General features: G+C 74.1%; 50 protein-coding genes and 1 pseudogene (2 of these 51 running past the window's edge). 27 read left to right on the top strand and 24 right to left on the bottom strand.

The window, feature by feature from the left end; all coding sequences use genetic code 11:
• Positions 1-569 carry the 5' portion of a D-alanyl-D-alanine carboxypeptidase family protein gene (locus ACGFZL_RS04600; RefSeq protein WP_393689205.1) on the bottom strand. Its footprint begins 334 nt before the window's first position, so 569 of the gene's 903 nt are visible here — the first part of the coding sequence; the start codon lies at positions 567-569; its stop codon lies beyond the left edge, outside the window.
• Between the two features lie 238 nt (positions 570-807).
• Between ACGFZL_RS04600 and ACGFZL_RS04595 the strand changes: the two genes are divergently transcribed.
• Both ACGFZL_RS04595 and ACGFZL_RS04590 read left to right on the top strand, forming a co-directional pair.
• A complete protein-coding gene (locus ACGFZL_RS04595; protein WP_355168101.1) occupies positions 808-1,458 on the top strand; it encodes a GntR family transcriptional regulator in 651 nt (216 codons plus the stop codon).
• Complete coding sequence (locus ACGFZL_RS04590; protein ID WP_355168099.1) at positions 1,455-2,765, top strand: MFS transporter; 1,311 nt, start codon at positions 1,455-1,457, stop codon at positions 2,763-2,765. Before ACGFZL_RS04595 ends, ACGFZL_RS04590 begins: the two co-directional genes overlap by 4 nt.
• Positions 2,766-2,778: 13 nt before the next feature.
• Here ACGFZL_RS04590 and ACGFZL_RS04585 read toward each other — a convergent pair whose 3' ends face one another.
• Entirely contained in the window at positions 2,779-3,603 is an 825-nt protein-coding gene (locus tag ACGFZL_RS04585) for a maleylpyruvate isomerase family mycothiol-dependent enzyme (RefSeq protein ID WP_393689201.1), read from the bottom strand.
• A 157-nt stretch (positions 3,604-3,760) separates the two neighbouring features.
• On the opposite strand from ACGFZL_RS04585, the gene ACGFZL_RS04580 reads away from it, so the two are divergent.
• A complete protein-coding gene (locus tag ACGFZL_RS04580) occupies positions 3,761-4,558 on the top strand; it encodes a carbon-nitrogen family hydrolase (protein WP_355168095.1) in 798 nt (265 codons plus the stop codon).
• Between the two features lie 20 nt (positions 4,559-4,578).
• On the opposite strand, the gene ACGFZL_RS04575 is transcribed toward ACGFZL_RS04580, so the two are convergent.
• Together ACGFZL_RS04575 and ACGFZL_RS04570 are read right to left on the bottom strand one after the other, a co-directional pair.
• Positions 4,579-5,103, bottom strand: coding sequence for an LURP-one-related/scramblase family protein (locus ACGFZL_RS04575; RefSeq protein ID WP_393689199.1), 525 nt, complete (start codon positions 5,101-5,103; stop codon positions 4,579-4,581).
• Entirely contained in the window at positions 5,100-6,140 is a 1,041-nt protein-coding gene (locus ACGFZL_RS04570; protein ID WP_393689197.1) for a helix-turn-helix domain-containing protein, read from the bottom strand. Before ACGFZL_RS04570 ends, ACGFZL_RS04575 begins: the two co-directional genes overlap by 4 nt.
• A gap of 52 nt (positions 6,141-6,192) precedes the next feature.
• Here ACGFZL_RS04570 and ACGFZL_RS04565 point away from each other — a divergent pair, with 52 nt between their 5' ends.
• Together ACGFZL_RS04565 and ACGFZL_RS04560 are read left to right on the top strand one after the other, a co-directional pair.
• Positions 6,193-6,633, top strand: coding sequence for a cupin domain-containing protein (locus tag ACGFZL_RS04565; protein ID WP_393689195.1), 441 nt, complete (start codon positions 6,193-6,195; stop codon positions 6,631-6,633).
• Positions 6,630-8,474 carry an NHL domain-containing thioredoxin family protein gene (locus ACGFZL_RS04560; protein WP_393689193.1) on the top strand — a complete coding sequence of 615 codons (1,845 nt, stop codon included), beginning with the start codon at positions 6,630-6,632 and terminating at the stop codon, positions 8,472-8,474. Before ACGFZL_RS04565 ends, ACGFZL_RS04560 begins: the two co-directional genes overlap by 4 nt.
• Before the next feature lie 21 nt (positions 8,475-8,495).
• On the opposite strand, the gene ACGFZL_RS04555 is transcribed toward ACGFZL_RS04560, so the two are convergent.
• From ACGFZL_RS04555 to ACGFZL_RS04545, 3 genes are all read right to left on the bottom strand, one after another.
• The gene (locus tag ACGFZL_RS04555) at positions 8,496-8,735 is read right to left on the bottom strand and encodes a DUF6458 family protein (protein ID WP_355168085.1); all 240 of its coding nucleotides are present in this window, start codon (positions 8,733-8,735) and stop codon (positions 8,496-8,498) included.
• A gap of 133 nt (positions 8,736-8,868) precedes the next feature.
• Positions 8,869-10,179 carry a M18 family aminopeptidase gene (locus ACGFZL_RS04550; protein ID WP_393689190.1) on the bottom strand — a complete coding sequence of 437 codons (1,311 nt, stop codon included), beginning with the start codon at positions 10,177-10,179 and terminating at the stop codon, positions 8,869-8,871.
• Between the two features lie 132 nt (positions 10,180-10,311).
• Positions 10,312-12,138, bottom strand: coding sequence for an acyl-CoA dehydrogenase (locus ACGFZL_RS04545; RefSeq protein ID WP_393689188.1), 1,827 nt, complete (start codon positions 12,136-12,138; stop codon positions 10,312-10,314).
• Positions 12,139-12,302: 164 nt separating this feature from the next.
• On the opposite strand from ACGFZL_RS04545, the gene ACGFZL_RS04540 reads away from it, so the two are divergent.
• Both ACGFZL_RS04540 and ACGFZL_RS04535 read left to right on the top strand, forming a co-directional pair.
• A complete protein-coding gene (locus ACGFZL_RS04540) occupies positions 12,303-12,767 on the top strand; it encodes an SseB family protein (protein ID WP_355168079.1) in 465 nt (154 codons plus the stop codon).
• A gap of 130 nt (positions 12,768-12,897) precedes the next feature.
• A complete protein-coding gene (locus ACGFZL_RS04535) occupies positions 12,898-13,875 on the top strand; it encodes a pirin family protein (protein WP_393689185.1) in 978 nt (325 codons plus the stop codon).
• On the opposite strand, the gene ACGFZL_RS04530 is transcribed toward ACGFZL_RS04535, so the two are convergent.
• Both ACGFZL_RS04530 and ACGFZL_RS04525 read right to left on the bottom strand, forming a co-directional pair.
• The gene (locus tag ACGFZL_RS04530; RefSeq protein WP_393689183.1) at positions 13,872-14,492 is read right to left on the bottom strand and encodes a DUF5753 domain-containing protein; all 621 of its coding nucleotides are present in this window, start codon (positions 14,490-14,492) and stop codon (positions 13,872-13,874) included. The genes ACGFZL_RS04535 and ACGFZL_RS04530 overlap by 4 nt on opposite strands.
• Before the next feature lie 31 nt (positions 14,493-14,523).
• Positions 14,524-14,808 carry a hypothetical protein gene (locus tag ACGFZL_RS04525; protein ID WP_393689181.1) on the bottom strand — a complete coding sequence of 95 codons (285 nt, stop codon included), beginning with the start codon at positions 14,806-14,808 and terminating at the stop codon, positions 14,524-14,526.
• Positions 14,809-15,157: 349 nt separating this feature from the next.
• Between ACGFZL_RS04525 and ACGFZL_RS04520 the strand changes: the two are divergent.
• Positions 15,158-15,979: pseudogene (locus tag ACGFZL_RS04520) on the top strand (helix-turn-helix transcriptional regulator); the annotation flags it as partial.
• Here the strand turns inward: ACGFZL_RS04520 and ACGFZL_RS04515 are convergent.
• Positions 15,968-16,753, bottom strand: coding sequence for an SDR family NAD(P)-dependent oxidoreductase (locus ACGFZL_RS04515; protein WP_393689179.1), 786 nt, complete (start codon positions 16,751-16,753; stop codon positions 15,968-15,970). The pseudogene ACGFZL_RS04520 and the gene ACGFZL_RS04515 overlap by 12 nt on opposite strands.
• A 131-nt stretch (positions 16,754-16,884) precedes the next feature.
• Between ACGFZL_RS04515 and ACGFZL_RS04510 the strand changes: the two genes are divergently transcribed.
• Entirely contained in the window at positions 16,885-17,949 is a 1,065-nt protein-coding gene (locus ACGFZL_RS04510; RefSeq protein WP_393689177.1) for an AI-2E family transporter, read from the top strand.
• Here the strand turns inward: ACGFZL_RS04510 and ACGFZL_RS04505 are convergent.
• Positions 17,901-20,045 carry a SpoIIE family protein phosphatase gene (locus ACGFZL_RS04505; RefSeq protein WP_393689175.1) on the bottom strand — a complete coding sequence of 715 codons (2,145 nt, stop codon included), beginning with the start codon at positions 20,043-20,045 and terminating at the stop codon, positions 17,901-17,903. The genes ACGFZL_RS04510 and ACGFZL_RS04505 overlap by 49 nt on opposite strands.
• A gap of 169 nt (positions 20,046-20,214) precedes the next feature.
• Between ACGFZL_RS04505 and aspS the strand changes: the two genes are divergently transcribed.
• Positions 20,215-21,978, top strand: a complete 1,764-nt coding sequence (gene aspS, locus ACGFZL_RS04500; protein ID WP_393689173.1) for an aspartate--tRNA ligase — start codon at positions 20,215-20,217, stop codon at positions 21,976-21,978.
• A 68-nt stretch (positions 21,979-22,046) separates the two neighbouring features.
• Here the strand turns inward: aspS and ACGFZL_RS04495 are convergent, their stop codons facing one another.
• The 3 genes from ACGFZL_RS04495 to ACGFZL_RS04485 form a co-directional block, all read right to left on the bottom strand.
• Positions 22,047-22,412, bottom strand: a complete 366-nt coding sequence (locus tag ACGFZL_RS04495) for a PH domain-containing protein (RefSeq protein WP_393689171.1) — start codon at positions 22,410-22,412, stop codon at positions 22,047-22,049.
• Positions 22,413-22,484: 72 nt separating this feature from the next.
• Positions 22,485-24,101 (bottom strand): methionine--tRNA ligase, encoded by a 1,617-nt coding sequence (gene metG / locus ACGFZL_RS04490; RefSeq protein ID WP_393689169.1) that lies wholly within the window; start codon positions 24,099-24,101, stop codon positions 22,485-22,487.
• 57 nt (positions 24,102-24,158) lie between these two features.
• Entirely contained in the window at positions 24,159-25,550 is a 1,392-nt protein-coding gene (locus tag ACGFZL_RS04485; RefSeq protein WP_393689167.1) for a VWA domain-containing protein, read from the bottom strand.
• Positions 25,551-25,766: 216 nt separating this feature from the next.
• Here ACGFZL_RS04485 and ACGFZL_RS04480 point away from each other — a divergent pair, with 216 nt between their 5' ends.
• Complete coding sequence (locus tag ACGFZL_RS04480; protein WP_393689165.1) at positions 25,767-27,806, top strand: PhoX family protein; 2,040 nt, start codon at positions 25,767-25,769, stop codon at positions 27,804-27,806.
• 24 nt (positions 27,807-27,830) lie between these two features.
• On the opposite strand, the gene ACGFZL_RS04475 is transcribed toward ACGFZL_RS04480, so the two are convergent.
• From ACGFZL_RS04475 to ACGFZL_RS04465, 3 genes are all read right to left on the bottom strand, one after another.
• Positions 27,831-28,208, bottom strand: a complete 378-nt coding sequence (locus ACGFZL_RS04475; RefSeq protein WP_393689163.1) for an ADP-ribosylation/crystallin J1 — start codon at positions 28,206-28,208, stop codon at positions 27,831-27,833.
• A 19-nt stretch (positions 28,209-28,227) separates the two neighbouring features.
• Positions 28,228-29,127 carry a hypothetical protein gene (locus ACGFZL_RS04470; protein WP_393689162.1) on the bottom strand — a complete coding sequence of 300 codons (900 nt, stop codon included), beginning with the start codon at positions 29,125-29,127 and terminating at the stop codon, positions 28,228-28,230.
• A 78-nt stretch (positions 29,128-29,205) separates the two neighbouring features.
• Positions 29,206-29,691 (bottom strand): hypothetical protein, encoded by a 486-nt coding sequence (locus ACGFZL_RS04465; protein WP_393689160.1) that lies wholly within the window; start codon positions 29,689-29,691, stop codon positions 29,206-29,208.
• 224 nt (positions 29,692-29,915) lie between these two features.
• Here ACGFZL_RS04465 and ACGFZL_RS04460 point away from each other — a divergent pair, with 224 nt between their 5' ends.
• From ACGFZL_RS04460 to ACGFZL_RS04445, 4 genes are all read left to right on the top strand, one after another.
• Positions 29,916-31,061: a PP2C family protein-serine/threonine phosphatase gene (locus tag ACGFZL_RS04460; protein ID WP_393689596.1), complete on the top strand. Its 1,146-nt coding sequence runs from the start codon at positions 29,916-29,918 to the stop codon at positions 31,059-31,061.
• A 69-nt stretch (positions 31,062-31,130) separates the two neighbouring features.
• Positions 31,131-31,493, top strand: a complete 363-nt coding sequence (locus ACGFZL_RS04455; RefSeq protein WP_355168049.1) for a hypothetical protein — start codon at positions 31,131-31,133, stop codon at positions 31,491-31,493.
• Positions 31,494-31,544: 51 nt separating this feature from the next.
• A complete protein-coding gene (locus ACGFZL_RS04450; protein ID WP_393689157.1) occupies positions 31,545-34,556 on the top strand; it encodes a caspase family protein in 3,012 nt (1,003 codons plus the stop codon).
• 475 nt (positions 34,557-35,031) lie between these two features.
• The gene (locus ACGFZL_RS04445; RefSeq protein WP_393689155.1) at positions 35,032-36,381 is read left to right on the top strand and encodes an extracellular solute-binding protein; all 1,350 of its coding nucleotides are present in this window, start codon (positions 35,032-35,034) and stop codon (positions 36,379-36,381) included.
• A gap of 12 nt (positions 36,382-36,393) precedes the next feature.
• Here ACGFZL_RS04445 and ACGFZL_RS04440 read toward each other — a convergent pair whose 3' ends face one another.
• A complete protein-coding gene (locus tag ACGFZL_RS04440; protein WP_393689153.1) occupies positions 36,394-36,570 on the bottom strand; it encodes a hypothetical protein in 177 nt (58 codons plus the stop codon).
• Positions 36,571-36,703: 133 nt separating this feature from the next.
• Between ACGFZL_RS04440 and ACGFZL_RS04435 the strand changes: the two genes are divergently transcribed.
• Positions 36,704-38,065, top strand: coding sequence for a tetratricopeptide repeat protein (locus ACGFZL_RS04435; protein ID WP_393689151.1), 1,362 nt, complete (start codon positions 36,704-36,706; stop codon positions 38,063-38,065).
• Between the two features lie 78 nt (positions 38,066-38,143).
• Positions 38,144-38,866 carry a GAF and ANTAR domain-containing protein gene (locus ACGFZL_RS04430; RefSeq protein ID WP_393689148.1) on the top strand — a complete coding sequence of 241 codons (723 nt, stop codon included), beginning with the start codon at positions 38,144-38,146 and terminating at the stop codon, positions 38,864-38,866.
• Positions 38,867-38,872: 6 nt separating this feature from the next.
• On the opposite strand, the gene ACGFZL_RS04425 is transcribed toward ACGFZL_RS04430, so the two are convergent.
• Complete coding sequence (locus ACGFZL_RS04425) at positions 38,873-39,616, bottom strand: helix-turn-helix domain-containing protein (protein WP_393689594.1); 744 nt, start codon at positions 39,614-39,616, stop codon at positions 38,873-38,875.
• A 239-nt stretch (positions 39,617-39,855) separates the two neighbouring features.
• Here ACGFZL_RS04425 and ACGFZL_RS04420 point away from each other — a divergent pair, with 239 nt between their 5' ends.
• The 5 genes from ACGFZL_RS04420 (at position 39,856) to ACGFZL_RS04400 (ending at position 45,293) form a co-directional block, all read left to right on the top strand.
• Positions 39,856-40,527 carry a DUF4097 family beta strand repeat-containing protein gene (locus tag ACGFZL_RS04420; protein ID WP_393689146.1) on the top strand — a complete coding sequence of 224 codons (672 nt, stop codon included), beginning with the start codon at positions 39,856-39,858 and terminating at the stop codon, positions 40,525-40,527.
• A gap of 60 nt (positions 40,528-40,587) precedes the next feature.
• Entirely contained in the window at positions 40,588-41,547 is a 960-nt protein-coding gene (locus ACGFZL_RS04415; protein ID WP_393689144.1) for an ATP-binding cassette domain-containing protein, read from the top strand.
• Positions 41,544-42,335, top strand: a complete 792-nt coding sequence (locus ACGFZL_RS04410; protein WP_355168032.1) for an ABC transporter permease — start codon at positions 41,544-41,546, stop codon at positions 42,333-42,335. Before ACGFZL_RS04415 ends, ACGFZL_RS04410 begins: the two co-directional genes overlap by 4 nt.
• A gap of 190 nt (positions 42,336-42,525) precedes the next feature.
• On the top strand, positions 42,526-43,500 hold the full coding sequence (locus tag ACGFZL_RS04405) for a nucleoside hydrolase (RefSeq protein ID WP_393689141.1): 975 nt from the start codon (positions 42,526-42,528) through the stop codon (positions 43,498-43,500).
• Positions 43,501-43,622: 122 nt separating this feature from the next.
• Positions 43,623-45,293 carry a glycoside hydrolase family 13 protein gene (locus tag ACGFZL_RS04400; RefSeq protein WP_393689139.1) on the top strand — a complete coding sequence of 557 codons (1,671 nt, stop codon included), beginning with the start codon at positions 43,623-43,625 and terminating at the stop codon, positions 45,291-45,293.
• A gap of 23 nt (positions 45,294-45,316) precedes the next feature.
• Here the strand turns inward: ACGFZL_RS04400 and ACGFZL_RS04395 are convergent, their stop codons facing one another.
• The 3 genes from ACGFZL_RS04395 to ACGFZL_RS04385 form a co-directional block, all read right to left on the bottom strand.
• Entirely contained in the window at positions 45,317-45,688 is a 372-nt protein-coding gene (locus ACGFZL_RS04395; RefSeq protein WP_355168026.1) for a DUF6479 family protein, read from the bottom strand.
• A 61-nt stretch (positions 45,689-45,749) separates the two neighbouring features.
• Positions 45,750-46,625, bottom strand: coding sequence for a serine hydrolase (locus tag ACGFZL_RS04390; protein ID WP_393689136.1), 876 nt, complete (start codon positions 46,623-46,625; stop codon positions 45,750-45,752).
• Positions 46,626-46,662: 37 nt separating this feature from the next.
• Positions 46,663-47,631: a LysR family transcriptional regulator gene (locus ACGFZL_RS04385; RefSeq protein ID WP_393689134.1), complete on the bottom strand. Its 969-nt coding sequence runs from the start codon at positions 47,629-47,631 to the stop codon at positions 46,663-46,665.
• An 86-nt stretch (positions 47,632-47,717) separates the two neighbouring features.
• On the opposite strand from ACGFZL_RS04385, the gene ACGFZL_RS04380 reads away from it, so the two are divergent.
• From ACGFZL_RS04380 to ACGFZL_RS04365, 4 genes are all read left to right on the top strand, one after another.
• Positions 47,718-48,704, top strand: coding sequence for an alpha/beta hydrolase family esterase (locus tag ACGFZL_RS04380; protein WP_393689131.1), 987 nt, complete (start codon positions 47,718-47,720; stop codon positions 48,702-48,704).
• 28 nt (positions 48,705-48,732) lie between these two features.
• Positions 48,733-50,397: a penicillin-binding transpeptidase domain-containing protein gene (locus tag ACGFZL_RS04375; RefSeq protein WP_393689129.1), complete on the top strand. Its 1,665-nt coding sequence runs from the start codon at positions 48,733-48,735 to the stop codon at positions 50,395-50,397.
• A 147-nt stretch (positions 50,398-50,544) separates the two neighbouring features.
• A complete protein-coding gene (locus tag ACGFZL_RS04370) occupies positions 50,545-51,972 on the top strand; it encodes a hemolysin family protein (RefSeq protein WP_393689127.1) in 1,428 nt (475 codons plus the stop codon).
• Entirely contained in the window at positions 51,969-52,991 is a 1,023-nt protein-coding gene (locus ACGFZL_RS04365) for a hemolysin family protein (protein ID WP_393689125.1), read from the top strand. The genes ACGFZL_RS04370 and ACGFZL_RS04365 overlap by 4 nt, the downstream gene beginning before the upstream one ends.
• Positions 52,992-53,018: 27 nt before the next feature.
• On the opposite strand, the gene ACGFZL_RS04360 is transcribed toward ACGFZL_RS04365, so the two are convergent.
• Together ACGFZL_RS04360 and ACGFZL_RS04355 are read right to left on the bottom strand one after the other, a co-directional pair.
• Complete coding sequence (locus ACGFZL_RS04360; RefSeq protein ID WP_355168012.1) at positions 53,019-53,855, bottom strand: SDR family oxidoreductase; 837 nt, start codon at positions 53,853-53,855, stop codon at positions 53,019-53,021.
• A gap of 30 nt (positions 53,856-53,885) precedes the next feature.
• Positions 53,886-54,923, bottom strand: a complete 1,038-nt coding sequence (locus ACGFZL_RS04355) for a LysR family transcriptional regulator (protein WP_393689122.1) — start codon at positions 54,921-54,923, stop codon at positions 53,886-53,888.
• 148 nt (positions 54,924-55,071) lie between these two features.
• Between ACGFZL_RS04355 and ACGFZL_RS04350 the strand changes: the two genes are divergently transcribed.
• Positions 55,072-55,967 carry the 5' portion of an MFS transporter gene (locus ACGFZL_RS04350; RefSeq protein ID WP_393689120.1) on the top strand. The gene runs 541 nt beyond the window's last position, so 896 of the gene's 1,437 nt are visible here — the first part of the coding sequence; the start codon lies at positions 55,072-55,074; its stop codon lies off the right edge, out of view.

The raw sequence follows: 55,967 nt of genomic DNA, 5'->3' as shown, positions 1-55,967 counted from the left end.
GAGTAGTTCGAGCCGTGGCCGATGCCGTCGAACGAGTCGAAGTGCGTGTTCTTCAGGCCCAGGGTCTTGGCGGTGGAGTTCATCTTGCCGATGAAGGACTTCACCCGGGCGGCGCGCGTGGAGCCGGAGCCGAACTTGTCGGCCAGCGCGTAGGCCGCGTCGCAGCCGGACGGCAGCATCAGGCCGTAGAGCAGCTGACGGACGGTCACCTTGTCGCCGACGATCAGCCGGGCCGACGAGGCGTTCTTCGACACGATGTAGTCGCTGTACGCCATCTGCACCGTGACCTTGGCGTCCAGGTTCAGATGGGGCTGCGCCAGGACCACCTTGGCGGTCATGATCTTCGTGGTGGAGCCGGTGGACAGCTTGGTGTCCGCCTTCTTGGAGAACAGCGACGTGCCGGTGGAGTTGTTCATCGCGTAGGCGCCCTTGGCGACGACGGACGGCGCGGCGGCGGCCTGCGCGGGAACCGTGGTGAGGGCCCCGGTCGCGAGGACGGCGCCCGTGGTCACGGTGACGGCGACGGCGCGGCGGATGCGGGAGCGGGTGCCCTGAATGCCGTTTATCAAGTTGACTACCCCGATTGTCTCAAATGCCCTTATGGCGCGGCCGGTTGCGGCCGGCGGTTCCGTACGGGCCGCGTATGTGCGACTCGTGGATAGCACGAATGGTTGCCCCTGCGACAGTTGGGATGCGAAAGGGCCCCTCTTACGGGTGGCCGCTGATCCGGGTCGGTACGCCTCCGACGTTCGTCCGCATGCTGGAACGGCGTGATTCTTGCGTCCCTGTTGTATCTATCCTGTGGGCATGAGCCTGGCCGTGAAACAAGCCCCCGCCGCCGACCGCGTCTACACGCACGTCAAGCGCGCCGTCCTGGAGCGCCGCTACGAGGGCGGCACGCTGCTCACCGAGGGCGAGCTGGCCGAGGCCGTGGGCGTGTCGCGCACGCCGGTGCGCGAGGCGCTGCTGCGCCTGGAGGTCGAGGGCCTGATCCGGCTCTACCCGAAGAAGGGCGCCCTGGTGCTGCCGGTCTCCGCGCAGGAGATCGCGGACGTGGTGGAGACCCGCCTCCTGGTCGAGGAGCACGCGGCGCGCAAGGCCGTGCCGCCGCCGGCCGGGCTGATCGAGCGCCTGGCGGGGCTGCTGGCCCGGCAGCGGGCGCAGGCCGAGGCCGGCGACCTGGCCGGCGCCGCGGTCAGCGACCGCTGCTTCCACGCCGAGATCGTCCGCAGCGGCGGCAACGAGATCCTCTCCCGCCTCTACGACCAGCTCCGCGACCGGCAGTTGCGGATGGGCGTCGCCGTCATGCACTCCCACCCCGACCGGATCGCCAAGACCCTCGCCGAGCACGAGGAGATCCTCGACGCGCTGCGCGCCGGGGACGCGGAGCGGGCGGTCGGCGTCGTCCACCGGCACGTGGGCTGGTTCTCCGAGCTGGCCCGGGGGGAGGTCCGATGACCGCCGCCGCACCGGCCGCGCCCGCCCTGCCCGGCGATCCGCCCGGCGGGCGCAGAGCCGTCGCCGTCTGGGGCGTCGGCGTCGCCGTCTACTTCGTCGCCGTCATCTTCCGCACGTCCCTCGGCGTGGCCGGCCTGGACGCGGCCGACCGCTTCCACGTCAACGCCTCGGCGCTGTCCACCTTCTCCATCCTCCAGCTGCTGGTCTACGCCGGCATGCAGATACCCGTCGGCCTGCTGGTCGACCGGCTCGGCACCAAGAAGGTGCTGGGCCTCGGCGTGGTGCTGTTCACCGCGGGGCAGCTGGGCTTCGCCTTCTCCCCCACCTACGGCACGGCGCTGGCCTCGCGGGCGCTGCTCGGCTGCGGCGACGCGATGACCTTCATCAGCGTGCTGCGCCTCGGCACCCGCTGGTTCCCGGCCCGGCGCGGGCCGCTGGTCGCGCAGCTGGCCGGCCTGGTCGGCATGGCGGGCAACCTGGTCTCCACGCTGGTCCTCGCCCGGCTGCTGCACGGCCTGGGCTGGACGGCGGCCTTCGCGGGCAGCGCGCTGGCCGGCGCGGTCGTCTTCGTCCTGCTGCTGCTCTTCCTCAAGGACCACCCCGAGGGCCACGAGCCGGAGCCCCAGCCGCACCGGGGCGCCGCCTACGTCCGGCGCCAGATCGCCGCGGCCTGGCGGGAGCCCGGCACCCGGCTCGGCCTGTGGGTGCACTTCACCACCCAGTTCCCGGCGATGGTGTTCCTGCTCCTGTGGGGCCTGCCGTTCCTCGTCGAGGCGCAGGGCCTCACCCGGGCCGCCGCCGGCGACCTGCTCACCCTCGTGGTGCTCTCCAACATGGCCGTCGGCCTCGTCTACGGCCAGATCATCGCCCGGCACCACGCGGCGCGGCTTCCGCTGGCGCTCGGCACGGTCGCCGTCACGGCGGTCCTGTGGGCGGCCACCCTCGCCTACCCCGGGGAGCACGCGCCGCTGTGGCTGCTCGTCGTGCTGTGCACGGTGCTCGGGGCGTGCGGCCCGGCCTCGATGATCGGCTTCGACTTCGCGCGCCCGGCCAACCCGCCCGAGCGGCAGGGCACCGCGTCCGGCATCACCAACATGGGCGGCTTCCTCGCCTCGATGACGACGCTGCTCGCGGTCGGTGTGCTCCTGGACGCGACCGGCGACGACTACACCGTGGCCTTCTCGTCCGTCTTCGTGCTCCAGGCGCTCGGCGTGAGCCAGATCCTCCGCCTGCGGCGCCGGGCGGTGCGCCGGGAGCGGGAGCGGCTGGTGGCGAGCCGGGTGGAGACGGTGCACGTGCCGGTGTGACCCCGCAGAGCGCCTACCTGGTCACCGCGAAGTTCCGCAGGATCGCGTCCGTCAGATCCGGGTCGCCCTCCGCCTTGACCCGGTCCGCGACCGCGTCCGGGGCGACCCGGCCGCAGGCCAGGCGGACGTACGTCTCCCAGTCCAGGGTCAGCGTGGCGGCCGGGCCGAGCGCCGGCGTGCTCTCCAGGGTGCCGCGGCCCTGGATGTCGACGCGGATGGTGCGCAGGAACTCCACCGGCCCGTGCACGTCGAAGACCACCGCCGAGCTGCGCGGCGCCTCCGCGCGCTCGGCGACCACCCGGGGCAGCTCGTCCAGGAGCACGTCCCGGGCGACGAAGGCGCCGGGGGAGTCCAGGTTCCCGGGGCGGCCGAGGGCGGTGCGCAGGTCCTGCTCGTGCGCCCACACGTCGAAGGCGTGCCGGCGCACGGACTCCTCGAGCGTCAGCTCGGTGCCGTACGGGCCGCGCACCTTGGTGCCCGGGTCGCGGGACTCGTTGCGCAGCTGGCGGTTGCGGCGGATGACCGTGTACTCCAGCTCGGAGGTCATCTCCGGCGCCGTGTGGTGGCGGCGGACGTCGACCTGCATCTCCGTGTAGCGCTGGTGGTCGTTGGTGACGTGGTACAGGTCGCGGGGCAGGGTGTGGATGGGGCGGGGGTCGCCCAGCATCTCGCAGTCGAGGCCGATCACATGGGAGACGATGTCCCGCACCGACCAGCCCGGGCAGGGGGTGCGGCGGTTCCAGTCCGCCTCCGCCAGCGGCAGGACCAGCTCGGATATCGCCTCGATGGAGTGAGTCCAGGCGTCGGCGTAGGGCTGGAGGGTGGGATGCAGACTCACGGAACGGGACCCCTCGGCGGTCGGTACACGGGCGGGCGGTGGCGGCGGTGCCAGTGGGAGGTCCCCCAAGTTACGCTGCTGTGCGGCACCCCTGCAGTGCTTTCGTGTGACGATCGTAGGCCCGTGTGGACGGCTCGAATGCCAGGACGGTGGTAGTGTGCGCGCCTCGTTGATCCAGATCGCCGTGAACCCGGACGAAGCGGTCCAAGCGCGTCGGGGGCGGGCGGCGGATCTGGTACGGGAGCAGGCGGGCGCCGACCTCGTCGTGCTGCCCGAGCTGTGGACCACCGGCGCCTTCGCCTTCGACGACTTCGCCGCCGAGGCCGAGCCGCTGGAGGGCCCGACGTACGAGGCGATGGCCAAGGCGGCGAGCGACGCGGGCGTGTGGCTGCACGCGGGCTCGATCCCCGAGCGTGACCCTGAGGGCCCCCTGTACAACACCTCGCTCCTCTTCTCCCCCGCCGGCGACCTGGCCGCCGCCTACCGCAAGATCCACCGCTTCGGCTTCGACCAGGGCGAGGCCATCCTGATGGGCGCGGGCCGCGAGCTGGTGACGGCCCGCCTCCCGGAGACCACCCTCGGCCTCGCCACCTGCTACGACCTCCGCTTCCCCGAGCTCTTCCGCGGCCTCGCCGACCACGGCGCCGAGACCCTCGTCGTCCCGGCCGGCTGGCCGGAGCGCCGCCGCGCCCACTGGACGCTGCTCGCCCAGGCCCGCGCGGTCGAGAACCAGGCGTTCGTCCTCGCCTGCGGAACGGCCGGGACGCACGCCGGGGTTCCCCAGGCCGGTCACTCGATCGTGGTCGACCCCTGGGGCGAGGTGCTCGGCGCGGCCGGGGCGGGCGAGGAGGTCCTCACGGTGGAGTTCGACCCGGCGCGGGTGGCGGCCACGCGGGAGCAGTTCCCGGCGCTGAAGGACCGCGTGCTCGGCCTGGAGCCGCCCGCGCCCCGCTGAGCAGGGGCCTGGGTACGGGCTCAGTCGTCGCCGTCGTCGCCCTCCCGGCCCTCGTGCCGCTCCCGCTCCTTCTCGGCGAGGTGGATCACGCACACCGCGAGGGCGATGAGCAGCGCCGGGTCCGCGTCGTCGCGGACGACGTCGAGGCCGTAGGTGTCGCGCAGGGTGAGCAGGCGGCGGGAGATCACGGCGAGCAGTTCACCGTCGTACTCGACGGCGAACTCCCGGTCGAGGATCTTGCCGCTGACGTCCAGTTCGACACCGTCGGCCAGCACCACCCGGTAGTGGTTGCGCAGCAGGGAGAGCCGCTTGCGCCGGATGGTGGCCAGCGCCTCGCCGGCCCGCTCGATCACCATGGTGTCGCGCAGCGCGAACATCTTCTGGTGGATGTCGATCAGCACCTGGCCCTGGGCGTCCTTCAGCTCCCAGGTGTCCCGCAGCCGCATGGCCTTGCCGTCGACCAGGAACACCTTCTCGCCGCGGTCGTCCTCGATCCAGTAGTCGTCACCGAAACCGAGGAGGCGGTCGTACACGAGGAATCTCATGCGGTGATCGCTTCCCGGCCGCCCGCCCCGAAACGCCGCCGGTAGGCCGTCGGGCTGAGCCCCGTCTCGCGGCGCAGCCGGGCCCGCAGGTTGGCCGCGGTGCCGAGGCCGCACCGCGCGGCCACCACGTCCAGGCGGTCCTCCCCGCGCTCGATCAGCCGCCGGGCCAGGGTCACGCGCTCGGCCGTCAGCCAGGCGAGCGGCGTGGTGCCGAGCTGCGTCCGGAAGCGGCGGTGCAGGGTGGCCGGGGACACCGCGGCGCGCGCCGCGAGGTCCGCCACCGCCAGCGGCTCGCCGAGGCGCTCCTGCGCCCAGGCCAGCAGGGGGCCGAGCGACGCGTCGGGGACGTCCGGGACGGGCCGCTCCACGAACTGCCGCTGCCCGCCGTCCCGGTGCGCGGCGAACACCAGCCGCCGGGCGACGGCGTTCGCGGTCTCGGCGCCGTGGTCCAGGCGCCAGATGTGCAGCCCGAGGTCGAGCGCGGCCGCGCTGCCGGCGGCGGTGAGGATCTCGCCCTCGTCGACGAACAGCACGTCCGGCTCCAGGCGCACCCGCGGGTGCAGCCGGCGGAAGGTGTCGGCCCACATCCAGTGCGTGGTGGCCCGCCGCCCGTCGAGCAGCCCGGCCTCGGCGAGCGCGAAGCTCCCGGTGCACAGGCTGACGATCCGGGCACCCCGGGCGTGCGCCCGGCGCACGGAGTCCAGTACCGCGGGGGCGCGCGGGACGACGTTGTCGGGCCGCCCGGGGACGACGAGCGTGTCCGCCGTGTCGGCGGCGTCGAGGCCGGGCAGGCCGGCCACCGCGAAGAAGCCGTGGTTCATCCGGACCCCGGGCGCCGGCGCGCACAGCGTCACCTCGTAGCGCGGCCCCGCCGGGCCCAGCTCCGGCCGGGGCAGCCCGAACAGCTCGGTGGCGCAGCCGACCTCGAAGGGGTTGGTGCCCTCGTCCACGAGGACGGCGACGCGGTGGGGGCGGGCGGGGCGGTCGGAGTCGCCGGGGCGGTCGGGGCGGTGGCGCTGAGAGGATCCTTGCGGCATGTACGATTCCTAGCACTCGCCCCAGGGCCCCGGCCAGGCCCAGGATCGGGGCATGACGCAGACCCGCCGCTCCACCGAGCCCCTCGCCCTCGCCGACGCCCTCGCCTCCTTCACCGACCACTGGAGCCCCCGCATCGTCGCGGCCGTCAACGACTACGACGTCCGCGTGGCGAAGGTGGAGGGCGAGCACGTCTGGCACGTCCACGACGACACCGACGAGTTCTTCCTCGTCCTCGACGGCGAACTCCACATCGGCCTGCGCGAGTCGGCCGGGGAGCGCACGGTGGTCCTGCCCAGGGGCTCGGTCTTCACCGTCCCGCGCGGCACGTACCACCGGCCCCACGCGCCCGCCCCGACCGCCCTCCTCCTCTTCGAGCCGACCGGCACCCTCACCGTCGGCGACCGCCACGAGGAGGTCCCCGATCACGTGGACGTGACCACGGGCCGGGCGCTGGACCGGGTGTCGGAGGCGGGTGGCAAGCTGGAGGGATGAACGACGCTGCCCAGGCGCCCGCCTCCGCCCCCGCGCCCCGCCGTGCCCGTGTCCGCGCCCCCGAGCTGGTCGGCAAGGGCGGCTGGCTGAACACCGGCGGTCGGCAGTACACCCTGGCCGACCTGCGCGGACGCATCGTCGTGCTGGATTTCTGGACCTTCTGCTGCATCAACTGCCTGCACGTCCTGGACGAGCTGCGCGAGCTGGAGGAGAAGCACCGGGACACCGTGGTGATCATCGGTGTGCACTCGCCGAAGTTCGTGCACGAGGCCGAGCACGCGGCCGTGGTCGACGCCGTGGAGCGGTACGGGGTGGAGCACCCGGTGCTCGACGACCCGGAGCTGGCCACCTGGAAGCAGTACGCCGTGCGGGCCTGGCCGACGCTGGTCGTGATCGACCCCGAGGGCTACGTCGTCGCACAGCACGCCGGGGAGGGGCACGCGCACGCCATCGCGGCGCTGGTGGAGGAGCTGGAGGCCGAGCACGCGGCGAAGGGGACGCTGCGGCGCGGCGACGGGCCCTATGTGGCGCCCGAGCCGGAGCCGACGACCCTGCGCTTCCCCGGCAGGGCGCTGTCGCTGCCGTCGGGGAACTTCCTGGTCAGCGACACCACCCGGCACCAGCTGGTGGAGCTGGCCGAGGACGGCGAGAGCGTGGTGCGGCGGATCGGGTCGGGGGCGCGCGGCCTCGCGGACGGGCCCGCCGAAGGCGCCGCGTTCAGCGAGCCGCAGGGGCTCGCGCTGCTGGACGACGGATCGGTCGTCGTCGCCGACACCGTCAACCACGCGCTGCGGCGGCTCGACCTCGCCTCCGGGGAGGTCGGCACGCTGGCCGGCACCGGGCGGCAGTGGATGCAGGGCGAGCCCACGGCGGGCCCGGCCCGCGAGGTCAGCCTGTCCTCGCCGTGGGACGTGGCCGTGTGGCGCGGCCGGGTGTGGGTCGCCATGGCGGGTGTGCACCAGCTGTGGGCGTACGACCCGGCGGCCGGGACGGTCGAGGTGACGGCCGGGACCACCAACGAGGGGCTGGTCGACGGGCCGGGCGGCGAGGCGTGGTTCGCGCAGCCGTCCGGGCTCGCGGCGGCCGGGGAGCGGCTGTGGGTGGCCGACTCCGAGACCTCCGCCCTGCGCTGGGTGGACGCCGAGGGCGCCGTGCACACGGCCGTGGGCACCGGGCTCTTCGACTTCGGGCACCGGGACGGCGCGGCCGGCCAGGCGCTGCTCCAGCACCCGCTGGGCGTGACCGCCCTGCCGGACGGCTCGGTCGCGGTCAGCGACACCTACAACCACGCCCTGCGCCGCTACGACCCGGCGACCGGCGAGGTGACGACGCTCGCCACCGACCTGCGCGAGCCGAGCGGCGCGGTGCTGGCCGGCGACGACATCGTGGTGGTGGAGTCGGCCCGGCACCGGCTGACCCGGCTGCGGCTGCCCGAGGAGGCGGTACGGGTGGACGCCGTCGCCCACCGCACACAGCGCGCGGCGACCGAGGTGGCGCCGGGCGCCCTGCGGCTCGACGTCGTCTTCCAGGCCCCGGCGGGCCAGAAGCTGGACACCCGCTACGGGCCGTCGACCCGGCTGCTGGTGTCGGCGACCCCGCCGGAGCTGCTGCGCGCCGGCGCGGGCGCGGGGACGGACCTGACCCGCACCCTGGACCTCGACCCGGCGGTCACCGAGGGCGTGCTGCACGTCTCGGCGATGGCCGCGTCCTGCGACGACGACCCCGCCAACGAGTACCCGGCGTGCCATGTGCACCAGCAGGACTGGGGCGTGCCGGTCCGCCTCACCGAGGAGGGCGCGGACCGGTTGCCGCTCGTGCTGGCCGGGATGGACGAGGGCTGACGGCCGGGGCCGGCCGTCGGCTCAGGCGCCGTAGCCGTCGCTGTAGCCGTCCCGCCGCTCCTCGACGACCTGCGTCGTGGTCGGCGGCACCATCACGCGGCGGCGCCGGGCGATGCTGCTGAACGTGGCGACACCGATCAGGCCGACGACCATGAGGATGACGCCGACCAGCTGGACGTTGACGCCCTGCATGTCGAAGTCGGTCGCGAACGTGAGGATGGCTCCCACGGCGATGAGGATGATGCATCCGCCGAGGCCCATGTGCGTCGCCTCCCTGTAGGTCCGGTCGGTCCGGCCTGCCCGGCGATCCGGTGCCGACCGTGTACCCCCGGCGGGGGCGCGCATGCCGAACACCCCTGCGATGCGGGGGTGTTCTGCCTGCGATGCCTCGGTGTCAGTCCGTCAGGAACGCCGTCAGAGCGTTCGCCAGCAGGTGCGGGTCCTCCGCGCCGCACAGCTCGCGGGCGCTGTGCATGGAGAGGATGGCCACGCCGATGTCGACGGTGCGGATGCCGTGCCGGGCGGCGGTGATCGGGCCGATCGTCGTGCCGCAGGGCATCGCGTTGTTGGAGACGAAGGACTGGAAGGGCACGCCCGCCCGCTCGCAGGCGGCGGCGAACACCGCGCGCCCCGAACCGTCGGTGGCGTAGCGGTTGTTGACGTTGACCTTGAGGATCGGGCCGCCGTTGACGCGCGGGTGGTGCGTCGGGTCGTGCCGCTCGGCGTAGTTGGGGTGCACGGCGTGGCCGGTGTCGGAGGAGAGGCAGACGGTGCCGGCGAAGGCCCGCGCCCGGTCCTCGTACGACCCGCCGCGCGCGAACACCGAGCGCTCCAGGACGCCGCCGAGCAGCGGGCCGTCGGCGCCGGTGTCGGACTGGGAGCCGTTCTCCTCGTGGTCGAAGGCGGCCAGCACCGGGATGTACGGCGGCTCGGCGCCCGCGGCGGCGGTCAGCGCGGCCGTGCCGGCGTGCACCGAGAGCAGGTTGTCCATCCGGGGCCCGGCCACCAGGTCCCGGTCGCGGCCGAGGTAGGCCGGCGGCTCCACGGAGTGGGTCATCAGGTCCCAGCCGGTGACCTCGTCCGCCGCCAGGCCGGCCTCCTCGGCCAGGAAGGCGATCAGGTCGCCGTCGCGGACGGAGTCGCCCAGGCCCCAGACGGGCTGGAGGTGGCGCTGCTTGTCGAGCTTGAGGCCGTCGGAGGAGACGGTGCGGTCCAGGTGGATGGCGAGCTGGGGCACGCGCAGCAGCGGGCGGTCCACGTTGACCAGGCGGGTCGAGCCGTCGCGCAGCGAGAGCCGGCCGGCCAGGCCCAGGTCGCGGTCGAGCCAGGAGTTCATCAGCGGGCCGCCGTAGATCTCCACGGCGACCTGGCGCCAGCCGTGCGCGCCGGCGTCGGGGCGCGGCTTGACCCGCAGGTTGGGGGAGTCGGTGTGCGCGCCGACGATCCGGAACGGGGTGTGCGCCCCGGCGCCCTCCGGCACGTACCAGGCGATGATCGCGCCGCCGCGCAGCACGTACCTGCCGCCGCTCGTGCCGTCCCAGGCGTCGGTCTCCGCGACCTGCCGGAACCCTGCCTTCTCCAGCCGCTCGGCGGCGTTCGCCACGGCGTGGTACGGCGTCGGGCTCGCGGCGAGGAAGGCCATCAGGTCGTCGGTGTGGCCGCGGTCGAAACGGGAGGTTCCGCTCTGGGGGCTCTTGGGGCTCATGACATTCACCTTAACGACGTACGAGGACCCGCTCCCGGCGTGGTGGGAGCGGGCCCTCGTGGAGGTGTGGAGGCTCTGTGCAGAGATCCCGGAACGGGCGGGGCCGTTTCTGGAAGGCGGCCTCGTCCAGTTCTAGAAGGCGGCCTCGTCCAGCTCCATCAGGTCCAGGTCGACGTCCTGGGCGATCTTGCGGGCCAGGGTGACGCCGGGCAGGACGTTCGCGGCGAAGAACTTCGCGGCGGCGATCTTGCCGGTGTAGAAGACCTTGTCGCGGGCGGACGCGGTCGGCAGCTTCTCGGCGGCGACGGCGGCGCCCTTGAGCAGCAGGTAGCCGACGATCACGTCGCCGGAGGCGAGCAGCAGGCGGCTGGTGTTGAGGCCGACCTTGTAGATGTTCTTGACGTCCTGCTCGGTGGCGGCGAGGTCGGTGAGCATCAGGCCGACGACGGCCTCCAGCTCGACGGCCGCCTTGGCCAGGTGCTCGCGGGCGCCGGACAGCTCCTCGCCGCCGGTGGCCAGCGCGAGGAACTTCTTGATGTCCTCGGCGAGCGAGTTCAGCGCGGCGCCCTGGTTGCGGACGATCTTCCGGAAGAAGTAGTCCTGGCCCTGGATCGCGGTGGTGCCCTCGTAGAGGGTGTCGATCTTGGCGTCCCGGATGTACTGCTCGATCGGGTACTCCTGGAGGAACCCGGAGCCGCCGAAGGTCTGCAGCGACTGGGCGAGCTGCTCGTAGGCCTTCTCCGAGCCGTAGCCCTTGACGATGGGCAGCAGCAGGTCGTTCAGCGCGTGCGAGGCGGTGGCGTCCTCGCCGTTCGCCTCCTTGAGCTGGATCTCGTCCTGCACGGTGGCGGTGTAGAGCACCAGGGCGCGCATGCCCTCCGCGTACGCCTTCTGCGTCATCAGCGAGCGGCGGACGTCGGGGTGGTGGGTGATGGTGACCTTGGGCGCGGTCTTGTCCATGAAGTTGGCCAGGTCGGGGCCCTGCACGCGCTCCTTGGCGTACTCCAGGGCGTTGAGGTAGCCCGTGGAGAGGGTGGAGATCGCCTTCGTGCCGACCATCATGCGGGCGAACTCGATGATGCGGAACATCTGGCGGATGCCCTCGTGCTTGTCGCCGATCAGCCAGCCCTTGGCGGGGTGCCGGTCGCCGAAGGTCATCTCGCAGGTGTTGGACGCCTTGAGGCCCATCTTGTGCTCGACGTTGGTGGCGTAGACGCCGTTGCGCTCCCCCAGCTCGCCGGTCTCGAAGTCGAACTCGTACTTCGGGACGAGGAAGAGGGAGAGGCCCTTGGTGCCGGGTCCGGCGCCCTCGGGGCGGGCGAGGACGTAGTGGAGGATGTTCTCCGACATGTCGTGCTCGCCGGACGTGATGAAGCGCTTCACGCCCTCGATGTGCCAGGAGCCGTCCTCCTGCTGGACCGCCTTGGTGCGCCCGGCGCCCACGTCCGAGCCGGCGTCCGGCTCGGTGAGCACCATGGTGGAGCCCCACTGGCGCTCGGTGGCGAGGCCCGCGATGTGCTTCTGGACCTCGTTGCCCTCCTCGAAGAGGATGCCGGCGAAGGCCGGGCCCGAGGAGTACATCCACACGGCCGGGTTGGCGCCGAGGATCAGCTCCGCGTACGCCCAGATCAGGGAGCGCGGGGAGGTGGTGCCGCCGATCTCCTCGGGCAGGCCGAGGCGCCAGTACTCGGAGTCCATGAAGGCCTGGTAGCTCTTCTTGAAGGACGCCGGGACGGGCGCGGTGTTGGTCTCCGGGTCGAAGACCGGCGGGTTGCGGTCGGCGTCCGCGAAGGACTCCGCCAGCTCGTTCTCCGCGAGCCGGGTCAGCTCCTCCAGGACGCTCTTGGCGGTGTCCGTGTCCATCTCGGCGAACGGGCCCGAGCCGTAGACCTTGTCGCGGCCGAGCACCTCGAAGAGGTTGAACTCGATGTCCCGAAGATTCGGCTTGTAGTGCCCCATGGCGACAGCTCCATCAAGCGATCGGCGAGGCACTCTCTCCTCGCACCCGTGTCACGTACCAACAAGTAGCTCCGATGATGCTACCCGTCGGTAATAAGACGCAACCCCGAGCGGGTCATCTGTGACTCGTCACTCGTCTCCCGGCACTCGTTAGGCTGTCGCCCATGTACGGCTACGACCAGACCGCGGGCCCGCAGGCGCAGTACGCCCCGCCGCAGCAGCCGATGGCCGGCGGTTACGGGCAGCAGCCGCCGCTGTACCCCGAGCCGTCCCCGCCCTCCCTCGCCGACGCGGTGCGCGCCTTCACCACGGGGCAGCTGGCGGCGGAGGACTTCCAGCAGGTCTTCGCCACGTCGAAGGTCTACTGCCCGCGCGGCGACAACCCGGGCTTCCTCGCCCTGCACAACACCCAGCAGCCGGTGATCCCGATGTTCACCTCGCTCAAGGAGCTGCGGCGGTACGCGGGCAAGGAGTCGAAGTACTTCGTGATCACCGGCGCGGAGGTGATCGACCTCCTCCCGACCGGCTACGGCTTCGTGCTGGACATGGAGGGGGAGCACCGGATGGTGTTCGACGCGAAGGCGGTCGAACAGATGGTCGATTTTGCGATGCGCAGGATGTACGGCTGATCGCTCTGCCGATCGCTCCGCATCTTCACCGGGAGCCCGGAGGGAATGCCCTCCGGGCTCTCGTGGTTCCTGGTGACTGGCAGAAAGTTCAACGCTCAACTAAACTGGGCGTACCCGAGGAGGTACCGAGATGCCCGCAGTGACCGTCGAGAACCCGCTGACCCTGCCGCGCGTGACCGCACCGGCCGACGCCGTGGCCCGTCCCGTGCTGACGGTGACGACCGCGCCGAGTGGCTACGAGGGGGAGGGCTTCCCGGTCCGCCGCGCCTTCGCGGGGATCAACTACCGGCATCTCGACCCGTTCATCATGATGGACCAGATGGGTGAGGTGGAGTACGCGCCGGGCGAGCCGAAGGGCACGCCCTGGCACCCGCACCGGGGCTTCGAGACCGTCACGTACATCATCGACGGCATCTTCGACCACCAGGACTCGCACGGCGGCGGGGGCACGATCACCAACGGCGACACCCAGTGGATGACGGCCGGCTCGGGCCTCCTGCACATCGAGGCCCCGCCGGAGTCCCTGGTCATGTCCGGCGGCCTCTTCCACGGCCTCCAGCTGTGGGTGAACCTCCCAGCGCGGGACAAGATGATGGCCCCGAAGTACCAGGACCTGCGCAGCGGCCAGGTGGCCCTGCTCACCTCCCCGGACGGCGGCGCCCTGCTCCGCGTCATCGCGGGCGACCTGGACGGCCACGAGGGGCCTGGCGCCACGCACACCCCGATCACGATGGTCCACGCGACCCTCGCCCCGGGCGCCGAGGTCACCCTCCCCTGGCGGGAGGACTTCAACGGCCTGGCCTACGTCCTCGCGGGCCGCGGCTCGGTGGGCGCGGAACGCCGCCCGGTCCACGTGGGCCAGACGGCCGTCTTCGGAGCCGGCTCGGCCCTGACCGTCCGCGCGGACGAGCAGCAGGACTCCCACACCCCCGACCTGGAGGTCGTCCTCCTCGGCGGCCGCCCCATCCGCGAGCCGATGGCCCACTACGGCCCCTTCGTCATGAACACCCGCGACGAACTCCAGCAGGCGTTCGAGGACTTCCAGAAGGGCCGGCTTGGGTCGGTGCCGGCGGTGCACGGGATGTCGGCGTCGGGCCCGCAGAGCTAGGTGGGCTGCGCGGCACTGTCCCAGTAGGAGCGGGCCTTCCGCAGGAGTTCCTTTGCGGTCTCCCCGTAGGCGGCTCCCTGCCCGAGCCGAGCGAACGCCTCCAGATAGAGCGCCAGTTCGCTCGGCTCGGTGATGTCCACGGCTGAGGAGACCAGTTCCACGTGGACCCTGTCCGAGCGGCCGTAGAGGTTGAAGGCGTGCACAGGGAACATGTCCACGGGCGCCGCTGTGGGCACGATCCCGAGTTCGAGGGAGGGGAGGTCGATGTCGCGCAAGAGGCGGTCCATCTGTGCCCGCATGACCTCGGGACCGCCGATGTTCGTGTACAGCGCTTGCTCGCCGAGGATGACGTCGTAATGGTGCTCGCCGTCGTACAGCACCCTCTGCCGCTGCATGCGCTTGGCGACTCCGGCTGGCACATCGTCGGGTACGCCGAGGAAGTCGACGACCTGCCCAAGGACCACGGTCGCGTAGGCCTCGGTCTGGAGGGTCCCCCAGACCATGGTGGGCACGTATGCCTTGCCCTGCTGGGTGTTCCGGTACCAGCGGACGACGTCGTCCTGTACCGCTTCCGTACCGGAGGCCAGGCGCTCTTTCCACGGAATCGAGCTGGTCACGGTGCTCCTTGGGTGGAAGGGCCTGACGGCACTATCGGACGGCCCAGTAGTCGGTGAGCATTTCGGTCGGCCAGGACGGTTCCTGTATGGCGCCCTGCGGGCCCATCGCCTGAAAGCACGGCCCGACGTCATCGGGTGAGGACTGGCTGAAGTGCCAGGTGACGAGGAGGTGGGAGAACTCGTCGAGGCCCTTGACCACTTCGGAGGGGAAGGTGGGATCGAGGCGGATGATGGATTCGATGCCGCCCCAATAGTCGTGGGCGACTTCCGTGCGTCCGCCGACGACGGTGCCGACGGCTTCGATCCGCAGGGTCACGGGACGCTCCCTCGTCTCGGCCGGGTACTGATCAATCTACGCCGCGGAGGTAGTTGGCCGCCCTGCTTTCGAGCGCGGTGGCAGTCGGGATGGTAGATGCCTCCTCCATGGCGTCCAGTGCCTTCGGCCAAGTGGCGCAGGCTTCTTCGACGCTGCCGGTCGAGATCTGCGCGGCGCCCAGGTAGCCCAGGGTCACAGCGTGTGTGCGGCGGAAGGCCGGCCCGCGCTTGCGGACACTGGGTGTGGGGCACGCTGGTGTGGTTGGTCGCCGGGGCTCATGCTGAGCAATCGGTATCGGGAGCGGCGACGTGGGCGGCGGCAGTGACGAGCGGGTTCGCATACTTGAGGTATGGACAAGCGGGAGTTCGGGGCGTTCCTTCGGAGTCGGCGGGAGCGGGTGGGGCCCGGGGAGGTCGGGCTGCCTGTCGTGGCGCGGCGGCGGACTCCGGGGTTGCGGCGGGAAGAGGTGGCCTCGCTCGCGCATATCTCGGTCGAGTACTACGTGCGGCTTGAGCAGGGGCGGGCGCCGCGGCCGTCGGCGGATGTACTGGCCGGGATCGCTGCCGCGCTGCGGCTCAGCGAGGCCGAGGCCGGGCATCTGCATGTGCTCGCCGGGACCGCGCCGCGGTTGGACGGGCTGCATGCGCGGGAGGTGCGGCCCAGTATTCGCGCGCTCCTGGAGCGGCTGCCGCAGACGGCCGGGTTCGTGGTCTCCGCCGTCTTCGAGGTGCTCGCGTGGAACGGGCTCGCGGCGGCGCTCATGGGGGACTTCGGAGCCATGAGCGCCGGGGAGCGGAATCTGGCGCGGCGGGCCTTCGCGGGGCGTGAGGTGAGTCTGTTCGGGGTGACCGATGTCGCCGAGTTCCGGGCGCATGTGGTCCGGGCGCTGCGCGGGGCCGTGGCGCGGTATCCGTCCGATCCGGCCGTGTCCGGGCTGGTGGAGGAGTTGCTCGCCGGCAGTCCCGAGTTCGCCCGGCTGTGGGGGCTGCGGGAGGTGCAGGCGCCGGCCGTGCTGACCAAGACCTTCCGGCATCCCGTGGTCGGGGAGATCACCCTGGACTGCGACTCCCTCGCCGTGCCCGAGAGCGATCAGCACCTCGTGCTGTACAGCGCGCCCGTCGGTTCGCCGGCCGCTCACGCGCTGGCTCTGCTCGGGGCGTCAGGCGCCCGCCCCGCCGTCGACCGGGAGGATCGCGCCGGTCACCATGGCGGCGCGGTCGGAGAGCAGCCAGGCGGCGGCCTCGGCGATCTCGCGGGGCTCGGCCATGCGGCCCAGCGGGATCGATGAGTTGATCTTCTCGGTGATGCCGGGGGTCGCCGCCTCCCAGGAGTCGATCATCTCGGTGGCGGTGCCGCCGGGCGTGATGCCGTTCACCCGGATCCGGTGCGGGGCCCAGCTGACGGCCGCCGTCTCGGTGATGCTGTTCAGGGCGCGCTTCATGGCGCCGTAGGCGGGCAGGGCGGGGTTGGCGCGGCGGCTGCCGATGCTGGACGTGTTGACGATCGCGCCGCCGGCGCCCCGGCGCATCAGCTCCGCCTCGGCGTTCATCGCGGTCCAGTGGGCCCGGAAGTTGACCTCGAACTGCTCCTGGATGTCCTCGTCGGCCGTCGTCTCCAGCGAGCCCGGCTGCCGCTGGATCGCCGCGCCGTTGTTGAACGCGCCGTCCAGCCGGCCGTGCAGATCGCCGACATGGTCGACGGCGGCGCGGATGCTGTCGCCGTCCGACAGGTCCAGGGCCACGGCGTCCGCGACGCCGCCCTCGGCCCGGATGTCCTTGACGATCCGCTCCAGCTTGTCGATGCCGCGGGAGGCCAGGACCACGGCGGCGCCCTCGCGGGCGAACAGCCGGGCCGCGGCCTCCCCGATGCCGCGGCTTGCGCCGGTGACGAGGACGACCTTGTCGGACAGCAGGCCGATGGGGGTGGGGTGTGCGTTGGTGGTCATGGTCCGAGTGTCGGCCGGTTCGCCGGCCGTAGGCAGGCACAGGCTGTACCAGGCTCCGTGCGGGCTCCGCGCGTCACCCGGGCGGGGCGTTCGCGCAGGACAGGGTGGTCGGGGCGTGGTCGGCTGGGTGGGTGCAGCTGCTTCCCGGTCCCGTACGGCGGTTCGCCGCCTGGTGTGTCGTCCTGCTTCTGGCCAGCGGGGTCGTGTACGTCGCGATCCTGCTCTGCGGGGAGCTGCGTACGGCGGTGACGCCCGCGCTGCTCGCGCTGCTCGGGACCGCGCTGCTGCGGCCCCTGCACCAGCGGCTGGTGCGGGTGGGCGTGCAGCGGTCGCTGGCCGCCGGGCTGACCTGCGTGGCGGTCCTCGCCGTGGTGGGCGGGGCGGTGTACATCGTGGTGGCCGCCCTCGTCGACACGGGGGACCAGATCGTCGCCTCGGTGCGGGACGCGGCCAAGGGGGTCGCCGAGCACTTCGGGGCCGCCGGGACCTCGCTGGACGACCTGGCGGGGAACGCCAAGGACCTGCTCGGGAAGTTCGGCGGGACCGCCGCCTCCGAGGTGATCAGCGGGGTGAGCGTGGTGGGCGAGGTGATCGCCATGGCCGTGCTCGCGCTGCTGCTCGTCTTCTTCTTCCTGCGGGACTCCGACCGGGCCGTCTCGACCCTGCGGGGCGTGGCGCCGCCGGGGGCCGCCGACATGGTGGAGGCCATGGGGCGGCGGGCCTTCAAGGCCGTCGAGGGGTTCATGCGGGGGACGACCTTCATCGCGCTCATCGACGCCGTCTGCATCACGGTGGGGCTGCTGGTGCTGCGGGTGCCGGGGGCGATCGGGCTGGGGGCGCTGGTGTTCGTGGGGGCCTACATCCCGTACCTCGGCGCCTTCATCTCCGGGGCCGTGGCCGTGCTGGTCGCGCTCGCCGACCGGGGGTTCGTCATCGCGCTGTGGGCGCTGGGGGTGGTGCTGGCCGTGCAGGTCCTTGAAGGGCACGTGCTCCAGCCGATGGTGCAGAGCCGGACCGTGCAGATGCACCCGGCGGTGGTGCTCCTGGCGATCACCGCGGGCGCCTCGGTGGCCGGCATCCTCGGCATGCTGCTGGCCGTGCCGCTGACCGCCGCCGCCTTCGGCATCGTGCACGAGGTGCAGGCGCGCTACGCCGGCTCCGGTGCCGCCGGTTCCGGCCCCGCCGCCGACTCGTAGACCTCGTACCAGATGCTCTTGCCCTCGCCGCGCGGGGCGACGCCCCAGTTGTCGGCGAGCAGCTCGATGAGCATCAGGCCGCGCCCGGAGGACGCCATCTCGCCCGGGCGGCGCTTGTGCGGCAGGTCGTCGCCGTTGTCGGTGACCTCGACCCGGATGCGCCGCTCGCCCGGCCGGCCGGTGACCTCGGCGACCAGCAGGGCGTCGGTGTCGGTGTGCACCAGGACGTTGGTCAGCATCTCGGAGAGGAGGAGGACCGCGGAGTCGCGCTGCTCCTCGTCCGGCCAGTCGTGCAGCAGGTCGCGGAGGTGGCGGCGGGCGGTGCCGATGCGCTCCGGCTCCGCCTGGGCGACGGTCAGCATGGTGCGGCGCACCGGCGCCCGGGCCAGGGTGTTGTCGCCGCAGCCGCAGTCCTCGGCCCGGCGGCGCAGCAGGAGGACCGCCACGTCGTCCTCGCGGCGGTCGGCGAGCGGTCCCGTGGTGTGGTGCGAGGACGGGCCGAGCACCGCCTGCACCAGCGCGTCGGCCAGCTCCTCCAGCTCGCCCGGGTACTCGTCCAGGACGACCTGGAGCCGCTCCCAGCCGGTCTGGAGGTCGTGTCCGCCGGTCTCGACCAGGCCGTCCGTGCAGAGCATCAGGGTGTCGCCGGGCTCCAGGGCGAGGCGGGTGGTCGGGTAGTCGGTGTCCGGGTCGATGCCCAGCGGCAGGCCGCCCGCGGTGGCCCGGATCAGCGCGGTGCCGTCGGCCATCCGGACGACGGGGTCCAGGTGCCCGGCGCGGGCGCTCTCCACCGTGCCGGTGGCCGGGTCGACCTCGGCGTAGAAGCAGGTCGCGAAGCGGTGGTCGCCCGGGTCCTCGGCGCTGTCGCCGATGCCGTGGAAGAAGCGGGAGGCGCGGGAGAGCACCGCGTCGGGTCGGTGGCCCTCGGCGGCGTAGGCGCGCAGCGCGATGCGCAGCTGGCCCATCAGCCCGGCCGCCCGCACGTCGTGGCCCTGGACGTCGCCGATGACCAGCGCGAAGCGGCCCCCGGGCAGCGGGATCATGTCGTACCAGTCGCCGCCGACCTGGAGGCCGCCGCCGGTGGGGACATAGCGGGCGGCGAGGTCCATGCCGGGGATCTCCGGGCCGAGCAGCGGCAGCATGGTGCGCTGGAGGCCCTCGCTCAGCTCCCGCTGGGTCTCGGCGGCGCCGGCCCGGGAGAGCGCCTGCGCGAGGAGGCGGGCCACGGTGGTGAGCACCGAGCGCTCGTCCGGGGTGAAGGCCACCGGGTAGGCGAAGCCGGCCATCCAGGCGCCCATCGTGCTGCCGGCGACGGTCAGCGGCAGGAAGGCCCAGGAGCGGCGGCCGAAGCGCTCGGCGAGCGGCCAGGTGAGCGGGTAGCGGGAGCGGTACTGCTCGGGCGAGGCGAGGTAGACGGCGCGGCCGGTGCGGATCACCTCGGCGGCCGGGTAGTCCGTCTCCAGGGACATCTGGAGGAACGGGTTGATCTCGTCCTGGGGCTGCCCGTGGTGGCCGATGAGGTGCAGCCGGTCGCCGGTGACGCCGAAGACCGCGAGACCGTCCGGCGAGAAGCCCGGCATGGACAGGCCCGCGGCGACCCGCAGCACCTCCTCCGTGGACCGCGCCTCGGCCAGCGCGCGCCCCGCGTCCAGCAGGAACGCCTCCCGCGAGCGGCGCCAGTCGCCGGTGACCGCGCTGCGGCCCGCCGCCGTGCCCGGGGTCGGGTCGGTGACCTCCTGGAGGGTGCCGACCAGCTCGTACGCCTTGCTGACCTTGTCGAAGGAGGGCAGGGAGCGGCTGCGGACGACGCGGACCACATGGCCGCGCTCGTCCATCACGCGGATGCGGACCTCGGCGAGGGTGCCCTCGGCGACGGCGAGCTGGACCACGCCGGTGGTCTCGTTCCAGTCCACCGGGTGCAGCCGGGCCCGGATCTGCGCCTCGGTGACCGTGGCGCGCTCCTCGGGCAGCCCGAGCAGCCGGGCCGCCTCGGCATCGACGGTGACCTGGCCGGTGGCCGTGTCCCAGTGCCACAGGCCGGTCGCCAGTGCGGCGAGGACGTCCCCCACCGCGGGCAGCGGGTCACCAGTGCGCATGGGCCCACTGTAGGGAGGGATGATCGGGAGCTGCCACCGCGCGGGCGGGCGGTGAGGGCGGGCCCAGGGGGAGGAGCCGGGCCGTCGGTCCCCGGTACGCTGGGGTTGTTTCACGTGAAACACCGCGTGCGAGACATCCCCCTGATCCGCGAAGACTGGATGAACGACGATGCATCGGTACAGGTCCCACACCTGCGGCGAGCTCCGCTCCTCTGACGTCGGCACCGACGTCCGGCTGAGTGGCTGGCTGCACAATCGGCGCGACCTGGGCGGCATCCTCTTCATCGATCTGCGCGACCACCACGGCATCACCCAGCTCGTCGCCCGTCCGGGTACCGCCGCCTACGAGGCGCTGGACAAGCTGACCAAGGAGTCGACGGTCCGCGTCGACGGCCGGGTCGTCTCCCGGGGCGCCGAGAACATCAACGCCGACCTGCCCACCGGCGAGGTCGAGGTCGAGGTGGGCGAGGTCGAGCTGCTCGGCGCCGCCCAGCCGCTGCCGTTCACGATCAACACCGAGGACGGGGTGAACGAGGAGCGGCGCCTGGAGTACCGCTTCCTCGACCTGCGCCGCGAGCGCATGCACCGCAACATCATGCTGCGCACCTCGGTCATCTCGGCGATCCGCAGCAAGATGGTGGCGCTCGGCTTCAACGAGATGGCGACGCCGATCCTCACCGCGACCTCCCCCGAGGGCGCCCGCGACTTCGTCGTGCCGTCCCGGCTGCACGCGGGCCGCTTCTACGCGCTCCCGCAGGCGCCGCAGCAGTTCAAGCAGCTGCTGATGATCTCCGGCTTCGACCGGTACTTCCAGATCGCGCCCTGCTTCCGCGACGAGGACGCCCGCGCCGACCGCTCGCCGGGCGAGTTCTACCAGCTCGACGTCGAGATGAGCTTCGTGGAGCAGGAGGACGTCTTCCAGCCCATCGAGAAGCTGATGACAGAGCTGTTCACGGAGTTCGGCGGCGGTCGCGAGGTCACCTCGCCGTTCCCGCGCATCCCGTTCCGCGAGTCGATGCTGAAGTACGGCTCCGACAAGCCGGACCTGCGCGCCCAGCTGGAGCTGGTCGACATCTCGGACATTTTCGCGGGCTCGGAGTTCAAGGCGTTCGCCGGCAAGCACGTGCGCGCGCTGCCGGTGCCGGACGTGTCCGGCCAGCCGCGCAAGTTCTTCGACCAGCTCGGTGACTACGCCGTCTCGCAGGGCGCCAAGGGCCTGGCCTGGGTGCGGGTCGGCGAGGACGGCGCGCTGTCCGGGCCGATCGCGAAGTTCCTCACCGAGGAGAACGTCGCCGAGCTGACCAAGCGGCTGTCGCTGGCGCCGGGCCACGCGGTGTTCTTCGGCGCGGGCGAGTTCGACGAGGTCTCCAAGATCATGGGCGCGGTGCGGGTCGAGGCCGCGCGCCGGGCCGGGCACTTCGAGGAGAACGTCTTCCGGTTCTGCTGGATCGTGGACTTCCCGATGTACGAGAAGGACGAGGAGACCGGGAAGATCGACTTCTCGCACAACCCCTTCTCGATGCCGCAGGGTGGCATGCGGGCCCTCCAGGAGCAGGACCCGCTCGACATCCTGGCCTGGCAGTACGACATCGTCTGCAACGGCGTGGAGCTGTCCTCCGGCGCGATCCGGAACCACGAGCCGGAGATCATGCTCAAGGCGTTCGAGATCGCCGGCTACGACGCGGAGACGGTGGAGCGGGAGTTCGCCGGCATGCTGCGCGCCCTCCGCTTCGGCGCCCCGCCCCACGGTGGCATCGCCCCCGGCGTCGACCGCATCGTCATGCTGCTGGCCGACGAGCCCAACATCCGCGAGACCATCGCCTTCCCGCTCAACGGCAACGCCCAGGACCTGATGATGGGCGCGCCGACCGAGCTGGACGAGTCGCGGCTGCGGGAGCTGCACCTGAGCGTGCGGAAGCCGCAGCCGAAGTAGGGCGCTCGTGCGTCGAGGGGCCCGGCATCGTGTGGTCGATGCCGGGCCCCTCTGCCGTGCGGGTGTGGCTAGCGCGCCACGAACTGGGTCAGGATCGCCTGGACCTCGTAGATGTCGACGCCCTTCGTGAACGTCTTCTGCACCGGGACCTGCGAGCCGGAGAGCCAGATCTTCAGCTCGGCGTCGAGGTCGAAGGTGCCGGCCGTCTCGACGGCGAAGTGGGTGATGCTCCGGTACGGGATGGAGTGGTACTCCGTCTTCTTGCCGGTGATGCCCTGCTTGTCGACCAGGATCAGGCGGCGGTCGGTGAACAGGATGGTGTCGCGGATCAGCAGGTAGGCGGCGTGCACCTGCTCGCCCTGACCCAGCAGGCGGGCGTACTCCTGCTGGGCCTCGGCGGGGTTGATCGCGTGGGCGTTGCCGAACAGTGCCATGGTGTCCCCCGGGTGGATCGATCACGCCGGTCGACGTGATCTTGGCAATGTAGCGGACGCGCCAGGGTGCGGCTACGCCGTCGGCTTCTCCTCCAGGCGCGGGAAGAGCACCGCGCCCTTGGTGACCGTCGCCCCGGCCGGGAGGAGGCCCCAGGTGCCGGCGTCCTGCACCCGCTGCTCGGCGAGGGCGCCCAGGGACGCCTCGGCGCCGAGCGAGTCCCAGAGCTTCTGGGAGGTGTCCGGCATCACCGGGTTGAGCAGGACGGCGACCGCGCGGAGCGACTCGGCGGCCGTGTAGAGGATCGTCGCCAGGCGGGCACGGCCCTCGTCCGAGGTGTCCTTCGCGACCTTCCAGGGCTCCTGCTCGGTGATGTAGCCGTTGACCTGCTTGACGAAGTCGAAGACGGCCAGGATGCCGCCCTGGAAGTCCAGCTCCTCGCCGATCTTCCGGTCGGCCTCAGCGACCGCCCTGGCCAGCCCCTCCTGCACGGCCTTCTCGGCGTCCCCGTCGGCGGTCGCCTCGGGCAGCGCGCCGTCGAAGTACTTGCCGACCATCGCCGCCACGCGGGAGGCGAGGTTGCCGTAGTCGTTGGCCAGCTCGCTGGTGTAGCGGGCGGAGAAGTCCTCCCAGGAGAAGGAGCCGTCCTGGCCGAAGGCGATGGCGCGCAGGAAGTACCAGCGGTAGGCGTCGACGCCGAAGTGCGTGGTGAGGTCCTGCGGCTTGATGCCGGTCAGGTTCGACTTCGACATCTTCTCGCCGCCGACCATCAGCCAGCCGTTGGCGGCGATCTTCCCGGGGAGGGGGAGGCCCTGCGCCATCAGCATGGCCGGCCAGATCACCGCGTGGAAGCGGAGGATGTCCTTGCCGACCAGGTGGACGTCGGCCGGGAAGGTCGACTCGAACTTCTGCTCGTTCTCGTTGTAGCCGACCGCCGTGGCGTAGTTCAGCAGGGCGTCGACCCACACGTAGATGACGTGCTTGTCGTCCCAGGGGATCGGGATGCCCCAGTCGAAGGTCGAGCGGGAGATGGAGAGGTCCTGCAGGCCCTGGCGGACGAAGTTCACGACCTCGTTGCGCGCGGACTCGGGCTGGATGAAGCCCGGGTTCGCCTCGTAGTGGGCGAGGAGCTTCTCGCCGTACTCGCTGAGCTTGAAGAAGTAGTTCTCCTCGGCGAGGATCTCCACCGGCTTCTTGTGGATCGGGCAGAGCTTCTCACCCGCGTACTCGCCCTCGCCGTCGAGCAGCTCGCCGGGGAGCTTGTACTCCTCGCAGCCGACGCAGTACGGGCCCTCGTAGCCGCCCTTGTAGATCTCGTCCTTGTCGTACAGGTCCTGTACGAACTCCTGGACGCGGGCGGTGTGCCGCTGCTGCGTGGTGCGGATGAAGTCGTCGTTCGCGATCTCCAGGTGCTCCCAGAGGGGCTGCCACGACTCGGTGACGAGCTTGTCGGCCCATTGCTGGGGGCTGACGCCGTTCGCCTCCGCGGTGCGCATGATCTTCTGACCGTGCTCGTCCGTGCCGGTGAGGTACCACACCTTCTCACCGCGCTGGCGGTGCCAGCGGGTGAGCACGTCCCCTGCGACGGTCGTGTAGGCGTGGCCCAGGTGAGGAGCGTCGTTGACGTAGTAGATGGGGGTGCTGACGTAGAACGCCTTGCCACCCTGCTTCTCGGTTCCAGTGGCCGCCATGGGCGAAATCCTACTGGTCCCGCCGTGATCGACTCACATCCGTTCCGGCGGGTGGGATCACGGGCGCCAGGTGGTGAGGAGGCCGTCGTAGAGCTGCTTGTCGGTCAGTTCGCGGGGGGTTTCGCCGGCCAGGAAGTGGGACGTGTTGCCGCCGGTGTCGAGCTTGCGGAGGTAGTCGAAGGCCCTGTTCTCCGGGTCTCCGAAGGCGACGAAGGCGAAGTGGACGGCGGGGTGGGTCTTCGCGGCGTTCGTGAGGGCCTGGGTGGCGGGGGTGCGGGCGTCGGGGGCGCCGTCGGTCTGGAAGACGACGAGGGCGGGGGCGGTGGGGTCCTCGGACTTCTCGTGCTGGGCGAGGACCTCGGCGACGGCCGCGTGGTAGCTGGTGCGGCCCATGCGGCCGAGCTCCGCGTGCAGGTCGTCGATCTTCGTCTCGTGGTCGGTGAGGGTGAGTTCGCCGGTGCCGTCGAGGTCGGTGGAGAAGAAGATCACCGGGACGGTGGGGTTCTCGGGGGTGGGGTCCAGGTGGGCTGCCAGGGCGAGGGTCTGGTCGGCCAGGGCCTGGGCCGAGCCGTCCTTGTAGTACGGGCGCATGGAGGCGGAGCGGTCGAGGACGAGGTAGACCTTGGCGCGGGTGCCGGTGAGGTCGTGCTTCTTGAGGGTGGTGGTGGCTGCCTTGTAGGCGGTGGTGAGGGTGGGGGCGTGCTGCTTGATGTGAGCGGCGGGGGTGGCGGGGGTTGCCGGCTTGGTGGCCTCGGCTGCGCCTTCGGCCTTTGTGTTCCCACCCGCACCACCCGTTTCGCTTTCGTTGTCGGGTGCGGGTGGCCCCTGTGGGGTGTGCTCGCCGTCGGCGGCTGCGGGAGTGGGGGTGGCGGTGGGCTCGGCAGACGGCTTCGGGGTGGGCTCGGGCTTGGGCTCGTCCTTCGCCTTGGGCTGCTGCGGGGCGGGCTCCTGCGTCTCGGGCTCGGGGGCCGGCGTGGGGTTCGGCTTGGGCTTCGCCTCGGCCTCCGGCTTGGGCTCGGGGGCTGCCTCGGTCTTCGGCTCGGGCGCTGCCTCGGTCCTCGGCTCGGGCTTGGGCTCGGGGGCTGCCTGGGCCTTCGGTTCGGGCTTGGGCTCGGGGTCCGTACTGGGCTTCCGCTCGGCTTCCGGATCCGCCTGTGCCGGCCCGTCGGGCTGTGCCTCGGGCTCCGGTGCGGCTGCCTCGGTCGTGGGGGCCGGGGGCTGCTTCGGGACCGAGATGTTGGTGAAGGCGTCGCGGACCAGGTCGTGTTCGGCCGGGCGGGGGTCCGGGACGTGGGGGTCCGGGGAGGGGGGCGCCGACGCGGTGGGAGCCGACGCCGTGGGCTCCTCCGCGGGGGCCGGTGGCGTGGACGGCTGGGGCGGCGCATCCTCCGTGGTGGTCGCTCTGCGTGAGCGGCTGAACGCGTTTCGCAGGAGAGTGAGAATGCCCATGTGCGCAACCCTTCGCGTGAGTTGATGCCCGTCGATCCCTGGCCAGGACGGACACGTAAGGTTAGCGGCCCCGGCTTGTGATCTTGTGCAGGGTGACTCTTCCGGCTTTCACGGGTTCACCCGGCGTTCACCGGAGTGCCCGGTTCCCGCATGTGTGCGGCCCTACGGTCGCGCTGACACCAAGGGATTGCCAAGGGCACACCAAGGGAGAACCTCGTGCGCAAGCCGCTGCCGTTGATCGCCACCCCGTCGCACCCCGGCGGCCGTTCCGCCATGACCTGCCGGTTCCGGTGCGGTGACGCCTGTTTCCACGAGGTGCCCAACACCAGCGCCAACGCGTACATCGGCGACGTCATCGCCGGTGCGCTCAGCCGCCGTTCGGTGATGCGGGCCGCCGCCGTCGTGACCGTCGCCGGCGCGGTGGGGGCGGTTCAGGCGGCGCCCGCCGCCGCGCACGGCAGGCCGCCGAAACCGCAGGGCGCCCGCGGGCTGCGGTTCACGCCCGTCGCGCCCAACACCCAGGACGCCGTGGTCGTACCGGAGGGGTACCGTCAGGACGTCGTGATCCGGTGGGGCGAGCCGATCCTGCGCGGGGCGCCCGCCTTCGACCCGGAGCGGCAGAGCGCGGCGGCGCAGGCCGGGCAGTTCGGGTACAACAACGACTTCCTGGCGCTGCTGCCGCTGCCCGGGGAGCGGCACCGGCAGGTGCTGGTCGCCAACCACGAGTACACCGACGAGGTGTTGATGTTCCGCGGGTACGACCCGGCCGACCCGACCCGTGAGCAGGTCGAGGTCGCCTGGGCCGCGCACGGGCTGTCCGCGGTCGTGGTCGAGGAGGAGCGGGGGAGCGGGCGGCTCACGCCGGTGCGGCGGCATCACCTCAACCGGCGGGTCACCGCGACGACCGAGTTCCGGCTGACGGGGCCGGCCGCCGGGTCCGAGCTGGTGAAGACGTCCGTGGACCGGAGCGGGCGGCGCGTGCTCGGCACGCTCAACAACTGCTCCGGGGGGACGACGCCGTGGGGCACCACGCTGCACGGCGAGGAGAACTTCAACCAGTACTTCGCCAACGCGGGGCGGGCGACGGACAAGCGGTACGGGATCGGGACCGGGGCGACCGAGCGCAAGTGGGAGCGGTTCGACAAGCGGTTCGACGTCGCGCGGGAGCCGAACGAGGTGCACCGGTTCGGGTACGTGGTCGAGTTCGATCCGTACGACCCCGAGTCGACGCCCCGCAAGCACACCGCGCTCGGGCGGTTCAAGCACGAGGCCGCGACCGTGCGGCTCACCGACGACGGGCGGCCGGTCGTCTACACCGGGGACGACGAGCGGTTCGACTACTTCTACAAGTTCGTCGGCAGCAAGCGGATGAGGCACGGGAGCGGGCGGGCGGCGCGCGAGCACAACCTCACGCTGCTCGACGAGGGCACGCTGTATGTCGCCGAGCTGACCGGGGACTCGCCGGCCGAGGACGTCGACGGCAGCGGCAGGCCGCCGCGGGACGGGGAGTTCGACGGCAGCGGGCGATGGATCCCGCTGGTCACCGCGACCGCGCACGGCGCCGTCTCGCACGTCGAGGGCATGAGCGCCGAGGAGGTGTGCGTCTTCACGCGGCTGGCCGGCGACAAGGTCGGCGCGACGAAGATGGACCGGCCCGAGGACATCGAGCCCTCCCCGCGCACCGGCAAGGTCTACGTGGCCCTGACCAACAACACCAACCGCGGGGTCGGCGCCAACGCCAAGGCCGACGAGGCCAACCCGCGCAATGCCAACAAGCACGGGCACGTGCTCGAGCTGACGGAGCGCTGGAACGAGGCGCAGAGCACCACCTTCGCCTGGTCGCTGTTCCTCGTCGCCGGCGATCCCAAGGACCCGGCGACGTACTTCGCGGGCTTCCCCAAGGAGTACGTCAGCCCGATCTCCTGCCCGGACAACGTGGCCTTCGACCCGCACGGCAACCTGTGGATCTCCACCGACGGCAGCCAGCTCGGCTCCCACGACGGGCTGTTCGGCGTGGCGACCCGGGGTGACCGGCGCGGCGAGCTGAAGCAGTTCCTGACCGTGCCGACCGGCGCGGAGACCTGCGGGCCGCTGGTGCAGGACCGGCGGGTGCTGGTCGCCGTGCAGCATCCCGGCGAGGTCGACGGCGCCTCGGTGGAGAAGCCGGCCAGCACGTGGCCGGACGGGCCGGGCCGGATCGTCCGCCCGGCGGTCGTCGCGGTGTGGCGGGCGGACGGGGAGGACATCGGCGTCTGACGTTCCTCGCGGGGCAGGTCGGGGTCAGCGGGGGCCGGCCCCCGCCACCTCGCCCTGCGCGCCGAACTCCCGGACCACCTCGATGCGCCCCACGATGTGCCGGTTGAACTCCGCCAGCTCCTCCGCCGGGACCCACAGCTCCAGGATGGTCTCGCCGCCGGCCTGCCGTACGGGGTAGCGGGCCAGGAACTCCGCGTCGACCTCGAAGCGCGTGACGTAGCCCGCGCCGGAGGCCGGCACGTTCCAGTCGCGGGCGATGCGGACGGCGTAGTCCTCGTTGAGGACCGGGTAGAAGATCGGCTGCTCGGGCAGGCGGGGCGGCCAGGCGGTCCAGTCCGAGGCCGCGACCAGGGCCAGCTCCTCCGGGCCCGTCGGGCGCCACAGGGTCGTCGTCGTACGCATGGACGGGGACGGTAGGCCGTCAGGGGCCCGTCGGGCCACCGGTTTGCGGGGGCGTCGTGGTCCGGGGGCGGCGGAGGCGGGAGGTCAGCCAGGTGGCCAGGGAGACGGTCAGGCCGAGGGCGACCAGGCACCAGGCCGCCGTGCGCAGGGTGGCGGTCAGGGCGTCGTAGACGGCGCCCGCCGCCGGGGCCGGGATCGTGCCCGGCGGGGCGGCGACGGTGAGGCGGCGGCCGAGCAGGACGGCGAGGGCGAGCAGCGCGCCGCCGGCGGCCGTGCCGAGCCCGGCGGCCGTCAGGGCGACGCGGCGCCGGGCGGCGACCGCGATGCCGGTGACGGCGAAGGCGACGGAGGCGAGCGGCAGCCAGAAGGCGGCGACGTCGAGCAGCTGGTAGCCCCGGCGCAGCCGCCCCACCTCGCGGGCCGGCAGCACGGTGACGGCGGTGTGCCGGACCGGGATGCGCTCGGCGAGCGGCACGTGCTCCTGGACGAGCTGCCGCTTGACCGGCGCGGTGACGGCGGCCAGGTCGACGGTGGCCGGGCCGCCGTGGCCGCGCAGGGCGCGCAGCACCGCGTCGTGGGCGGCCCGGTTGCCGGCCTCCCAGCCCGCGCGGAACGCCTCGGTGCGGGTGAAGGAGCGGGCCGCGTCGTGCACGAAGGGGCCGACGGTGCCGAGCGGCGGGACGGCGCCCGTATCGGCCGGGGACCCGGCGGCCACCTCGGCCAGCACCCCGTCGCGCACCGCGTCCGCGACCGCCTCCCGCACCGCCGGGTCACCGGCCAGCGGCGCCATGGTGGCGACGTACCGACCGGTGTCGGCCAGCCCGTACGCCGCCCAGCCCGCCAGCACGCCGCACGGCGCGAACAGGCAGGCCAGGGCGACCAGCACGGCCGACACGGTGTTCCGGGAACGATGACGCACCCTCCCAGGCAATGCCCCCACGGGTGGACGCGCCAGCCGGCGGGGGCATTCGGGCGGGGCCCGGTGGAGCGGGCGGGATCAGGGCAGGCGGTTACCCTCCGCGTCCTCGTGTGTGTAGTAGTAGTAGAAGAGGATCGCCCAGATCGCCCCCGCCGACAGCACCGAGATCAGGATGCAGGTGAACAGGGGCGGGTTGCTCTGGGAGTAGAGGAAGCCGATCGCGGCGCCCGCGAAGGCGGCGCGGAGGATCGCGTGGCCCTCGCGCGGGAGGCGTTCGGCGAGGGCGCGGGTCGCGATGAGCAGGACGACGAAGGCGATCACGGTCAGGAAGCCGAACAGGACGTTCTCGCCGGTGATCGGGCCGCCGCGGCGGCGCATGGAGGCGGCCCAGTAGCCGTAGACCAGGCCGATGCCGAGGGGGACCGCCCAGCGCGCGACGCGGTGGGCGAGGGGGCTGAGGACATCGGGCAGCGGGGTGCGCGGCGTGCCGCCCGGGCCCGCCGCCCCGGTCGTCGCCCCGGTGGTTCCGGACGCCGTGCCGGGCTTCGATATCGCGTGAGCCATGTGCGCAGTCCTCTCACCTCGCCCCCGCCTACCAGGGCACACCCCGCGCGGAGGTCCGGCAAGTCGGGCCCCGCCGGGATGCGCGGCCCGGGGGCGCGTGCTTCGCTGGGGCCCGTGACGGGTCGTGCCGGCAGGCCGGTGAGCAGCACGGTGAGCGGAGGGTGAGCGGCCCGCGCCCGCCCGGCCGCCGCGCCCTCGCCCGCGTCTACGGCCGCCAGGACGCCCTGACCCGCTTCCTGCGCGCCGCCGGGCACCGCGACCCCGCGGCCCGGAACGAGTTGCTCAGCGTGGGCGGCCACAGCGTGGCCTGGGCGGTGCCGCTGCTGCTGCTGATCGGCATCGCCGTCGCCGACCTCACCAGCGAGGCCGCGCAGATCATCTCCTGGACGGTGCTGGTGCCCGGCGTCGCCGCGGCGCTGTGCGGGGTGGGGGCGACGGCCGCCTTCGCGGTGCTGGCCCTGGTGGTGTTCGTGCTGGCCGACACCACCTGGCAGTACCAGGAGCAGACCGGGCTGCCCAATCTCATCCTGGTCTTCCTGGGCGGCCTCATCGCGGTGCTGGCCGCCGCGGTCCGGGTGCGCGGCGAGCGGCACGCGCTGCACATGCGGGACATCGCCGACACCACCCGCCGCACCGTGCTGCGCCCGCTGCCGCCCGGCTTCGGCGGCCTGGAGCACGCCGCCGTCTACCTCGCCGCGGACACCGAGGCCCGGGTCGGCGGCGACTTCTACGACATCCAGCCGGGCCCGCACGGCACCCGCGTCCTCATCGGCGACGTGCAGGGCAAGGGGCTCGGCGCGGTGGAGACGGCCGCCGCGCTGCTCGGCACGTTCCGGGAGGCCGCGCACCGCGAACCCGACCTCGCGGCGGTCGCCGAGCGGCTGGAGATCCGGATGCAGCGCCACCGCGCCTACACCGCCGCCCTCGGCCGCTCCGACGGCGACCGGTTCGCCACCGCCGTGCTGATCGGCTTCCACCCGGACCTGCCCGAGGCGGTGGACGCGGTGGTCTACGGCCACGAGCCGCCGCTGGCGATCGGGCCGGGGGGCGTACGGTCCCTGCCGGTGACCGGCGGTCTCCCGCTGGGTCTCGGCGAACTCGCCCCCGGCTCGCCGGCCACCGTGTGGCGCGTCGCCCTCGGCGCCGACGAGACGCTGCTGATGGTCACCGACGGGGTGACCGAGGCCCGGGACTCCGCCGGCTGCTTCTACCGGCACGGCGAGGACGTGGACCGCGCGGTGCGCGCCGACCCGCCGAGCGCGGCGCCGCGGCGGCTCGTCCGCCTGGTCAGGGACGGCACGCTGCGGCACTGCCGGGGGCGGCTGGCCGACGACACCACGGTCTTCGCGGTACGGCGGCTGACGGACTGACCCCGCTCGACGTGCTGGTCGGCACCGTCCCCTCCCGCGCGGGCGGGCGCGGTGCCATGATGGTGTGTCATGGCTGAGGGGGACGGTGTGATGACACGGGGTGTCCGGGTCCAACTGGACGGCACCGCGAGCGAGAGCGACATCGGCGCGCTGCACAAATGGCTGGAGCGGGAGCAGCCGCTGGACGAGCTGGTCCGCTCCGGGCGGCTGCGCATCGACCAGCGCCGCCGCACCGACGAGACCGGCGCCCCGATGGGCCTCGGCATGGAGATCGTCGTGGCGATGGCGAGCGGTGCGGCGTCGGTGGCCTTCCGCGAGCTGCTGGACCAGGTCAAGCGGTCCGTGGAGGCATGGCGGACCAACCGCAGCGGGGTGGAGGACGGCGAACCGCCCGTGGGCCGCGTCGACCCGGTGAACCTCGACGACCGGTAGGGCCCGGCGGATGGCCGGCGGGATCGGTACGGCGGGCCCCGGGCGGTGCCGGTGAGCGGCTTCGACCCGCGGGGGCGGGTGAACCGGGCGCTGCTTGTCGGGGTGTCCGAGTACGACCTCACGGAGCCGCCGTACGGCGTGCCCGGCGACCTGCCCGCGGTCGCGCGCAACCTGGACCGGATGGACGAGGCGCTGCGCGGCGGCGGCGTGTTCGGCGCGCGGGAGGTCACGGTCTGCCGCTCCCCCGACCAGGTCGCCTTCGGCCGGGCGCTGCGCACCGCCGCGCAGGAGGCGGGCGGCGTGCTGCTGCTGTACTTCGCCGGACACGGGGCGATCCCCAGCGCGGGCGACGAGCTGTTCCTGCAGACGCGCAACGCGAGTGTGGTGGCGGGCGGGCAGGCGGTGTTCCCCGGCGCGGAGATGTTCTCCACGGTCCTCGCGGTGCTGGCGGCCAGCCCGGCCCGGCGCATCGTCGTCGTCCTGGACTGCTGCTTCGCCGGCAACGCCGCCTGGCTGTGGGAGACCTTCCGCGACAAGCGCCGGGTGCTGCTGCTGATGAGCGTGCAGGCCAACCACCGTACGGACGCGGGTGATCCGGGCACGCCGACGCCGTTCACCGCCGAGCTGGTGCCGCTCCTTGAGGCGGGCGGGGAGCTGTGGTTCAGCGAGCTGGCGAACGCCCTGCGGGCCGGGATGGCCGCCGCCGGGCACCGGACCGTGCGGGGCGACGCGTGGGAACCGCAGAGCCGGCGGGAGCCGGAGGAGGACGTGCTCCTCGCGGCCGGGCGGAAGGAGCGGGGGGAAGGGGCGGCGGGCGAGGGGTCCGCGCCGGAAGGCGCCGGGGACCGGGCGCCTCGGGAGAGCGGTGGGCGCGGTCGCGCGGGGCAGCACCGTCCCGGGCACGGGGCGGAGGGGCGCCGGTCCGGGCACGCGGCGCACGAGGGCCGGCGGCCGGGCCACGGACCCGGCGAGCGGCACAGGACCGAGTCCCGCGTGCCGCCGGGCGGGGGCCGGCCCCGGCACCCGGGGGCCGACGGCCGCCGCCCCGGTCACGCCGGGCCGGGCCCGTCGGGCGGGCGCCGCCACCCGGATCCCCGGCCCGCCCCTCCGGGCCCCGGCTCCGGCACCGGCACCGGCACCGGCACGGAGCGACGCCCGGCGCGCTTACGGACCGCCCCGCGCACCGTGGCCGCCGTCTTCGCGGCCCTCGCCGCCCGCCTGCGCGGTGACCGCCGCGGGCCAGGCATCCTCCGCGTCCCCGACCGGCGCGTCCCCGACCGGTCCGCCCCCGACCGGCCCGTCCCCGACCTGGCCGGTCGCCCCGCGCGGCGCCTGCTGACCGCCGCCGCGCTGCTCCTGCTCGTCGCCGGCCTCGGCCTCGCCGCCTACGGCCTCGCCGGGCGGGCGGACTCCGCGGCGGCGTCCTGCCGGCCCGCGCTGGAGCTGCGCGTGCTCACCGACCCCGACCTGGAGCCGACCGTGCGCGCCGCCGCCGACGCCTATCTGACCTCCGCGGACAACACCGACGGCGACGGCTGCCGCCGTACCGGCATCACCGTCTACGGCGCGGGCGCCGCCGACGCCGTCGCCGCGCTGCGCCGGCAGACCGGCGCCTGGCAGGAGCCGCACGACGACGACACCAACCCGCAGCGCGACGTCGGCCCGCAGCCGGACGTGTGGATACCGGGCTCGCGCGCCGACGCCGACCGGGTCGCGGGGGGCCAGGACACCGACGCGGTGGCGGCCCTCGAGGTGGTGGGCGACCCGCTCGCGTACTCCCCGATCGTGCTCGCCGTGCCGCAGGAGATCGCCGCCGACGCCCTGGACGAACGGTCGGGACCGCCGCTCGGCCGGATGATCGACACCCTGCGGGCCCGGCACCCGGGGGCCGAAGTACGGCGCCCCGACCCGGAGTTCACCGACACCGGCCTGCTCGCCACCATCGGCCTGTACGGCACCCCCGACGACGGCGCCCCGGCCGGCACCGGCGTGCGCGACCCGGCCCGCGCCGAGGACCGGGTCGCCCAGGCGACGCCGCCCTCCCCCACCGCCGCGGAGCTGCTGTGCGCGCTGCCCGACGACGACGCGGTGGACGACCGCACCGCCGCCCTGGTGCCGGAGTTCCTGATGAAGAGCGGCCTCGGCTGCGACAGCGTCCGCCGCACGCCGCGCATGGCGCAGTACCCGGGTGACGTGCCGGGCCTCGAGCCGGTGTTCACCCGGGTGCGCTGGCGCGGCGCCGACCGGGACACCGGCGCCCGCGACCGCGCCGCCGACGGGTTCCGCGCCTGGCTGACCGGCGCCGGCGGGCGTGCGGTGTTCGCCCGCGCCGGGTTCCGCGCCCCCGGCGGCGACCGCGCGCTGCTGGCGCCCGAGGACGTGAGCGGGGCCGTGCTGCGGGCCCCGGCGCCACTGACCGAGTCCGCCGGGCGGGACGCGATGGAGGCGGCGCTGGCGGACTACCGGGCGGCGGGCGGCCCCGGCCGGGTGCTGTTCCTGCTGGACAGCTCCGGTTCGATGAACGGCCGCTTCGAGGGCCCGAGCGGCGGACCCGGGCTGCTCCGGCAGTCGCTCGGCGGGCTGGGCGAGGAGGACGAGTACGCGGTGTGGTCGGTCTACGGGACCGGGGCCGATGGGGACGGGGACACGTACCGCACGCTGCTGCCGTTCGGCTCCCACCCCCGCGCCGACGCCGAACGCGCCCTCGGCCGGGCGGCCGTGGTGCGGGGCGCCGAGTCCGACCCACCGGGCGCGCTGCGGGCCGCCCTCGACACCATGGAGCGCCGGGGCGACGCCGACGAGCGTCCCGACCTGATCGTCTACGTCACCGACGACGAGGACGCGAACCGGCTGGCCGGCGACCGCCTCGCCGACGTCCTCGCCCTGGCCCGCGCGAGCGACGTGCCGGTCACGATGGTCTCCCTCCAGGGCGGCGGCTGCGCCCCGGGCAAGCCGGACGCCCGGATCTCCGCGGCCGGCGGCGGCCGCTGCCTGGACGCCGACGACGACCTGGGCGCCGCCCTGCACGACGAGGTGGCCCGCACGGGGACGGGGGAGGGCTGATGCGGGGACGGCGACGGCGGGGCGGGCCGGTGGGCTGGGGAGTCCGCCTGACCTGGTGGCGGGGTGCATGGGCGCGGCAGGGGCGCGGCAGGGGCGGCGGGGTGGGCTCGGTGCGCCGACGGGTGGGCCGGAGCCGGGACGGGGTGGGCTGGTGTCCGGATCGGGCGGGCTGGTCTCTGGATCGGGCGGGTTGGTGTCCGGGCCGGGTGGGCCGGTGTGTCGGCGAGGTGGGTCGGTGCCCGGACGTGGTGCGCGGGTGCCGGGAGGGGGTGGGCCTGTGTCTGGATGTGGTGGGCCGGGGCCCGGACCGGGTGGGCTGGTTTCTGGACCGGGTGGGCCGGGTGGGTCGTTGCGCCGGCGAGGTGGGTCGGGGTCCGGACTGGGCAGGCCCGTGCGCCGGCTGACTGAGCGGGTGCCCCGACGTCGTGCGGCGGTGGGGCGGCGAGGTGCCGGCCTCCGGCGGGGGCGGCTGGTCATGCTGCTGGTCGTGCCGGTGCTGCTGCTGACCGCCTGCGGCGGCGGGGGGCCCGTCTCCCGTGCCGCCGTCGGCGACGACGTGCCCGGCGACATCGTCGTCGCCAGCGGCCGGGACGTCACCGGCAAGAACGGGGTGCGGCAGCGGCTGATCGACGCCTGGAACGCCGGGCAGGAGAAGGAGGGCACCGGCTTCCGCGCCCGGCTCGTGGAGCTGCCCGGCAGCGCCGACGAGCAGCGCAGCCAGCTGCTCGGCGCCCTGCAGTCCGGCAGCGCCGCCTACGACGTGGTCAACCTCGACGTCACCTGGGTACCGGAGTTCGCCGCCGCCGGGCTGATCGGCCCGCTGCCCGCCGGTCTGCTGGACGACGACGTCATCGCCCCCGTGGCCAGCACCGCCCGCTGGGACGGCCACGTCTACGCGGCGCCCTTCAACAGCGACGCCGGGCTGCTCTACTACCGGCGCGACCACCTGCGCCAGGCCGGCGTGCGCGACCCCGACCTCGGCAGCGGACTTGACTGGCCGGAGCTGGAGCGGCTGGTCAACATCCTCGACGACCACCGGCCCCCCGGCTACGAACGGGGCTGGACGACGCAGCTCGCCGCCTACGAGGGCCGCACGGTCAACGCCATGGAAGCCTTCACCTCGGTCTCCCCCGGCCTCGCGCTCACCGACGCCGACGGCCACTACGCGGCCACCGCGGCCGACCTCCTGCCGGGCATCGCCGAACTGCGCCGCCGCACCGCCGCCTCCACGCTGCTCGCCGACGCGACGCACTCCGACGAGGCGGCCTCCCTCGCCGACTTCGCGGCCGGCCGCACCGCCTTCCTGCGGCACTGGCCGTACGCCTACCCCGCGCTCCACCAGGCGCTGCCGGACGACCGGCTCGGGGTGACCGCGCTGCCCGGCCGGGCGGTGCTCGGCGGCCAGAACCTCGCGGTCGCCGAGGCGTCCCGGCGGCCGGCGAAGGCGGCCCAGCTGATCGCCTACCTCACCGGGCGGGAGAGCGAGCGCTGCCTGCTCGACGCCGGGTTCGCGGCGACCCGTACCTCCGCCTACACCGACGACACGGTGGCCTGCCCGGTCGGCCCCGCCGCCTCCGCCGCGCCGCCCGGCGGGGAGGGCGCCGGCGGGATGCCCCGCGACCGCGCCGGCCGCCCGGCCTACGCGACCGGCACCCTGCTGCCCGCGCTCCAGCGGGCGGTCCAGCGCCCCCGCACCCCGCTGTACGGGGCCTTCACCCAGACCTTCACCACCGAACTGGGCGCCCTGTTCACCGACGACCCGCCGAGCGACGCGGAGCTGGCCGACCGCCTGGACCGGGCGCTGCGGAAGGCGCTGCCCGGATGATGACGGATCCGGTCAGGGGGCGTACCCGGCGTCGCACTCCGCCACGCACCCCGTCCGGCCCCCGCCCGGATGCTCCTCCGCCGCCCGCGCGGGCCCCGCGTTGGCGGCCAGGAGCAGGGCGCCGACCGCGACCAGGGCGGCGACGACGCCGCGGGCGTACCTCTCGGCGGTGCGCGGGAGTGCGGGCACGGCGGTCCTTCACGGGAGGGCGGGAGTGCGGGAAGGGGCGGGGAGTGTGTCAGAAGCTGTTAAGCGCGCTTAATCCGCGGTTTAACCTAGGGCCGTCGCAGCCGAACGGCAAGGGACACAGGGGGAGTTGCCCGTGGGGGAGCGAGACGCCGGCCGGGACGACCGGGAGGCCATCGGACGGCGGGTGCAGCGGCTGCGCGCCGAGCGCGGGATGACCCAGCGGCAGCTGGCGGAGCCGGCGTACACGCCCGCCTACATCTCCACCCTGGAGGCCGGCCGCGTCCGCCCCTCCGACGAGGCGCTGCGGCACCTCGCGGGACGGCTCGGCGTCGGCTACGAGGAGCTGGCCACCGGACGCCCGGCCGGCCTCGCCACCGACCTGCGGCTGCGGCTCACCGAGGCGTACCGCACGCTCGCCGCCGGCGGCGCCGAACCGGCCGCCCGGCAGTACGCGGAGCTGCTCGCGGAGGCCGAGGACCACGGCCTCGCCGAGGAGCGGGCGACCGCGCTGCTCGGCCTCGGCGAGTGCGCGGTGGAGACCGGGGAACTGACGGCGGGGCGGCGCCACTTCGAGCGTGCCGAGGCGTGCCTGACCGAGGCCGGCGCCCCGCTGCCGGCCCGCGTCCCGGCGCTGCGCGGGCGCGCCCTCACGCACTACCTGGCCGGCGAACTCCGGTACGCCGTCTACCTCCTGGAGTCCACCCTCGACGAGCTGAACCGCGCCGGCCTGCACGACCCGGACGCCCTGCTGCTGCTCTACGCCAGCGTCATCGGCCCCTACATGGACATGGGCGCGCACGCCCGCGCCGCCCAGGCCGCCGAGCTGGCCCTCGCCCTCGCCCCGCGGGTCGCCGAGCCGGCCCTGGTGGCCCGCATGCACCGCTCGGTGGCCCGCACCCTGCTCGCCGAGGGCCGGCTGGCCGAGGCGGACGCCTCGCTGGCCAAGGCGGCCGAGCTCTACCGCGGCCTGCGGCTGCGCACCGAGCTGGCCAACTGCCACTGGATGCGCGGGTACGTGTGCGCCCAGAACGGTGAACTCCCGCGCGCCGAGGACGAGATGCGCGAGGCGCTCGGCATCCTCTCCGACACCCGCGCCGCCCTCTACCGCAGCCAGGTCGCCGTGGAGCTGGCCGACGTGCTGCACCGGCGCGGCAAGTCGGACGAGGCCGCGGCCCTGCTGCGGGAGGTCCTGGACGACCTGTCGTCGGAGCGGGGCGCCGTGCACGCGGCCGGCGCGCACCGGCTGCTCGGCATCATCGCCGAGGACGCCCGCGACACCGACACCGCCGAGGAGCACTACGTGCGCGCGCTCAGCCTCCTGGAGCGCGCGGGCGCGGCCGGCGACCTGGCCGACCTGTGCCGCCTCCTGGGCGATCTGCTGCGCCGCACCGGCCGGGTGGAGGCGGCGCTCGACGCGTACCGCACGGGCCTGGGCCACCGCACGACGCCGGGCACGACCACCCTCGGCCCCGCCCCGGCGCCGCCGCCGCTGTAGCCGCGGAAAGTCGGGGTTTCCCGCGTTCGGCGCGGGGTATTCGGGCGTCGGCCGCAGGTGTGAAGGAGGCGGTGGGGTGTGCGGCCCAGCGACTACTTCGGATCTTCCCCGGCCGGCCCCGGCCCCGCCGAGCTGATCGCCGCCGAGGTGCGCGGCGTGCCGCCCATCGAGGTGCCGGTGCGGCTGTGCCGGCTGGCGCCCCGGCTGCTGCCGGTGAGCGGCGCGAGCGCGTCGCTGCGCGGCGAGAGCGTGCCGGTGCGGCTGTGCGCGAGCGGCGAGCGGGCCTCCCGCCTGGCGGAGATCCAGGCCACCCTCGGCGACGGGCCCTGTGTGAGCGCTATCGCGGCGCGCGCGCCGGTGCTCGCCTCGGACCTCTCCTCGGGCGCCGACGCGGACCGCTGGCCGGTCTTCGCCCAGCAGGCCACCGCGGTCGGCGTGCAGGCGGTGTACGCGCTGCCGCTGGGCAGCGACACGGTGTGCGTCGGCACCCTCGACCTGTACCGCGACACCCCGGGCGGCCTCACCCGGGGGCAGCTCGGCACGGCCCGGCTGGTGGCCGGCGTGCTGACCCTGGCCCTGATGGCGCTGCCGCGCGAGGAGGACGGCTGGCTGAGCGGGCTCTCCGGCGACCACGACGAGGTCTACCAGGCGGTCGGCATGATCATGGCCCAGCTCGGCATCGGCGCCGACGAGGCCCTCGCCCGCCTCCGCGCCGACGCCTTCGCCCGGGGCCGCACGGCCCACGCGGTCGCCCGCGACGTCCTCACCCACCGCCGCCGCTTCGACAGCGACGTCCCCTAGCGTCCTCTAGCGTCCCCTGGTGACCGTCTGGAGTTCGTCGCCCTCCGGCTTGCTGTGCAGGATGTCGCGGGCCTGGTCGGCCGCCCGGGCCATGGTCTCGGCGAGGTAGTCCAGGAAGCGGGCGATGTTCTCCAGGCGGACGCCGGCCGGGGTGCCGGAGCCGAAGACGCCGACGCCCTGCCGGGTGGTCCTGACGATCTCCGTCATGGAGCGGATGCTGGACATCATCGACTGGTACCAGATGTCGTCGTCGACCACATAGCGCTCCCGGCGGCCGTCGCGTTCCCGGCGGACCATGCCCTGGCTCTCCAGGAACGTGATCGCCTTGGAGACGGACGCCGGGCTGACCTTGAGGTGCCCCACCAGTTCGGCGGAGGTCATGCTGCCCGAGTCGGCGAGGGTGAGGGCGGCCTGCACCTGGGCCGTCATCCGGGACATGCCGGACGCCATCATCGCGGTGGTGAACACCTCCTCGAAGGCGCGCACCTCCTCGGCGTCCCGCCCGTAGGGCTGCGGCTCGGCCTCCGCCGCCGCGCGCGGGCTCTTCCCGCCGCGCCGGGTGCGGGTCTCGGTGGCGCGGTGGGCGAGGTCGGCGCGGTAGGCGGTGGGGCCGCCGTTGCGCAGCACCTCGCGGGTGACCGTGGAGGTCGGTCGGTCCAGGCGCCGGGCGATCTCCGCGTAGGCGTGGCCGTCGGCCAGCCCCTGCGCGATCTGCCGCCGTTCCTGCTGGGTGAGCCTGCCTCCCGGCACGGTGATCTCCTTCGTCGTCCGAACTGCGCCGAGCATAGCGTTCATGTTCATTCCATTGCAACGAGCGCAGGGGTGGCTGTTGCGTTCCCTTCAGGCTCAGCGCAACGAAATAGCCTAAGTGAGCTGCAAGTTCAACCGCAGAACGCAACAAGTGTCTTGCCGGACTGGTGAACGCAACGTAGCTTTTGCGTTGTCGGAAACGCAGAGCGAAGCGCTCAGGCACTCAGAAGGAGCCCACGATGCACACCTTCACCACCCCCGCCCCCGTCACCGTCGTCCTCGACCTCCCCGCCGGACGCGTCAACCTCATCGCCGCCGACCGCGCCGACACCGTCGTCGAGGTCCTCCCCGCCGACGCCGGCAAGGGCCGGGACGTGAAGGCGGCCGAGCGGATCGAGGTCGCCTGCGCCGACGGCGTCCTGCGTGTCGCGGCCCCCGCGCCGGCCCGCCGGCTCCTCGGCGACTCGGGGTCGGTGGAGGTGACCGTCCGGGTGCCCGCCGGCTCCCGCGTCGAGGCGAAGGCCGGCGCCGCCGAGTTCCGCGGCGTGGGACGCCTCGGGGACGTCGCCGTGGAGGGCGCGTACGGCCGGGTCAAGATCGACGAGGCCGCCGGCCTCCGCCTCGCCGTGCACGACGGCGACGTCCTGGTCGGCCGCCTGGGCGGGTCCGCGGAGATCAGCACCGGACGCGGCGACATCGAGGTCACCGAGGCCCGCGAGGGCGCGGTCACCCTGCGCACCGGCCAGGGCTCCATCTCACTCGGCGCGGCCCGCGGCGTCTCCGCCGCCCTGGACGCCGGCACCCGGTACGGCCGTGTCGACAACGCCCTGAAGAACGCCGACGGCGCCGACGCCGGCCTGACCGTCCACGCCACCACCGGCCACGGCGACATCACCGCCCGCAGCCTCTGAGAACCCCGATCGAGAACCCCGATCAAGAACCCGAATGAGAACCCCGAAACGGAGCTTCCCGTGACCGACCTGGCCATCGCGGCGACCGGGCTGCGCAAGTCCTACGGCGACAAGACCGTCCTCGACGGCATCGACCTCGCCGTCCCGGAAGGCACCATCTTCTCCCTGCTCGGCCCGAACGGCGCCGGCAAGACCACCGCCGTCAAGATCCTCTCCACGCTGGTCTCCGCCGACGCCGGAGCGATCCGGGTCGGCGGCCACGACCTCGCCGCCGACCCGCAGGCGGTGCGCGCGGCGATCGGCGTCACCGGGCAATTCTCCGCGGTCGACGGCCTGATCACCGGCGAGGAGAACATGCTCCTCATGGCGGACCTGCACCACCTCTCCCGGCGCGAGGGCCGCCGCGTCGCCGCCGAACTGCTGGAGCGCTTCGACCTGACCGAGGCCGCGCGCAAGCCCGCCGCCACCTACTCCGGCGGCATGAAGCGCCGCCTCGACCTGGCGATGACCCTGGTCGGCGGCCCGCGGATCATCTTCCTGGACGAGCCGACCACCGGCCTCGACCCCCGCTCCCGGCACGCCATGTGGGGCGTCATCCAGGAGCTGGTCGGCGACGGGGTGACGGTCTTCCTCACCACCCAGTACCTGGAGGAGGCCGACCAGCTCGCCGACCGCATCGCCGTGCTGCACGACGGCGTGCTCGCCGCCGAGGGCACCGCGCGGGAGCTGAAGCGGCTCGTGCCCGGCGGCCACGTCCGGCTCCGCTTCACCGACCCCGCCGCCTACCGCTCCGCCGCCGCCGCGCTCACCGAGGCGCTCCCCGACGACGAGGCGCTCGCGCTCCAGCTCCCCAGCGGGGGCAGCCAGCGCGAACTCCGCTCGATCCTCGACTGGCTGGACGCGGCCGGCGTCGAGGCCGACGAACTCACCGTGCACACCCCCGACCTGGACGACGTCTTCTTCGCCCTCACCGGCGACGCCGCCGTCCCCCACCAGACCACCAAGGAGCAGCTCGCATGAGCACCCTCGCCCTCGCTGTCCGCGACTCGTCCACCATGCTGCGCCGCAACCTGCTGCACGCCCGGCGCTACCCGTCCATGACGCTGAACCTGCTGCTGACCCCGATCATGCTGCTCCTGCTCTTCGTCTACGTCTTCGGCGACGTGATGAGCGCGGGCATCGGTGGCGGCAGACCCGACCGCTCGGCGTACGTCGCCTTCCTGGTGCCGGGCCTGCTGCTGATGACCATCGGCAGCACCACCATCGGCACCGCGGTCTCCGTCTGCACCGACATGACCGAGGGCATCATCGCCCGCTTCCGCACGATGGCGATCCACCGCGGGTCGGTGATCATCGGGCATGTCATCGGCAGCGTGCTCCAGTCGGTGGCCAGCCTGGTCCTGGTCGGCGCGGTCGCGGTGGCCATCGGCTTCCGCTCGACCGACGCCACCGCGCTCGAGTGGCTCGCCGCCTTCGGACTGCTCGTGCTCTTCGCCACCGCGCTCACCTGGATCGCCGTCGGCATGGGCCTGTCCAGCCCGAACGCCGAGGGCGCGAGCAACACCGCGATGCCGCTGATCCTGCTGCCCCTGCTGTCCAGCACCTTCGTGCCGCTGGACGCGATGCCGGGCTGGTTCCGGCCGTTCGCCGAGTACCAGCCCTTCACCCCGGCCATCGAGACCCTGCGCGGCCTGCTCCTCGGCACGGAGATCGGCGCGAACGGCTGGCTGGCCCTGGGCTGGTGCGTCGCCCTGACGGTGCTGGGGTACGTCTGGTCGATGTCCCAGTACAACCGCGACGCCAAGTGAGAGGTGTCCGCTTGTTCTCTTGCCCACTTCTCTGTCCGACCGCAAACGGGTGGTGGGTGGGCACAGGCAGGGGTCCAGGGGCGGAGCCCCTGGCGGGGCCCCTGGCGGGGCCCGGGGCAGAGCCCCGGCAACGCACCCGCACCGTCCCCCACAAGGCCACCCGCACCGCCCCCGCCCCCGAAGGAGCCCCATGTCGACCGCCCCGACCGCCCCGCGCCCCACCCCCGTGATCATCGACTGCGACACCGGCATCGACGACGCCCTCGCACTGCTGCTCGCCGTCCGCCACCCCGGACTCGACCTGCGGGCCGTGACCTGCGTGGCCGGGAACACGGACGTCGACGGCGTGGTCCGCAACACCCTGACCGTCCTGGAGCAGGCCGGCGCGCCCGGCGTCCCCGTGGCCCGGGGCGCCGAACGCCCGCTGATCGAGGCGGTGCGCACCGCCCGGCACGTGCACGGCGCGGACGGCATGGGCGACCTCGGCCTCCCCGCCCCCACCCGCACCCCCGCCGACGTGGACGCGGTGACCCTGCTGCGCCGGGAGATCCTCGCCTCCCCGGCGCCGGTCACCCTGATCCCCACCGCCCCGGCCACCAACATCGCGCTGCTGCTGCGCACCCACCCCGAGGTGGTCCGCAACATCGAGCGGATCGTCTTCATGGGCGGCGCGGTGGAGGTCGGCAACGCGACGCCGGTCGCGGAGTTCAACGTCTGGCACGACCCGGAGGCCGCCGCGATCCTGCTCACCGCCGGGGTGCCGATCACCATGTACGGCCTGGACGTCTTCCGGCGCGTGATCGTCCCCGGCCCGGACGTACGCCGGCTCCGGGCGTCCGCCGAACCCGGCGCCCGCCTCGCCGGCGAGCTGCTCGCCCACCGCGGCCCCGCCACCGACGAGACCGACCCCGGCGGCGGCCTCGGCGACGCCGGCGCGGTCTGCGCCGTCGCCGACCCCGGCGGCCTGACCACCCGCCGGCTGCCCGTCGAGGTCTGCCTCGCCCCCGGCCCGTCCCGCGGCCAGACGATCGTGGACCGCCGCGCCCGCCCCGGCGAGTCCGAGATCCACGAGGGCACCCGCGAACAGGCCCTGGTCGACGTGGCGTTGGACGTGGACGTGGAGCGGTACGCACGGCTCTACCTGGCCGCCGTGGAGGGCGTCTAGAGCACGCGGCACGGCTGCCGTACGGCGGAGCCGCCCGGCCGCGTGGGTTCACTTTTCCGGCGACGGGGACAGAACTGTACGTGTCGCCCGCACGACGCACGCCTCGCGAAGGAGCAGCCCGCGTGACCGTACGCAGTAACGACAGCGCCCCCGACCTCTCCTCGAAGGATCCCAACTGGTGGCGGCAGGCCGTCATCTACCAGATCTACCCCCGCAGCTTCGCCGACGCCGACGGCGACGGGCTCGGTGACCTGCGCGGCATCACCCAGCGCCTCACCCACCTGGCCACCCTCGGCGTCGACGCCCTCTGGCTCAGCCCGTTCTACCCCTCCGAGCTGGCCGACGGCGGCTACGACGTCGACGACTACCGTGACGTCGACCCCCGCCTCGGCACCCTGGACGACTTCGACGCGCTCGCCCGCGAGGCCCACCGGCTCGGTCTGAAGGTCATCGTGGACCTGGTGCCGAACCACTCCTCGCACCGGCACGCCTGGTTCGCCGAGGCGCTGGCCGCCGCGCCCGGCTCCCCGGCCCGCGACCGCTACGTCTTCCGCGACGGGCGCGGCGAGCACGGCGAGCTGCCGCCCACCGACTGGCAGTCCGTCTTCGGCGGCAGCGCCTGGCAGCGGGTGCCGGACGGGCAGTGGTACCTGCACCTGTTCACCCCCGAGCAGCCCGACCTGAACTGGGCGAACGAGCAGGTCCGCGCCGACTTCCGGACCACCCTGCGGTTCTGGTCGGACCGGGGCGTGGACGGCTTCCGCGTCGACGTGGCGCACGCCCTGGTCAAGGACCTCGCCGAGCCACTGCGCGACCTCGGCGACCCCGAGCTGAGCAGCAGCGAGGCCCTCGACCGGCTCGCGGCCGGCAGCCACCCCTTCTACGACCGGGACGACGTGCACGAGGTCTACCGCGACTGGCGCAAGATCCTCGACGCCTACACCCCGCCCCGGATGGCGGTCGCCGAGGCGTGGGTGCCGGGCGTCCGGCGCGCGCTGTACGCCCGGCCCGACGAACTGGGCCAGGCGTTCAACTTCGAGTACCTCCAGGGCGGCTGGGACGCGGCGCGGCTGCGGGAGATCATCACCGGCTCGCTCGCCGACGCGCACGCCGCCGGGGCCTCGGCGACCTGGGTGCTCTCCAACCACGACGTGGTCCGGCACGCCACCCGCCTGGTCCTCCCGCCGGGCACCGACACCGACGCCTGGCTCCTGGCCGGCGGCCACGCGCCCGCCGTCGACGCCGAGGCCGGCCTGCGCCGGGCCCGCGCGGCGACGCTGCTGATGCTGGCGCTGCCCGGCTCGGCCTACCTCTACCAGGGCGAGGAGCTGGGCCTGCCCGAGGTGGCCGACCTGCCCACCGAGGTGCTCCAGGACCCGATCTGGGAGCAGACCGGACACGTACGCAAGGGCCGCGACGGCTGCCGGGTGCCGCTGCCGTGGACCACGGAGGGCCCGTCGTACGGCTTCGGCGACTCCGGCGCCTGGCTGCCGCAGCCGCCCGGCTTCGCCGCGTACGCCGTCGAGGCGCAGGACGGCGCGGAGGGCTCGACCCTGGAGCTGTACCGCACGGCCCTGCGCCTGCGCCGCAAGCTGCTGGCGGGCGAGGAGCTGCACTGGGCGGCGGACACCCCGGCGGGGGTCCTGCGGTTCGACCGCTCGGACACCTGGCGCTGCGTCACCAACCTGTCGGCCGAGCCGGTCGACCTGCCGGCCGGCGAGGTCCTGCTGACCAGCGCGCCGCTGGCGGACGGCCGCCTCGGCCCGGACACCACGGCCTGGCTCGGCCGCTGACCGCCGAGGGCCGCGAGGGGGCCCTACCGGTGTCCGGCGCCGCCGCTGCCGAAGGAGCCGCTGCCGCCCGGCAGCCAGCGGTGGCGGGCCTGACTCGCGCCGCGCCGGCTGCCGGAGTGCCGGAGCTCGTACGGCATCAGCCGCGGGCTGCCGTCGCTGTTGAGCGGGATCTCGTCGGGTTCGCGGGACTCCCGCTCCTCGCGCACGGCGCCGCCGAGGGGGAGCTTCGGCTGCTCCTCGGCGCGCGGCCGGGCCGACTCGCGCTCCATGACGCGCATGCCCCAGTAGACCGCGCCGATCAGCGCGCACACGACGATCATGCCGAGGACGAAGGCGATGAAGAGGTTGAGCCCGTTGGAGGAAGTGGCCAGCACTTCGCGCGTTGCCGTGGTCATGGTTTCGATTATGTACCTGAGATGGCCTAAAAGCGCCTGATATGTCCGGCTCGGCCGTCGGCTACCGGCCCGCCCGCAGCGCGTCCACCGCGATCCGGGCCGCCGTGCCGATGACCGCGTCCGCCCGCGGCAGCGTGGCCGCCGTGTGCGCCGTACGGGTGAAGACGGCCACCGCGTACCGGCCGCCGTCGGGGTACTCCACCACGCCGACCTCGTGCCGCAGCGTCGGCAGGGTGCCGGTCTTGCCGGCCACGTGGACGTCGTCGAAGGGGAAGCCGGCGGCGAGGCGGTGCGGCCAGACCTGGAGGCCCAGGATGCGGCGCATCGCGGCGCCGTACTCCGGGGGGCACGCCTCGTCCCGCCAGATCGCGCCGAGCAGCCGGGTCATGTCGCGCGGGGTGCTGTGGCCGGCGGTGGCGGGGTCGAGGGCGCGCAGCCGCGCGATGACGTGCGGGTCGGCCAGCGCCCGCGCCCCGGCCGGCCCCGCGTCCTCCCGCATGCCGTCGAGCATCGCGCCGAAGCGCTGCACCGCCCGCGTCCCGGTCAGGCCGAGCCGCGCCGAGGTGCGGTTCACGGCGTCCAGGCCGACCCGGTCCAGGAGCAGGTCGGCGGCGGTGTTGTCGCTGACCGACATCATCAGGAACGCGGCGTCACGCAGCGACAGCTCGACCGGGTCCAGCATCGCGGCGAGCCCGGTCGGACCCGGCGTACGCCCGTCGGGCGGGCAGGCGATCCGCTCGGTCAGCTCCAGCTCGCCGCGCGCCGCCAGCTCGTGCAGCGTCACCAGCACGCACAGCTTGTGCACGCTGGCCGTCGGAACGGTGCGGTCCGCCCCGGCGTCCACCTGGGCACCGGTGTCGATGTCCACGGCGTGCAGCCACCCGGTGACCCCGGCGTCGGCGAAGGCCGTCCGCAGACGGCCGGGGGTGTCGGTCACGGGGCGGGCTCCGATGCGAGGTCGAGGGGCGGCGGGGTCACAGCCAGAACTCCGAGGCGGGACGCAGATGCAGCGGCCGGGCCGGCGGGTCGGCGTGGGCGCCGGCCGTGGTGCGCAGGGCGTGGGTCGCGGCGTCCGAGAAGGCGGCGACGGCCGCGTCCCCGCGCCCCCTGGGCCAGGCCGCCGAGTGCCGCCAGGCCAGCGGGGCGCCGGCCAGCGGGCGCCAGACCAACTCCGGGTCGCCCGCGGTGGCGAGCCGGGTGTCGTGCGGGCCGAGGGCGACCGCGCCGGCCGACAGCACCAGGCCGCGCACGAAGCTGGCGCCCTGCCCGTGCCGGACGGCGGACGGGGTCCAGCCGCCCCGGGCGCAGGCGGTGAGCAGGTCGTCGTAGACCGCGGGGGCGCCGGAGCGGGGGAAGAGCACCAGGTCGTAGCCGGTGAGCGCGGTGAGCGGCACCTCGCCGAGGCGGGCCTCGGGCGCGCCGCGCGGCAGCAGCACGCCGAGGTCGCGGCGCAGCACCGGGCCCAGCTCCAGGCCGGTCACGTCGCAGGGGTGGTGGAGCAGGCCCACGTCCAGCTCGCGGGCGGCGAAGGCGGCGAGCTGCTCGGCGGTGGACAGCTCGTGCAGCTCCAGTTCGAGTTCCCGGCCGGGGTGCCGGCGGCCGAAGTCGGCCAGCAGGGCGGCGACGGTCTCCCCGGAGACGTCGGGCGGCAGCGCGGCGCGCAGCACGCCCGTCTCGCCGTCCCGGACCCGGCGCGCGGTGGCGTGCAGGGACTCGGCGCGGGCCAGCAGCTCTCGGGCCTCGCCGAGCAGCAGGGTGCCCGCCTCGGTGATCGTCACCCGGCGGCTGCTGCGCTCGAAGAGGCGGACGCCCAGCTCCCGTTCGAGGCGCTGGATGCGCTGGGACAGCGGTGGCTGCGCCATGCCGAGCCGGGTCGCGGCACGCCCGAAGTGTGACTCTTCTGCAACAGCCACGAAGCACTCCAGGTGCCGCACCAGGTCCACGATCAGCAATCATATCGGTGATTGATCGATCCGACACCCATATCAATCTTGGACAGAGCGGGGTGGCCGTTGCTCTGCTCTACGGCATGCGCACCTCCCACTCCCCGCACCCCCACCGGACCCGGACCGGTGTCCTGGCGGCGCTCGCCCTCGCTCTCATGGTCCTGACGGGCTGCGGCAGCACCGACACCGGCCGCGACACCGACCGCCCCACCGCCGCCCCCGCCCCCTCGTCGGCCCACGCCACCGAGCCCGCGGCCACCACCGCCTACCTCCGGGTGGACGGCATCGACCGCACCTACCACCTCCACCGGCCCCCCACCGCCCCCGACGGCCCCCGCCCCCTGATCGTCGCCTTCCACGGCCGGAACTCCGACGCCGCTGAGCTGCGCGAGCAGACCCGCCTGGAGCGGGCGGCCGGGAAGCGCGGCATGCTCGTCGCCTACCCCGAGGGCCTCGACCACGGCTGGGGCGCCGGCACCCGCAAGACCCCGCAGCGCCCCGACCCCGCCCGCGACGTCCGCTTCGCCGAGGCGCTCGTCGCCCACCTGGTGCGCACCGAGCGGGCCGACCCCCGGCGGGTCTACGCGGCCGGCTTCTCCAACGGCGGCTCCATGGCCCTGCGCCTGGCCGCCGACCGCCCCCGCCTGCTGGCCGGCGCGGCCTCCGTCTCCGGCCAGCTCCCGACCGGCGCGGACGCCGTGCGCCCGACCGGGCGCGTCCCCGTCCTCATCGTCTACGGCGCCGACGACCCCGTACGCCCCCTGGCCGGGCTGCCGTCGCCGCCGCCGGACCCGAAGGAGCCGATCGTGCCGACGATGTCGGCGCGGGCGAGCGCGCAGGCGTTCGCGGCGGCCGGGGAGGCGGGCCCGCCCCGTACGAGCCCCGAGCGGGGCTACGACCGCACCACCTGGCGGCTTCCCGGCACCCCGGCCGGCACGGTCCAGCTGCTCGTCGTGCACGACGCGGGGCACACCTGGCCGGGCTCGGCGATGACGCCGCCGGAGGGCTTCGGCCGCACCAGCCGGGCCCTGGACGCCACCACCACGCTCCTGGACTTCTTCACCCGCTGACCCGCATCCCACCGAAAAGGACCCGCCCATGGCGACGACACCGCAGACCAGCACCTTCTCCCCCTCCCCCCGCCGCAGGTCCCGCCCCGTCGTGCGGGGCGTGGTCGCCGTGGCCGTCGTGCTCGGGGTGGTGGCGGGCGGGGCGTACGCCGCCGGGGTCGGGCCGTTCGCGGGCGGCGCGGGCGGGGACGACGGGCCCGACCCGGCGGCGATGCGCGAGGCGCGGGCCTTCCTCGCCGACTGGGCCGCCGGGCGGCTGCCGAGCGCGGCGGGGCGGACCACCCGACCGGGCACGGCCGAGCAGGTGCTCCAGAGCTTCACCGCGGGCCTGGACATCGAGAAGCCCCGCCTGACCGCGGCGGCCGAACCGAAGGAGGCAGGCGACGGCGCCCTCGCGGTCCCGTTCACCGCCCGGATGCCGATCACCGGCCTCGGGACCTGGACGTACGCCTCCGAACTGCCCCTGCGCCGGCAGGACGACGGCGGCTGGAAGGTCGACTGGCGGCTGTCGCTGGTGCACCCGCGGCTGAGCGACACGGCGAAGTTCCGCCTCGACCGCGAGGAGGCGGCGGCGCCGGAGGTCACCGACCGCGCGGGCACCCCGCTCACCGGCGAGGAGCACCCGTCCCTCGCGCCGCTCCTCGGCCGGCTGGCCGGGGACGGGGCCGGCGGCGAGGGCGGGGCGCGGGGCGCGGTCGAGCTGGTGGACCGCGCCAGCGGGGAGGTGCGGCGCACCGAGGCCGAGTTCGGCGCGAAGGCCGGGGCCGCCGCGAAGGGCGACGAGCCGGCGCGCACCACCCTGGACGCCGGCTGGCAGACCGCCGCCGAGCGGGCGCTGGGCGAGGCCGACGGCAAGAACGCGGCCCTCGTCGCGCTGCGCGTCGACAACGGCGAGGTCCTCGCCCTGGCCAACTCGCCGGCCACCGGCTTCAACCGCGCCGCCTCCGGCACGTACGCGCCCGGCTCCACCTGGAAGATCGTCACCAGCGCCGCCCTGCTGATGAAGGGGGCGGTGCGGCCGGACGACGTGGTCGACTGCCCGAAGCAGCTCGTCGTCGGCAAGGAGTTCCACAACGTGGAGACCTCCGAGCACCCCGGCGCCACCTTCCGCAAGGACTTCACGGAGTCCTGCAACACCGCCTTCATCAGCCTGCGCGGCAAGCTCGCCGACGACGAGCTGGGGCAGGTCGCGCGCACCTACTTCGGCGTCGGGCAGGAGTGGCACACCGGCATCGCGTCCTACGACGGCTCCGTGCCGGTGCCGAAGGACGAGACGGAGAAGGCGGCCTCGATGATCGGGCAGGGCCGGATCCAGGCCAACCCGCTGATCATGGCCTCGGTGACGGCCACGGCGGTCTCCGGGCGCTTCCACCAGCCCTCGCTCACGCCGGGCACGGAGGACGGCACGAGCACGCGTCCGCTGCCGGAGGGGGTGGTCGGGCAGCTGCGCGACATGCTGCGCGCCACGGTCACCGACGGCACCGCCCACGTGCTGGCCGACCTGCCCGGCGAGGTCGGCGCGAAGACCGGTACGGCGGAGGTCTCCGAGGAGCAGGACAACAACGGCTGGCTGGTCGCCCACCGGGGCAACGTGGCGATAGCCGTGGTGGTGGAGGAGGGCGTCACGGGCGGGGGCTCGGCCGGGCCGGTGATCCACAGCCTGCTGGCGGCCGAGCCGGCGGACCCGTCCTGAGGGGGGGCGGGGCGGTGGCGGGGTCGATCGGTGGCGGGGCGATGGCGGGGTCGATCGGTGGCGGGGCGGTTTCCACAGCCGCGGACGGTTCCTTTGCTCTTCCTTTACCCTGGGGGAAATCCTCTCCCGAAGGAGTCCGCGTCCCCGATGGAGCCTCCCAGTACCGTCCTGCTCCTCCTGCCCGCCCTGCTGCTCACCCTCGCCTGCGCCGTGTTCGTCGCGGCCGAGTTCGCCCTCACCACCGTCGAGCGCGGTGACCTGGAGCGAGCCGCCGCGGCCGGTGAGCGCGGCGCCGAGGGTGCCCTGAAGGCCGTGCGCGGCCTCACCCTCCAGCTCTCCGGCGCCCAGCTCGGCATCACCGTCACCTCCCTGGTCATCGGCATGCTGGCCGAGCCGTCGCTGGCGGCGCTGCTGCGCGGCCCGCTGACCGCGGCCGGCCTCGGCGGCGCCGCGCCCACGGCGGCGACGCTGCTGGGCGTGGCCGTCTCCACGCTCGTCCTCATGGTCGTCGGCGAGCTGGTCCCGAAGAACTGGGCGATCTCCCGCCCGCTGGCCGTCGCCAAGGCCGTCGCCGGTCCGCAGCGCGGCTTCACCGCCGCCTTCGGGCCGCTCATCCGGCATCTGAACGGCACGGCGAACCGCGTCGTGCGCCGCCTCGGCCTGGAGCCGGCCGAGGAGCTGGCCTCCGCGCGCGGGCCCGGCGAACTGGTCGCCCTGGCCCGGCACTCGGCCGCCGAGGGCGCCCTGGCGGCCGACTCCGCCGAGCTGTTCGTGCGCACCCTGCACCTGGCCGAGCTGACCGCGCGCCAGGTCATGACCCCGCGCGTGGCGGTACGGGCCCTTTCGGCCCACGCCACCGCCGCCGACGCGGCGGACCTGGCGCACGCCACCGGCCTGTCCCGCTTCCCCGTCCACCGGGACGGCCTGGACGAGATCGTGGGCACCGTGCACCTCCGGGACGTGCTGGCCCTGCCGCCCGAGCGGCGCGCCCACACCCCGGTCACCGAGCTGGCCACCCCGCCCCTCCTGGTGCCCGCCAGCCTGCCCGCCGACCGGCTCCTGGAGCGGCTGCGGGCCGGCCGCACCATGGCCGTCGTCGTCGACGAGTACGGCGGCACGGCGGGCGTGGCGACCGTCGAGGACATCGTGGAGGAGGTCGTCGGCGAGGTGCGCGACGAGCACGACCCGGCGGAGGTCCCCGACCTCCGGCCCGTCCCCGCCGGGCCGGACGGCCACGCCGCCTGGGAGGCCGAGGGCTCGCTGCGCCCCGACCGCCTGACGTCCATCGGCCTCACGGCGCCGGAGGGCCCGTACGAGACCCTGGCCGGCCTGATCGCCGCCCAGCTGTCCCGCATCCCGTCCCCGGGGGACACGCTCACCCTGGCGGGCTGGCACCTGGAGGTCACGTCCGTGCACCACCACCGGGCCTCCCGCATCCGCCTGACCCCTCCGGCCCCGGCTTCGGCCACCCCGGCACCGGCCGGGCCCGGCGTGCCGGCCGGTTCCGCCGGGCCACCCGCGCCCCCCGATCCCCTCGCCCCCACCGAGCGCCCACGTCCGGAGGCCGCCCGATGACCGCCGTTCAGCTGCTCCTGGGCGCGCTGACCCTCCTCACCAACGCCTTCTTCGTCGGTGGCGAGTTCGCGCTGATCTCCGTGCGGCGCAGTCAGGTCGAGCCGCGGGCCGAGGGCGGGGACAGGCGGGCGCGGACCACCCTGTGGGGCCTGGAGCACCTGTCCGCCGTGATGGCCACCGCCCAGCTGGGCATCACCGTCTCCTCGCTGGTGCTCGGCGCGGTCGCCGAGCCGGCCGTCGCGCATCTGATGGAGCCCGCCTTCGCCGCCGCCCGTCTGCCGGAGGCCCTGGTGCACCCGGTCGCGTTCGCGCTCGCCCTGACCCTGGCGACGTACCTGCACATGCTGGTCGGCGAGATGATCCCGAAGAACATCGCGCTGGCCGCCCCGGCCGCCACCGCGCTGGTGCTCGGCCCCCCGCTGGTCGCCCTCACCCGGGCGCTCCGCCCGGTCGTCCTCGGCGTCAACGCCGTCGCCAACGCCCTGCTGCGGCTGCTGCGCGTCGAGCCGAAGGACGAGGTCGCGGCCGTCTTCACCGACGACCAGCTGGCCCGCATGGTGGTGGAGGCCGGCGAGGCCGGGCTGCTCACCCCGGCCGACGGCGAGCGGCTGCGCGACGCGCTGGAGCTGGGCACCCGCCCGGTCGGCGAGATCCTCGTGCCGGTCTCCCGGATGCGCACCGCCCCGCACACCGTCACCCCGGCCGGCCTCGAGCGGCTGGCCGCCGAGGCGGGCTACTCCCGCTTCCCGGTCACCGGACCCGGCGGCACCGTCCTCGGCTACCTGCACCTCAAGGACACCCTGGGCCGCCCCGACCGCGACCGCCCCTTCCCGCGCGCGGCCCTGCACCGGATCACCCTGGTCCGCGTCGACACCCCGCTGGACGACACCCTCACCGCCCTGCGCGCCGAGGGCAGCCACCTGGCCGCGGTCACCGGCGAGGCCGGCACGGTGCTGGGCTTCGTCACCATGGAGGACGTCCTGAGCGAACTGGTCGGCCCGGCGGCCGTGCCGTCCTGACCCACACCGCGCGCCATCCCGACCGCGTCACCCCGCCTCGTCGGCCACCACCGAGTACGCGACCTCCCGCTGCGCCTCGTGCTCGGCGAGCCGTGCGGCGAGGGAGGCGCGGACGTCCTCGTAGGTGTCGGACCCGAGCGGCAGCCGCAGCGGCGTGGAGCCGGAGTCGACCAGCCGGATCATCGCGTCCGCGATCCGCTCCGCGCTGTTGGGCAGCGGGAACCCGCCGTCGAGCAGCCCCTGCCGGGTGCCGGCCGAGGGGGTGCCCGCGTACGCCGGCAGCGGCGGCGCCGTGTCCAGCGAGGCCCCGAAGCCGGTGGGCGTCGCGCCCGGCTCCACGATGGTCAGCGCGATGCCGAGCGGCGCCACCTCGCGGGCCACGGTCTCGGCGAACCCCTCGATGCCCCACTTGGCGGCGTGGTAGTAGCCGAAGCCCGGGTACGTCGTCTGACCGCCCGCCGTGGACACCTGGAGGATCCGGCCGCCGCCCTGGGCGCGCAGGTGCGGCAGCGCGGCCCGCACGACATGCATGGAGCCGAGCAGGTCGGTGTCGATCACCCGCCGGATCTGCTCGTCGGACGCCTCCTCGACCCCGGCGAAGACGCCGTAGCCGGCGTTGTTGACGACCACGTCGATCCGGCCGAGCGCGGCGAAGGCCCCGTCGACGACCTGGCGCACGTGCCCCGCCTCGGTGACGTCGAGCCGCGCCGTCCACAGGCGGTCGCCGTGCTCGGCGGCGAGGTCGTCCAGGGCGCCGGGGCGGCGGAAGGTGGCGGCGACGCGGTCACCGCGGGCCAGCAGGCGTTCGGTGAGCAGCCGCCCGAAGCCCGAGGAGGTGCCGGTGATGAACCAGGTGCCGGTCATGGGGGTTCCTTCCCTTCTGCTGGCTCGGCCTCACCCGGCCCGAGTGCCCCGCGGGGACCCCGCGTCCCCTCGTCGGCCCGACGGAACCCGCGCCGCCCCGGCACCCCCGCCGGCTCGCTCCGGACGCCCGGCGGGCTCCAGTTCCCCGGCCCGCTCCAGCTCCCCGGCCCGCCCCAGTTCCCCGGCCGCCGCCGACGCCGCCGCCCCGTACAGCTCCGTCGCCCCGCTCGCCGCCCCGGAGCGCCACATCAGGGCGTAGCCGAGCGGCGGCAGGCCCGTCACCGGCACGAAGGCGACGCCGGGACGCCCCTGGTAGTCGGCGGTGTGGGCGGCCGTCAGCAGGGCCTCGCGGCCGGCCGCGACGAGGGTCAGCGCCTCCTGGAGGCTGGTGACGGCCGACCCCCGGGCGATCTCCCGGCCGCCGGGGGCGCGGGCCGGGCGCCGGTGCTCCAGCCAGTAGCCCGGCAGGTCCCCCTCGACCGACAGCAGCGGCACGCCCGCGAGCGCCAGCTCGTCCAGCGACACGGCGGGCCGCCCGGCCAGCGGGTGCCAGGCGCCGACGGCCAGCACCCGGCCCTCGGCCAGCAGCGTGGGGCCGCGCACCACGTCGTCCTCGCGCACCGGGAAGTCGGTCAGCTGGAGGTCGTACTCGCCGCGGCGCAGCATGCCGTACGGGTCGGTCAGCGGCACCTCGCAGACCTGCACGGTCAGCCCGGGGTGCGGCTCGCGCAGCCGCTCCGCGGCCCGCATCGCCAGCTCGCCCGCCAGCGGCGTGGAGAACCCGACCGACAGGCGCCCCCGCGCACCACGCGCGGACGCCGCCGCCCGGGCCAGCGCCTCGTCGACGCCCCGGACGTGCGGCGCGAGCTCCTCCCGCAGCCGCGCGCCCAGCTCGGTCAGCGCCACGTGCCGGCTGGTCCGGGTGAACAGCGGCGCCCCCACCCGGCGCTCCATCCGCTGCACCAGCTGGCTCACCCGGGCCCGGGACAGCCGCAGCCGGTCGGCGGTGCGGCCGAAGTGCAGCTCCTCGGCGAGGACGAGGAAGCAGTCGAGCTCGGAGCGGTCCACGGGTGCCTCCGAGGGTCGGTGAGAGACCGGTGCGCCGGATCGGTAAGCCTGGCTGACCGAACGTAGCGATCTTCGCCGTTGTTCCCCCGCGCACCCCGGCGAAGGCTGGAGGCACCGGCAACGCCCCTCCTCCCGAACGGAGTCGACCATGCACCAGCGCGGGGTCCTGCTCGTCCTGTGCGGCGCGATCTTCCTCGAAGGCATCGACATCGCCATGCTCAACGTCGCCCTGCCCGCGATCCGCGCCGACCTCGGCCTGTCCACCGGCGAGCTGGGCTGGGTGATGAGCGCCTACGTGCTCGGCTACGGCGGTTTCATGCTGCTCGGCGGGCGCGCGGCGGACCTCTTCGGGCGCCGCCGGATGTTCGTCGGCTGGCTCACCGTGTTCCTGCTCTTCTCCGGCCTCGGCGGCTTCGCGAGCCAACCCTGGACGCTGATCCTGGCCCGGTTCGCCACCGGCGTCGCCGCCGCCTTCATGACCCCGGCGGGCCTGTCGATCATCACCACCGGCTTCGCCGAGGGCCCCGAGCGCGACCGGGCGCTGCTCGTCTACTCGGGCACCTCGGCGGCCGGCTTCACGGTGGGCCTGGTGGCCGGCGGGCTGCTCACCGCCGTGCACTGGCGGTGGGTGTTCTTCGCCCCGGTCGTGCTCTCCGCCGTCGTCCTCGCCGCCGCCCTCGCCCTGGTCCCCGCCGCCGCGCGGCCCGACCGCGCCGGCACCCGGGTGGACGCGGCGGGCGCGCTCACCGTCACCGCCGGCCTGGTGCTGATCGTGCTGGGCGTGGAGCGCGCGGCCCACACCGGGGCCGCGGTGAGCGCCGGCACGGTCCTCGCCGGGCTGCTGCTGCTCGCGGTCTTCGCCGCCGTCGAACGCCGGGCCGCCACACCCCTGGTGCGCCTCGGCATCCTGCGTACCGGCTCCCTGGTGCGCGCCGACCTCGCGGCGCTGCTGTTCGCGGCCGGCTTCTTCGGCTTCCAGTTCCTCCTGGTGCTCTACCTCCAGGAGCTGCGCGGCTGGACGACGCTCCGGACCAGCCTCGCCCT

This window comes from Streptomyces sp. NPDC048182 (assembly GCF_043202555.1).
Lineage (GTDB): Bacteria > Actinomycetota > Actinomycetes > Streptomycetales > Streptomycetaceae > Streptomyces.
This window is presented reverse-complemented; position numbering and strand designations above follow the sequence as displayed.

What these genes read in the sequence shown, in the direction of transcription:
- ACGFZL_RS04495 (WP_393689171.1), bottom strand. Translation starts at nt 22,412, where the DNA reads ATGGCACTGTTCGGCAACGCCCACGCGATCAACCCCGCCGAGGCCCAG.
- ACGFZL_RS04380 (WP_393689131.1), top strand. Translation starts at nt 47,718, where the DNA reads ATGCGCACCTCCCACTCCCCGCACCCCCACCGGACCCGGACCGGTGTC.
- ACGFZL_RS04410 (WP_355168032.1), top strand. Translation starts at nt 41,544, where the DNA reads ATGAGCACCCTCGCCCTCGCTGTCCGCGACTCGTCCACCATGCTGCGC.
- ACGFZL_RS04420 (WP_393689146.1), top strand. Translation starts at nt 39,856, where the DNA reads ATGCACACCTTCACCACCCCCGCCCCCGTCACCGTCGTCCTCGACCTC.
- ACGFZL_RS04555 (WP_355168085.1), bottom strand. Translation starts at nt 8,735, where the DNA reads ATGGGCCTCGGCGGATGCATCATCCTCATCGCCGTGGGAGCCATCCTC.
- ACGFZL_RS04360 (WP_355168012.1), bottom strand. Translation starts at nt 53,855, where the DNA reads ATGACCGGCACCTGGTTCATCACCGGCACCTCCTCGGGCTTCGGGCGG.
- ACGFZL_RS04405 (WP_393689141.1), top strand. Translation starts at nt 42,526, where the DNA reads ATGTCGACCGCCCCGACCGCCCCGCGCCCCACCCCCGTGATCATCGAC.
- ACGFZL_RS04545 (WP_393689188.1), bottom strand. Translation starts at nt 12,138, where the DNA reads ATGGGGCACTACAAGCCGAATCTTCGGGACATCGAGTTCAACCTCTTC.
- ACGFZL_RS04475 (WP_393689163.1), bottom strand. Translation starts at nt 28,208, where the DNA reads ATGCGTACGACGACGACCCTGTGGCGCCCGACGGGCCCGGAGGAGCTG.
- ACGFZL_RS04515 (WP_393689179.1), bottom strand. Translation starts at nt 16,753, where the DNA reads ATGACCACCAACGCACACCCCACCCCCATCGGCCTGCTGTCCGACAAG.
- ACGFZL_RS04375 (WP_393689129.1), top strand. Translation starts at nt 48,733, where the DNA reads ATGGCGACGACACCGCAGACCAGCACCTTCTCCCCCTCCCCCCGCCGC.
- ACGFZL_RS04535 (WP_393689185.1), top strand. Translation starts at nt 12,898, where the DNA reads ATGCCCGCAGTGACCGTCGAGAACCCGCTGACCCTGCCGCGCGTGACC.
- aspS (WP_393689173.1), top strand. Translation starts at nt 20,215, where the DNA reads ATGCATCGGTACAGGTCCCACACCTGCGGCGAGCTCCGCTCCTCTGAC.
- ACGFZL_RS04550 (WP_393689190.1), bottom strand. Translation starts at nt 10,179, where the DNA reads ATGAGCCCCAAGAGCCCCCAGAGCGGAACCTCCCGTTTCGACCGCGGC.
- ACGFZL_RS04445 (WP_393689155.1), top strand. Translation starts at nt 35,032, where the DNA reads ATGCTGCTGGTCGTGCCGGTGCTGCTGCTGACCGCCTGCGGCGGCGGG.
- metG (WP_393689169.1), bottom strand. Translation starts at nt 24,101, where the DNA reads ATGGCGGCCACTGGAACCGAGAAGCAGGGTGGCAAGGCGTTCTACGTC.
- ACGFZL_RS04455 (WP_355168049.1), top strand. Translation starts at nt 31,131, where the DNA reads ATGGCTGAGGGGGACGGTGTGATGACACGGGGTGTCCGGGTCCAACTG.
- ACGFZL_RS04570 (WP_393689197.1), bottom strand. Translation starts at nt 6,140, where the DNA reads ATGCCGCAAGGATCCTCTCAGCGCCACCGCCCCGACCGCCCCGGCGAC.
- ACGFZL_RS04365 (WP_393689125.1), top strand. Translation starts at nt 51,969, where the DNA reads ATGACCGCCGTTCAGCTGCTCCTGGGCGCGCTGACCCTCCTCACCAAC.
- ACGFZL_RS04595 (WP_355168101.1), top strand. Translation starts at nt 808, where the DNA reads ATGAGCCTGGCCGTGAAACAAGCCCCCGCCGCCGACCGCGTCTACACG.
- ACGFZL_RS04485 (WP_393689167.1), bottom strand. Translation starts at nt 25,550, where the DNA reads ATGGGCATTCTCACTCTCCTGCGAAACGCGTTCAGCCGCTCACGCAGA.
- ACGFZL_RS04565 (WP_393689195.1), top strand. Translation starts at nt 6,193, where the DNA reads ATGACGCAGACCCGCCGCTCCACCGAGCCCCTCGCCCTCGCCGACGCC.
- ACGFZL_RS04370 (WP_393689127.1), top strand. Translation starts at nt 50,545, where the DNA reads ATGGAGCCTCCCAGTACCGTCCTGCTCCTCCTGCCCGCCCTGCTGCTC.
- ACGFZL_RS04590 (WP_355168099.1), top strand. Translation starts at nt 1,455, where the DNA reads ATGACCGCCGCCGCACCGGCCGCGCCCGCCCTGCCCGGCGATCCGCCC.
- ACGFZL_RS04395 (WP_355168026.1), bottom strand. Translation starts at nt 45,688, where the DNA reads ATGACCACGGCAACGCGCGAAGTGCTGGCCACTTCCTCCAACGGGCTC.
- ACGFZL_RS04505 (WP_393689175.1), bottom strand. Translation starts at nt 20,045, where the DNA reads ATGCGCACTGGTGACCCGCTGCCCGCGGTGGGGGACGTCCTCGCCGCA.
- ACGFZL_RS04560 (WP_393689193.1), top strand. Translation starts at nt 6,630, where the DNA reads ATGAACGACGCTGCCCAGGCGCCCGCCTCCGCCCCCGCGCCCCGCCGT.
- ACGFZL_RS04540 (WP_355168079.1), top strand. Translation starts at nt 12,303, where the DNA reads ATGTACGGCTACGACCAGACCGCGGGCCCGCAGGCGCAGTACGCCCCG.
- ACGFZL_RS04465 (WP_393689160.1), bottom strand. Translation starts at nt 29,691, where the DNA reads ATGGCTCACGCGATATCGAAGCCCGGCACGGCGTCCGGAACCACCGGG.
- ACGFZL_RS04575 (WP_393689199.1), bottom strand. Translation starts at nt 5,103, where the DNA reads ATGAGATTCCTCGTGTACGACCGCCTCCTCGGTTTCGGTGACGACTAC.